Consider the following 51417-nt stretch of genomic DNA (forward strand, 5'->3'; position numbering starts at 1 on the left):
GTAAATCCTATTTTATTCTTCTTAATTGTAATTTCATTATTTCCGTTAGCAATAGGGCCTGAGCCCGGTCTACTTGCGAGAATGGCGCCAGGTATTATTTGGGTTGCCGCATTACTCTCTACCATGTTGGGTTTAGATAAGTTGTTTAGGGATGATTTTAACGATGGCTCGTTGGAGCAGTTAATTGCATCCTCTTATCCATTATCGCTAACCGTACTTGCTAAAGTGGCTGCTCATTGGGTGGTAACAGGTTTACCGCTTGTATTAATGACACCGTTGTTTGCGTTGTTGTTAAACCTAGAAAGTACGGCGTTAACAGCAACCGTTTTAACATTATTATTAGGCACACCATTATTGAGCTTTATTGGCGCAATAGGAGCTGGGCTTACTGTGGGGCTACAAAAAGGAGGTATTTTGATGAGTTTACTCGTACTGCCTTTGTATATTCCTGTTTTGATTTTTGCAACGTCGGCTATCGATACCAGTACAATGTCGCTGGATTATAGTGGGCAGCTTGCCATCCTTGGTGCAATGTTACTTATTGCTATTATTAGCGCACCAATTGCCATATCGTCAGCTTTAAAAGTGAGTGTAAGTTAATGTGGAAGTGGTTACATCCCTATGCTAAAGCAGAGCGTGCATACCAGTTATGCAATACGTTACTGCCTTATTTTGCCGTAGTTACCGTAGTTAGTATGATTGTTGGATGGGTATGGGGGCTTGGTTTTGCACCTGCCGATTACCAACAAAAAGACAGCTACCGTATCATCTTTATTCATGTGCCTTCTGCCATTTTATCTATGGGGGCTTACTCCTCAATGGCCATTGCCGCCATTGTTGCACTTGTATGGCAACTACGAAATGCCGAGCTTGCTGTTATTGCTATTGCGCCTGTTGGTGCATGTATTACTGCTATAGCGCTAATTACTGGCGCTGCATGGGGCAAACCTATGTGGGGTGCTTGGTGGGTATGGGATGCGCGTTTAACGTCTGAGCTTATTTTATTATTTTTATATCTTGGCGTGCTTTCGCTTTACCATGCATTTGAAGATAAGAAGTCAGCAGGGCGTGCGGCTTCTATTTTAGCAATTGTTGGCGTAATTAATTTACCTATTATTCATTACTCTGTTGAGTGGTGGAATACGTTACATCAAGGTGCAAGCATTACAAAGCTAGACACAAAAGCAATAGATCCAAGTATGTTTTGGCCTCTTATGGTTAATATTTTAGCCTTTGCTGCTTTTGTTGGAACAGTGACTTTAATTCGTCTTAAAAATGAAATTTTGCAACGTGAAAAGCATCGACCGTGGGTGCGCTCGTTGTTAAATAAGGGGTAATTATGCAGTTTGACTCTTTTTCTGATTTTATTGCAATGGGAGGTTATGGATTTTATGTCTGGCTTTCTTTTGGTACATGCGCACTTATTTTACTCGGTATTTTAGTGAACTCTTTGAGAGACACCAAACGTATTATGGCTTCAGTGGAGCAACAAATAATACGTGAAGCGCGAATTAAAAAAGCTAAGCAGGAACAAATCTCATGAATCCAAGACGTAAAAAGCGCCTATTGGTAATCATTGCCGTACTGTTTGGTATTGGTGGGTCAATTGGTTTAGTGCTTTATGCACTGCAAGAAAATATTAATCTTTTTTATACGCCAAGCGAATTAATTGATGGCAAAGGCCCTAACAAAGAAAAACCACATATAGGTCAAAAGTTACGTATTGGCGGTATGGTTGTGCCAGGCACGGTTGAGCGTAATGAACAAAGCTTACAAGTAAGCTTTAAGCTAATAGATACAGGTCCATTAGTGACTGTGCGTTATCAAGGCATATTGCCAGACTTGTTTCGTGAGGGGCAAGGCATTGTAGCGCAGGGCGTATTAGTCGAGCCTAATGTTATTGAAGCATTTGAAGTGCTAGCAAAGCATGACGAAGAATATATGCCAGCAGAAGTTGCAGAGGCAGTTAAAGGTATTAAGCACGAAAAACCAAAATACAACTTAGATAGTGGTAATTAGCTATGATCCCAGAAATTGGTTATTTTTCTTTAACGCTTGCCATGGTGCTAAGCGTTTTACTGTGTATTTTTCCTCTTTGGGGCGCGCATACTGGTAATCTTCGATTAATGCGTGCGGCTCCATCTTTAGCAATAGGCCAGTTTGCTTTTGTACTAATCTCTTTTGCTGCACTTATTTATGCAAGTTTAACAGACGACTTTACCGTATCTTACGTAGCGTATCATTCAAGTAGTACGCTGCCTTGGTACTATAAAATCACCTCTACGTGGGGCGGTCATGAAGGTGCTATTTTATTATGGTTAGTAATGCAAGCGGGTTGGACTGCTGCTGTAGCAGCGCGTTCTAAATCATTACCTTGGGTATTACGTGCTCGCGTACTGGGTGTACTTGGTTTTTTAGGTGTAGGTTTTATGATGTACACCTTACTGCTTTCAAGCCCGTTTGAGCGTCTGCTTCCTTATTTTCCGGTAGAAGGGCGTGATTTGAATCCGCTGCTTCAAGATCCAGGTATGATTATTCATCCACCATTACTGTACATGGGTTATGTGGGGCTGTCGGTTGCTTTCTCTTTTGCTATAGCTGCATTGTTAACAGGTAAACTTGATAACACATGGGCTAAGTGGTCACGCCCGTGGACGATGACAGCATGGGGGTTCTTAGGTTTAGGTCTTACTATTGGTAGCTGGTGGGCGTATTCAGAACTAGGCTGGGGCGGCTGGTGGTTTTGGGATCCAGTAGAAAACGCAGCGCTTATGCCTTGGCTTGTTGCAACCGCATTACTGCATTCATTAAGTGTGACAGAAAAGCGCGGTATATTTAAATCATGGACCGTATTACTCGCAATTGCAGCATTCTCTTTAAGTTTGCTAGGTACGTTTATTGTACGCTCGGGTATTATTGTATCGGTACATGCGTTTGCTACAGACCCCGATAGAGGCTTATTTATACTCGCCTTTTTAGGCATCGTTGTCGGTGGTGGCTTGGCGTTATATGCAATGCGTGTGTCACAAGTTCACAGTGAAGGACGATACAAGCTGGTATCGCGCGAAGTGGCCTTATGGCTCAATAATATATTTTTAGTTGTTGCTACATTAATTGTTATGTTAGGTACATTGTTGCCAATGGTTCATAAAGAAATGGGCTTAGGTAGCATTTCTATTGGCGAACCGTTTTTTAATAAGATGTTTGCAATAATTTTAGTACCGTTTGCTATTTTGATGGGGATCGGACCACTTTTACGTTGGAAGCAAAACAAGTGGGCTTTTTTGCAAAACAAAATATTAATGGGCGTATTAGCAAGTGTTGTGATTACCTGCGCTTGGTTATTCTCAAGTTACGATTTAGTAAAACCACTTACGTTATTAGCGACAACACTGGCGGTTTGGATTGCAATATCAACAGGGATTGATATTTACACCAAAGCAGCTGTGCACGGGAGCTTAAAAGAAGGCTTAAAACGCTTTACTGTAAGTTACTGGGCTATGGTACTTGGGCATATTGGTATTGCATTTATTATTGCGGGCGTAACACTTACCTCGGCTTATTCAGTAGAGCGTGATGTATCGATGAAACCGGGTGAAATAGCACAGCTTAATGAGTATGAATATCGCTTTGATGGTGTTAAAACTATTCGTGGGCCAAACTACAGCGGTCATGCGGGCGTTGTATCTGTGCTTAAAAATAATGAGCTAGTAACACGTTTACACGCCGAAAAACGTAAATATGACATTGGTATGCAGTTTATGACTGAGGCGGCAATAGATGCCGGTTTTAAACGTGATTTATACCTAGCATTAGGTGAGCAATTAAGTGGTGATGCATGGTCACTTCGCATTTATCATAAACCATTTGTACGCTGGATATGGATTGGTGGTGTGCTTATGTCATTAGCGGGTTTCATGATTTTGTTTGATAAACGTTACCGTACATCAGCTAAAACAGCCCGTAAAGATGTTCCGGAGAGTGTTTTATGAACCGTAAAATTTTAGCTATTGCTCCGCTTTTAGTGTTTGCTTTTGTGTGTGTATTTTTATACCAAGGTCTTTTTGCCAACCCTCGTGAAATTCAAACAGGGCGGTTAGGTCAAGAAATGCCAGCATTTAATTTACCTGATTTAATGCAAGACAATAAGCAGTGGACTAACGAGTCGTTAAAAGGTGAAGTTTACTTATTAAATGTATGGGGTACGTGGTGCCCAACATGTTTAGTCGAACTTGGTTATTTAACTAAGTTACGTGAGCAAGGCGTTAAAATTATTGGACTATATTACGTACAAGGTTACGACGCTGATTTTGATGGCCCGTTTGATATGCAATCACTTCGCAGCGAAGTCACTGATATGCTGCAACGTGCAGGTGACCCTTACCAATTTAATATTTTAGATTTACACCGTACTTTGTCGTTGGATTTAGGCGTGTCGGGTGCGCCAGAAACTTTTTTAGTCGATAAAAAAGGCACTATTTTGTTGCATCACACCGGTGATATAAATCCGCGAGTATGGCGAGCTAAATTTGCGCCAATTATGCAGGAGCTTAAATAATGAAGTGGTTACTACTTACGCTTAGCCTTTTTGTAAGCATGGGTGCGTTTGCACAGCAAGATCGCTATCAATTTGATAACAACAAACAAGCAATATTGTTTGAAGAGTTAACCAAAGAACTACGTTGCCCTAAGTGTCAAAATCAAAACATTGCGGACTCCGACGCTGTTGTTGCTAAAGACTTGCGCGATAAAGTGCTCGTATTGGTTAAAGAAGGTAAAAGCAAAGACGAAGTGATTGATTATATGATTGACCGCTTTGGCTATTTTGTTCATTACGACCCACCTGTTACACCAGCGACTTTAGTGCTGTGGGTACTACCTGTGTTAATTGTAATTGTTGGCTTTGGTTTTATTGTTATTCGCCAACGAAAAGCATCAGTAAAACAAACATGGAGCAGCGACGATGAAATGCTGCTAGCGAAGCTAATTGATGAAAATAAACGTCAGGAGCAAAGCTAAATGATTTTAATGTGGGCGTGTTTTGCCTTACTCACACTGGTTGCTCTTAGCTTTGTTATGATACCTTTTTTAAAAAAAGAGCGTGTTCAAACGATTACTCATAACGCCAATGCTGAATTAATTAGTATTTATGAGCAGCGTTTAGTCGATTTGCAAACTGATTTAGATAATCAACGCATTGATAGCGTAAATCACGCAGAATCAATTGTTGAATTAAAACGTCGCTTATTGAACGAGCTATCACCAGAGAAATCACTTAACAGCAAAGGTAATAACCGTATTTTTGCTTTAACAGGCGGTGCATTTGTTCTTGCGCTTACAGGGATTTTTTATAGTTTTACAGGCAGTCAGCAGCAAATTTCGGCTTGGCATGATGCAATGGATAATTTAGCTGATTATGGCGAGCGTGCTGTAATGCAAAAAGGTGAGCCGCTTAGTCAAAATGAGCTGCAGGCTTTTGCATTGGCGCTTCGTACTAAACTTAGCCGCTCTGGCGATGATGAAGTTGCTTGGATGCTACTTGGTCGAGTGGCTATGTCGCTTAATGAATTTGACATGGCGCAACAGTCATTTGATAAAGCACTACGTATGAACCCTGATAATATGCAGGTTCTTATTAGTTACAGTCAGGTTTTATTACTTGAAGGTAGCGAAGCTAATATGACTCGCGCGGCAGGTATGCTTTCAAAAGTGCTAAACGTTGAGCCTACTAATTTAGATGCTATTTCGTTACTAGCGCTGATAGCGTATGAGCGTAAAGATTGGCCGCAAGCTAAAACTGCATTTGAAGTTTTATTGGCGAGCATGGAAAAAAATGATTCACGTTATAACATGATCTCAGAACGTATTGCTGATATTGAGCAGCAAATGCAAAGTGAAGGCTCAGTTATGCCAGTTACTACTACAACGGGTGCTATTGCAGTTACAGTCGACATTGCAAAAGAGCTTATTGATAAACAGCCAAAAGACGGTATTTTGTTTATATTTGCAAAAGCTGCAACTGGCTCACCTATGCCATTGGCTGCTGTTAAGCTGACTAAATATTCATTTCCAATTACAGTTGAGTTGAGTGATAGTAGTGCAATGGTTGCAGGGCTTAACTTATCTAGTGCAGAAAATATTATTATTTCGGCACGTATTTCTATCGATGACTCTGTTATGCCAAGCTCTGGTGAGCTAGAAGGTCATTCACAGGCGTTAAAGCGTGAAAGTGTAAGTGACTACCAACTTCAAATTGATACATTAATACCTTAAGGACGTTAGATGTTAAAACACAGTTTTACTTTTTTATGTTTATTGATACTAGCCGGCTGTGCTCAAGTACCTCAAAGCAAAGTAGATGACAGAGATCCGCTGCAAAGTATTAATCGTCCATTATATGACTTTAATATGGATGTACTGGATGCTTATTTATTGCGCCCAGTTGCTGTAGGTTATGTTGAAGTAACGCCTGTACCGGTAAGAAACGGTATTGTTAATTTTACAGGTAATATCACCGCACCTGTAGATATGATCAATGCGGGTTTGCAAGGTAAACCGGGTAATGCAAGTGTGAGCTTAGCACGCTTTTTAGTTAATTCTACTGTCGGTCTGTTTGGTATCTTTGATGTTGCAAGCTCACTAGGTCTTGAAATAGTCGATGAAGACTTTGGACAAACGTTGGGTGTATGGGGCGTAGGTGATGGCGCCTATTTAATGCTACCAGGTATGGGGCCAACAACAGCACGTAACCTGACCGGTGATGTAGTCGACAACTTTGTATTACCTGAAGTTGCGCTAACGACTCCACAAACTATTTTAGTATTTGTTTTAAAAGCAGTTGAGGCGCGTGCATCATTAATCCCACAAGAAGGGCTATTAAATGATTCACTTGATCCGTACTTATTTGTAAAAGATATTTACTTTCAGCGTCAAATTTATGAGCTGTACGATGGCAATCCACCTATAAAAGAAGAGCCAGCTGATTTTGATGAAGACTTTTTAGAAAGTTTATAATTGAAGCCAATGATAAAAACGCCAGCTAAATGCTGGCGTTTTTATTGACTGTTTATATATAATCTGAACTTTGGCTAGAGAAAAATAAACTTAAGTATCATTATAATTCAATATATTAGTAAATACCTTAACCAGAGTTCGGGTTACTTATTTTTCGTTAACTACTAACTGCATTTGCTCATTAACCCAAGTGAGTGCTTCATGATAGGCATCAGGAACTTTTTCACCTAGGTTTAGCTCTTTCGTTAATTCGTTTGCGGCTGACCAGTTAGCTTGTTCATAATACTTAACTAAGTTTAAATATTTTGCCAGCAACCCTTCATCGTTTAATAACGCTGCTTTTATGTCATTCGAAAGTGGAAGCTTTTTCATAACGCTTTCCATACTCTCATCTAAAATAGCATCCATAAGAGACATCATACCGGTTAAAAATGCCATGCCGGTATCTTTAAATTGTCCATGGGATATAGCGAGTAACTCACCAAAACGAGCGCGCGTAAGCGATAGCCTAATTAGCTCTACTGGTTTATCTGCTGATACTTGTGCCGCAAATAATAATGATAATAGCTTTTTAATTTCGTTAGCACCAAGCACTATAAGGGCTTGCTTAATGGTACTTATTTCTGCACGCCTTGCAAAGGCAGCAGAATTTGAATACCTAAGTAATTTGTAAGATAGGTTTACATCACGCTCAAACACATCAGTGATTTTTTTAAGATCCATATCAACGCTTGATGTTTCGTAAAGTAATTCAGCTAATGCCATTTCTGAAGGCGGTAGAGCCTTACTTTGTACCATTTCCGGTTTGGAGAAGAAAAATCCTTGGAAATAATCAAAACCAAGCTCTAGAGCTTGTTGGTAAATTTCATAGGTTTCTACTTTTTCGGCAAGTAACTTAATATGCGAGTGCAGTTTTAAATCATTAAGAACCGTTTTTATTGTATCTATATCAGATGCTAAAAAGTCTATTTTAATAATATCAATAAATGGATAAAAGTGGCGCCAAACAGGCTGATGAATATAGTCATCAAGAGCAATAGTGTAACCTTTATCTTTTAGATCTTTCACTATGGCTAATAATCGCTTCCCAGGTTGCACAGTTTCAAGGATTTCTACAACTACAGTATCTTTGCCCAGTAGTGTTGGGTAGCCCTTTGATAGCGTTTCTAGGGTGAAATTTATATAGGCGGGTTTATTGTCGGTTAAATCTTCTAAGCCGAAATTAAACTGACTACCTTCAATTAGTCGTGTAGTTGCCTCGTCACCGTCTATATCGGGAAATACGTTATCAACGCCATCGCGAAATAAAAGTTCATATCCGATGAGCTTTTTATCTCTGTCTAAAATAGGTTGGCGTGCAGCGTAAAAATACATAAACAGTTCCGTAAGAGTAATCTAATTAGTTATTGTAATAATATATGGCAAAAGACTCAAAATAGCATTACGTATATTTGCTAGATTAATAAATTATCATTAAAAATTAAGGTGTTTCTTGTATTTAATTTATTATATTTCACCAATTCGCTTTAAAATTATTCAACATGAGTATTTTTGTATCAGGTGAGGGCAACAAGTTGGAGATTTTATTATTAAGCATGATATAGTCAGCGAGAATGGTTTTTACCCCAATAGTGTCTTAACTATAAAATTTTAAGAGTCATTATTTGGATTAAAGCCTATTATTAATAATTATGCGGAGGCTAATTTGGAAACAGGAATGATTATTTCACTAGCATTATATTTTATTGTAATGTTAGGTATCGGACTATATGCATATAAGCAATCTACTGACGATGTATCTGGTTACATGTTAGGTGGACGAAATCTATCTCCAAGTGTAGCTGCACTGTCTGCAGGTGCATCTGATATGAGTGGCTGGATTTTAATGGGCCTACCTGGTGCGATGTTTGTTACTGGTTTTAGTAGTACATGGATAGCAATTGGCTTGGTGATTGGTGCTTGGTTAAACTATCTGTTAGTTGCACCGAGATTACGTGTTTACACTGAAAAAGCAAACGACTCTATAACAATCCCAGATTACTTTTCAAATCGCTTCAATGATAAATCCAATTTATTACGTGTTGTATCAGCTGTGGTAATTATTGTTTTCTTTACTCTTTATACTTCATCAGGTGTTGTCGCTGGTGGTAAATTGTTTGAAAGCTCATTTGGTTTAACTTATGAAATGGGTTTATACATTACAACGGGCGTAGTTGTTTTATATACCTTGTTTGGTGGCTTTTTAGCTGTAAGCTTAACTGACTTTGTGCAAGGTTGTATTATGTTCATTGCACTTATTCTAGTCCCAACTGTTGCATACTCTTTGCTTGAACAACCTTTAGAATCAACTTTACATAGCGTAAATCCAGATATGCTTAATTGGATTGGTGCAGGTTCTGCATTAGGTATTATTTCTGCAATGGCCTGGGGTTTAGGTTATTTTGGCCAACCACATATCATTGTTCGTTTTATGTCGGTACGTAGTGTTAAAGATATGCCTAAAGCACGCCGTATTGGTATGACATGGATGATTGTTGCTGCCATTGGTGCTGTTGGTACTGGTATATTTGGTGCAGCTTATACTTATGAGAACAACATTGTAGTTGAAGACCCTGAAACAATTTTCTTAATTCTTTCTGAGTTGCTGTTCCACCCACTTATTGCTGGCTTTTTACTTGCTGCAATTTTGGCTGCGATTATGAGTACTATCTCATCTCAATTATTGGTTAGTTCAAGTTCATTAACAGAAGATTTCTATAAAACATTCTTACGTAAAGATGCCAGTGATAAAGAGCTAGTTGCTGTTGGCCGTATTAGTGTTGCCGTAGTTGCTATGTTCGCTATTTATTTAGCTTACGACAGAGATAGCTCTATTTTAGACCTAGTAAGTAATGCGTGGGCTGGCTTTGGTGCTGCGTTTGGACCTCTTGTATTGTTTAGCCTTTATTGGAAACGCATGAACTTTGCAGGTGCGTTAGCTGGTATGTTAGTAGGCGCACTTACTGTGCTAATTTGGATATATGGACCATTTACTATCAATGGTGAAAGCTTAAGTAGCTTTATGTACGAAATAGTACCGGGCTTTATTTTAGCGAGTATTGCAATTATTGTTGTTAGCTTAGTAACAAAAGAGCCAGAGCAAAACATCACTGCTTTATTTGATGAAGTAGAAAAAGAGCTTTAATTAGCAATTACTACTTATTTTAAAGTGAGTAGTAATTAATACCAATCCGCAATAATACTTAATCATTTTGCGGGGCTAAACGTGTTGCTACCGGCGTTAAAAAATTCTCATTTAGTACAACTAAATATCGAATTTTTGCCTAGCTATCAACACGTTTTTCCACCCTCAAAGAGATCACTTAATTAAGCGAATTGGTATAATAAAAAAGGGAGCAACTTAGTTGCTCCCTTTTTTATTTAGTTTGTCCCGTTCGAGGAGGGAACATTCTATGAATTAACTTACTTTTTTATCGTTGTTATCTTCAATTGATGCAACGTTATCTGACTTTTTACTTTTTGCTGGCGCTTTGGTAACAGCTGGATCTTTGCCACCTTTTAATATGGTCATAAAATCATCTTTGCTTTTCGCTATTTCTAAAGCAAGTGATTCAATTTGTTGCTCACTAAGCGGTACGTCTACCTTTTCTAGCATCAGCTCAAGTGATTCTGCTATATCGAGCATCTTGTCATAAGCATCAGCTTCTTTTTTGGTAGTAAACGTCATACGCTCGACTCCGTTTCGTTCTACAACATATTTAACAACAACAGCCATGATTTCTCCTGCAAAATTGCTTGGCACCGTGGTTTTTTAAAAAACCATTAGATTACTGTTTTTATGTACAGTAATGGTTTGTAAGTAAATTTGCAAGCGCGAAGTATTAATTTTTAGGTGTCTTAAATTTGACAAAAAACGGTAACTTTACTTTAGTTAAGCAATCACTTTGTTGTACCAGCTGCATTTTCAGGATTTCGGATCATAGTGATAATGCGTTTAGGTACACTTTAAGTGATGAACTTTACAGTTCCTTATTTATTGATTTCCTGAGCAATACTCAAAATTAAGAAAAGAAGAATAAGGGCAAGTTTAATGAAAACGTTAAAAAATTTACTCATCATAAGTTTATTATGTTTACTACCCGCGACTACCGCGTATGCACAATTATCAGAAGTAACTAAGCAAATGCCTCAAGCTGAGACAATTAGTATAAATAATGCTGATGCAGAGATGCTTGCTAAGTTACCTGGTATAGGTAAGAAAAAAGCGCAGGCAATTGTGGATTATCGTGAAGAAAATGGCGAATTTAAAAGCGTTAGTGATTTATCGCAAGTTAAAGGGATTGGCAAAAAACTTTTAGCTAAATTAGAGGGGAAACTTTCACTTTAATATTTCTAAAAAGTAATCAGGGTGCTAGGCGCCCTGATTAAATTGTTTTAGCGCATCGCTTAAGTGCTTTTTAGCAAAGTTAATTTCAATAGGTGTAGTTAATAGTGGATAGCACAATCCGCCAAGTATCAAAAATGGTATTAATATCCAACCTTTAAATACAGTGAATATTAAAAATAGTGGGCTAAGTAATAGCAACTTTATAATACGCAATAGAACTTTATCAGTTGGCGATAGCTTACTTAATGCAAGCGCAATTACGTCTTGACGCTGGCGTACTTTTAAATGCTTAAGCTGGTCTAATTGGCTTGAAAAGAATGTAAACATATCAAATCGACTTTTTAATTAATAAACGGGCAATAATTATAATAAATAGCGTTAGTGAGAAAATCCCAAATATCACTTCCATCCAAGCAGGCATGCTCATGCCAACAAACTGCCAATCTATATTTCCACAATCTCCGGTAGCTTGAAAAAAGCTAGGTATCCATTCATGTAGTGGCATAAATGATGGGAAATTTGGTTCAAACTCGCAGCTAAATGCAAAAGGGTCTGTGGTGGTTTGCATATCAATATGTTCGCGAGCAATTAAGTATCCCCAAACACTCGATATCCCCCAAATAGCATACGCTATCATACGCACAGTTTTATTTTGTGGTTTACTCGAGCCTACAATCCCTGCGCCTAATAACCCCAATACTGCAGTGCGTTGATATATACACATTATGCAAGGCGCTAACCCCATTTTGTATTGAAAGAAAAGAGCGGTAACTTCAAGTAAAAAAACGATAGCTGTAAATAAAAGCCACGGGGTTCGTTGGGTAGGTAATTGTGCAAGCCAGTTCATAAAAATTCCGCGTTTTAATAGGACGTTAGATTATGACGTAGGATAAAGTATGCAGCAACAAAAAGGAAAAAAAAGCTACCGAAGTCACTTTTTATAAGATGAAATTAGTGACAAATCAATACAGCCTTAGCAAAGGTTAAATGACGCTCCATTATTTCCCCATCGATACATAAGCTCAGCTATATTGCTTACTTATACTAAGGTGATGCATCATCTAAAGAATTTTTTATGGTTGTACTTTTTTGTACTTTTTCTTATGGCAAGTGCGGGATAAGTTAATTAAGCTCAGGCGCTGCGTAAATAAAAATATCTCCATAATAACAATGTACCTACAATGAATATTACTCTAGATATTCATGCATTGTAGCTAAATTAGAGAAACCCAAATTTAATTATTTATTAATTTTAAATTTCTACCCATTTGCTTTATTAATATATATTACTTTACTTGTTAGTTGTGCTTCGTCTGGTACAATCAGTCAGTTATTCGTGTAAAACGATGAGTGTTGATTAATTCGAGTGGGAACTGGATGAGAATTTTTAAAGCGAAAAGCCCAGCAGGATTTGCTGAAGAATATATAGTTGAGTCCATTTGGAACGGCGATTTCCCTCCAGGTTCAATTTTACCTGCCGAGCGAGAACTTTCAGAGTTAATTGGTGTTACAAGAACAACCTTGAGAGAAGTATTACAGCGTTTAGCACGTGATGGTTGGCTAACAATTCAGCATGGTAAACCTACAAAAGTAAATAACTTTTGGGAAACGTCTGGCTTAAACATTCTTGAAACATTAGCGCGCTTAGATGAAGACAAGATGCCAGAGCTGACAGATCAGCTTTTATCTGCACGTACTAATATTAGTGCTATTTATACACGTGCTGCAATTAAGTTAAATCCTGAACGCGTGATTGAAATTTTATCACAAAGCAATGAGCTAGAAGACACCGCTCAAGCATTTGCTGACTATGATTATAAAGTGCATCACGAATTAGCCGTTGCGGGTAATAACCGTATTTATGTATTAATACTTAACGGCTTTAGAGGTTTTTATTCAAAGATTGGTTGTCATTACTTCTCTGATGCCGGAACTCGTGAACTTGCTCGTCAGTTTTATAAAGATTTAACCATTTTGGCAGAAAAGAAAGAGCATGATGGTGCTATTTCTATGATGCGTAAATATGGTCATCAAACGGGTGAGATTTGGCAAAAAATCCGTGGTGATATGCCCTCAGATATAATGGACTAAGTCTAAGCGAGAAACCTGCATTTGCAGGTTTTTTTATATCTGTAAAATTTAGCGCCACCGTATATGAAATTCTAAAAAGTTTAATGTATAAACCACTTCGATATTTTTAAAATTTCTACTTAGTTACAACGCAACTTACACTTTAAATTAGACCTATTATTTAAGCATATTAGCGCAAGTTGCAAGTGTTCGTTATTTTCGATTGCTCACATCGTTAAATGCGATTGTTCTTTTGCAGTGAATAACTTTAGAATTCCAATTAATTATATGTATGCGCTATTGGTTTTTAATTTTTAGCGCCCATATAAGTACCAGCATTGCGAAAGCAATTGAAAACAAACTCAAAATATTTGGAGAATAAAATGGGTGTATTAGTAGGCCGCCAGGCACCAGACTTTACCGCTGCAGCTGTTCTTGGTAACGGTGAAATTGTAGATAGCTATAACCTTCATGAAACAATTAAAGGTAAAAAAGCAGTTATCTTCTTTTACCCACTAGATTTCACGTTTGTATGTCCTTCTGAACTTATTGCATTTGATAAGCGTTTTGAAGAGTTTCAAAAGCGTGGCGTAGAAGTAATTGGTGTTTCTATCGATTCACAATTCTCACATAACGCATGGCGTAACACTGCTGTAGCAGACGGCGGTATTGGTAAAGTTCAATACGCACTAGTTGCAGACGTTAAACACGAAATTTGTAAAGCATACGACGTTGAGCATCCAGAAGCGGGTGTTGCGTTCCGTGGTTCTTTCTTAATTGATGAAGAAGGTAACGTACGTCACCAAGTAGTGAACGATTTACCACTAGGTCGTAACATCGACGAAATGCTTCGCATGGTTGACGCGCTAGCGTTCCACACTGAGCACGGTGAAGTATGTCCTGCTGGTTGGACTGAAGGTAAAAAAGGTATGGACGCAAGCCCTGAAGGCGTTGCTAAGTTCTTATCTGAAAACGAAGGCGAGCTATAATTTAGCCCTTAGTTTTAAATAAAAAAACCGCCAATTGGCGGTTTTTTATTTGTAGCGTTAGCTCACTTTAAAATAAGCTCGCAAAGTTAAAACGAGAAACTAACTTTAGTATAAAAGTATCGGCCTCTAGGGTTGTGTACACCTGAAGCATAACCGTATAGATCAGCGTCGCCATCACCAATTGCAAATGGTGGCTCTTCATCAAATAAGTTATTTACACCTAGCGATACTTTAGTTGAGTCAGTAACACGATAAGATGTTTGTAAATCTACCAGTGTTTGCGAATCAACCATACGTGATGTATTGCTATCAAAGTCTAAATTACCGTCAAAATCAATATCCGGGGTATCTTCAAACTCACCTACATAACTGATGTTTACGTTTGTATTAAACTCGCCAATTTCCCAGTTTGTAGAGAAAATCCAGCGGTGCTCTGGATAGCCATACTCACCGGTGTAATCGCGGCCATCTTTTTCAAATTTATCTTGGTATGCCCATTCTAAATTAAATTTCAATAAACCTAAGTCATCAAGTGAGTGATTGTAGTTAGCTGAAACATCAACCCCAGATACTTCTTGCGAAGAAACGTTTTCAAATGTGCTGTAAATTTTTTGAATTGTTCCTAAGCTATCGCCACCTGTAGGTGTTAAGCGTACACATACAGTACTATCTTGGTTATTACACTCAGAGTTATAAATTGGACCAAACTCTTGCTCATCAATTTTGTTATCTTGAGTGATGCTCCACACATCGACACTTAAACCAAACTCAGCAGAAGGCGCCCAAATAAAGCCGACATTCCATGATTCTGATTCTTCAGCTTCAAGGTCAGGGTTACCAGCAAATTCAATGTTGTAATCAAGTGCATCACAATCAAGGCCCGTTGCTTCACATCGGTATGTATCTACAAAGAATTGGCTTTCTTGAGATGGACCCAAACCAACTTGTGCCAAAGAAGGCGCTCTAAAGCCTTGTGCCCAAGAGCCACGCACTGTGATTTCATCAGTAGGCGCCCAGCGAAGAGCTACTTTAGGGTTTGTTGTTGTACCGAAGTCACTGTAGTCATCGTAACGGCCAGCAAGTTGTAGCTCTAAATTATCAGCAAGAGGGATAGAAAACTCGACATAGGCAGCGTATTGTTCACGATCTGCAGATGCAGATACAGACTCTGTGCCAAATATTAAACCACGTTGAAATTGATCATCAGGAATGTCATTAACGTCTTCTTCACGGTACTCAATACCTGCAGCCATCATTACTACATCATCGCCAAAACTAAATGCTTCGCCTGTAATGTTTGCATCAAAGGAAGTCATGTGAGACTCACCACGACGCACTAAGCTTGTTGTAATACGATTAATTACAGCAGGGTCGTTGTATGTGCCACCAAATGGATTGTAGTTTCCTGCATCAATTTCTTGTTGTAAGAAATCAGTACGCACCCAACCTTGTGTTCTATCACCTGTTTGCAGAGATTTACTTCGGCCTTTTTGTACAGCGGTTTCCCAACTCCAATCATTAAACTCACCTCTAAGCCCTGCAACAAAGCGAAGAGTATCTGATTCAATATCCCATTGGCGTGCGCCAGCATCAACTGTACGGTAACGACCAATTTGGATGTCTTCACCAAATGGATTGTTAGGGTGGCTAGCTGGGACAGTTAAGCCTGCATCTTCATCAAGTGGGGTAGGGGCTCCGGCCGCAACAGACGTATTGTGCTGTACTGCCATTTCTAAAAAGCCCGTAATGCCATTATCAAAGTTATATTCAAATTGAGAAATAGCACCCACGCGTTCAGACGCTGGTGCGATATAACCGTAAGGGCCGTAATCAAATAAACAACTGCCACTTGAAGTTGCATTTTCAGCAGGACAAGCCGGATCAATTGTTTTAACACCGTCTACATAAAAATATCCAGGGAAGCCACGAGATGAGCGAAAATCTTCACCACCATAAGGTGATTGATTTGCTGTACCTAAGCTGCCCATTTCATCAGAAGAAAGAGATGTATTTTTAAAGTAATCGATAATAACTGACGCGCTACTTTTCTCGCTAGTAGTACCCCATACTAAACTTGCTGTTGTTTCTTCATAATTGGGACCATCAGTACCACCGTAGCCCAAATTAACTTCAACACCGTCAATGTCTTTTTTCAAGATTACGTTTACCACACCCGCCACTGCGTCTGAGCCGTAGATAGCTGAAGCACCATCTTTTAGTATATCGATTCGCTCAATGGCAGAAACTGGGATACTGTTAATATCTACAAATGAGTTTGTGATACCTTCGGCAAATGCACTAATAGATACACGACGGCCATTGATTAGTACGAGCGTAGCATCAGCACCTAAGCCACGTAAACTAACAGCAGCAGACCCATTTGCAGTTGAATCTTGGTTGTTACCACGTGTTGAGAAAGTACCGCTACCCGCGACAGGCATTCTTTCGAGGAGTTGTTGTAGGTTGTCATAACCCATGTTCTCAATATCAGCTCTTGCGATTGATTGAACCGGAGAAGGTCCTTCGATATCTGAACGTTTGATTCGTGAGCCAGTTACTTCAATGCGCTCTACTTTTTTAGCTTCTTCAGCAGCGTAAGTTGTTGTTGTAAAACCTGCTGAAAGTGCGATTGTAGCACCTGCAATTAAGCTAGGTGTAAATGCAGTTGATTGCTTCATCCTTAAGTCCTTGTTGATATGTTATAAATTTAGTTGCTCTATACCAATCCTTTTTAAATTGTTAAATAAATCCCATATTTAAGCGGATTGATATAACAAGCGACGACATTAATACCATGTAACTTAAGTGTTAGCAATTAGACTGAAATGTGATTTTAGTATGGTTTTTTGTATGTTTTTGGATGATTTTAAAACAGATGTTATGCGCTGAAGGAGGTTGAAATAGGCGCATATGTTTTATTTTGGAAATAACAAATACAGCCTAAATGCGAGTAATAATTAAATTAATTAATTCACAATAAAATTGTAATAAATTATTTACATGTATATTCTGAATGAATAGTAATCTTGTTGTATATTAATAAAACAAATAATAGTTGGTTTTTTAATAAAAAAAACGCCTAACTTGTTAGTTAGGCGCTGTGCTTATACTTTGTGTTTCATTAAACGTTCTTTTTCGCGAGACCAATCTTTATTTTTCCCGTCGTCACGTTTATCGTGCAACTTTTTACCTTTTGCTAGATGAAATTCAAGTTTCACCCAACATTTTTTCCAGTACATAGCTGTAGCTATTAATGAATAGCCATCTCGCTCTGTTGCGCCGAGTAGACGGTCAAGTTCGCGTCTGCTTAATAGTAACTTACGATAACGCAACGGATCGCAAATTACATGGGTTGATGCACTATTAAGTGGCTGGATTTGCGCGCCAAGCAAAAATGCTTCGCCATTTTTAAGATGAATATAAGTTTCGGTGATGTTTACCTTACCTGCTCGGATACTTTTTACTTCCCAGCCTTGTAGTTCAACACCTGCTTCAAACTTATCGTGTAAAAAATACTCATGTCGCGCTTTTTTGTTTAGCGCGATGGTATTACTTGTCGATTTTGATGAATTTTTCTTAGCCATAGTGCCCTATAATATACGTAATGTGAGATGTTTTACATCGATTTTTTAATAATGCTTTTAAAAATTAAGCTTTAATTTAAGCAGCATGAAAATTTGGGGAAACGCGCAAAGCTTGCTAAAATTCGCCCACACAGTTGGGAGTGAGTATGCCACAAATAGAAAAAAGTGCGCTGGTTATGTACAGCACTAAAGAGATGTTTGATCTAGTTAATGATGTAGAAGCTTATTCGCAGTTTTTACCAAATTGCTCAGACTCAAAAATTGTTTCACAGCATGATAATAACATGACCGCGAGTTTAGAAATATCTAAGGCGGGTATAAAAAAGTGGTTTACCACCGAAAACACCTTTGTTGATGAGCAAACAGTGTTGCTAAGCCTTGTTGATGGACCATTTAAGATGTTAAAAGGACGTTGGCACTTTCAAGAGCTTGACGCCAAAGCATGTAAAGTTCACTTGCAACTAGAATTTGAATTTTCAAATAAGTTAATAGAGCTTGCCTTTGGTAAGATTTTTAACGATGTTGCAAAAAATATGGTGAGTGCATTTACTCAACGTGCAAAACAGGTGTATGGAGCGCGAGTATGATTAATGTTGAGGTGGTATTTGCGTTACCAACCACGGCAACGTGTTTATCAATTGAAGTGCCACAAGGGACTACAGTCGAGCAAGCTGTTATTCAGTCAGGTATTATACAAAAGTGCCCTGAGATAGATGCTACATCGCTAACGTTAGGTGTGTGGAATCGAACTGTAAAAGCTAACTATGAGTTAAAAGACGGTGACCGTATAGAGATATATCGTCCATTAATTGCAGATCCTAAAGATGCGCGCAGAAAGCGTGCAGAAAAAGCTAAAGAAGAGGGGCGTGCAAATAAAATAACGGGTGGCCGCCCACTCGAAAAGTAACGCAAATCGGTATAAACGTGGAAAAATTTAACGGATTAAATCACACGCTAACGTTGTTTATAATGGTAAAAGCTTTTAAATAAACCAATAAAAAAGGTGAGCCATGCTCACCTTTTTTTACCACTTGAGAAATTTATTGCTCGAGCGGTGTAGTAAAGTTTTCAGGTTGGTCATAATCACCTGAGATTGAAACTAACTTTTCATTTTCAAAGTTAATTACTAACTCTTTATTTTGCTCGTTTTTACGGCCCTTATTAAAGCTGTAAATATAACGCCAAGTATTGTTATCAAAGGCGTCTTCGGCAATAGGTCTGCCTAATACGTAAACAACTTGCTCTCGAGTCATATTTACACGAAGTTTTTCAACATCCGATTGCTCTAAAAAGTTGCCTTGGGGGATGTTAATTCGGTATACCCAGCTAGAGCAACCTGCTGCTGAGCTAAGTGTTAAAGCAACGATAAGCCAAAGAGAAAAAGTTTTTAAAGACTGCATTGTTAGTTGTGATCCTTATTTTTTATAATCTGCATGATACCGATTAGTCACTGAAGGTAAAACCCTTTTAAGCAATTGTTTTGTGTTAAGGGCGTTAAGGTAATGTTTTGACCATTAATAATGAAAAAAGTTTACAGCACATCGAAACGAATATTTTAAAAACGGAGTCTACTTGGTTTTTATATATAGTTGAGACACGATTTGGTCATTGGTACACAGGGATCACGACTAATGTTGAAAAACGCTTTGCAACTCATCAAGCCGGCAAAGGGGCCAAAAACCTTAGAGGGAAAGGGCCGCTTTTACTTATTCATCAACAACAAGTTGGTAATAAAAGTGAAGCAAGTAAACTTGAGTATCAATTAAAAAAGCTTTCTAGAGCCAAAAAAGAAGCATACGTTTTAGCATTTAATACCGGCGACACTAAAATCATTTAGTTAATTTACTTAGATTAAACCGTATTCGCTGTGGGCAAAAGCTAGCTTTTAATATAGCTTTTGCTCACAAAGGAAATATAGCAGTTATAGCTGCTTAGTGATGTTTTTCAAAAGTAGCGACAAGTGCGTCGAGTGTTTGAGCACTGTTTGCCAAGTCACGAATAGCTTGCTCTGTATTGATTTGCTCGCTCATTGCTTTATCGCTAATTTCACTTATTTGCTCTATGTTACGACCTACATCAGCAACCACATTACTTTGCTGTTCAGTTGCAGTTGCAATAAGCGTAGCCATATCGTTTATTTGATTAGCTGTTTCGGCTATCGCATCGAGTAATTCTACTGAGCTTTGCATGGCTCCAACGCTTTGCTGCGCTTTATCTTTTGATTGGCTAATATCGTTAACTACATCATCAGATATTCTTGTAAGCTCTTCAATCATAGATTGAATTTCGGTGGTTGATTGCGATGTACGGTTTGCCAGAGCGCGTACTTCATCAGCAACAACAGCAAAGCCTCGGCCGTGCTCACCTGCGCGAGCAGATTCAATTGCCGCGTTTAAAGCAAGTAGATTAGTCTGATCCGATATCCCTCTAATTGAATCCACAATACTTGCTATATCAACCGTTTTTTTAGAAAGCAAAGTAACTTGCTCTGTTATGCCATCAATATCGCTAGCTAGGGCTGAGATAGTTGCCTGGCTTTGTAATACTTGTTTGTGGCTTTGAATGGTGTTCTCACGGCTGTTATCGGTTAACTTAGCTGTATTCGCTGCGCTTTGTGCTATTTCTTGCACTGTAGCGCCCATTTCGTTGATAGCTGCTGCGACAGATATTGTTTGCTCTTTTTGATTATCAATTGCTTGCGAGTTTCGTTTTGCCTGTTCAAATACATGATCAGAACTTTGGCGAATATCGTGGCTTTCACTGGCAACTTGAGTAATCGCTGTTTCTATTTTATTTATAAACTGGTTAAAGCCATTACTTAAATTGTTGAGCTCTGGTTGGCTTGATTCTGGTAAGCGGTACGCTAAGTTTGCATCGCCAGAGCCTAAGCGTGAAAATAACTCAGCCATTTTAGAAAGTGGAGATGAAAGAGAGCGAGCAAGTAAGTAACTAATCAAGCTAGCAACTAACGCGGTGATTACTGTAAAAGTAAATATTTGCCATTGTAGGGTGTTTACACTTGCGAATACTTCACTTTTTGGTACTTGAGCTACAACATATAAGTCAGTGTTTTTAATTGGGGTTGCAGCTATAAGAGTTGGTTCGCCATTTAAGTTAATTTCTTCTAGTGCAAAGCCATTACTATTAAATAGTTGGCTGTGAATATTTGCAGTATATAAATCGTCAATATTTGCTTTTGCTACTTTATTGGCATCTTTATGAAGTTGAATTAATCCATTTTTATCTGCAATAAATACAAAACCTGTTTGCTCAATTTTAAATTGCTGTAATAGCTTTTGCATATCAGTGATGCTTTTTGCAAGACCTGCTAAACCAGTACCATTAGCTTGCTGATGATTTACAAACATTTTCACATCATTGGCTGACTCTTGATAAATACTGATAGAATAAGGTTGTTTTGATTGTTTGAACGCAAAAAACCAGCCATCAGCTGCATCGTTTTTTAACACACGCAAAAAACCATTCTGGTTCCAGTACTGTGCAGTGTCCCTATTTGCCCAAGATGCTGTTGCTAAATCGTATTGCTGGGCAACACGATTTAATTCTTTTAATAATAAAGTGTCGTCTTGATTACTAGACTGAGCCCACTGTAAAACAAATTCGTTTGATGATAGTTGCTGAGCAGCACCAAGTAACTCATTAATTTCACCGCCTATATGATTACTGATTGTTTGCAGTTTACTAGGTAGCTCTGACTCGATCATACGTTGCTCAATTATGTCTTTAGAGCTGTATAAAGAGGTCAAGCCAATCAGTGCCGCTACGCATATAGCAATAACACTGCCTAAAGCTGTGATTTTTTGAGTAATAGAAAGGTTTTGTATCGTCATGATATTAATTAATTTTACAACTGATTAGAGGACTATACTAGCACATTATTTATTTAGAGCTAGATATTGCCTACTGTGAAATGAATAGAAGGTAGCGTGTTATGGTTAAAGTTTTATGAATATGCATAAAAAAGCCCATAAGCAAAGCATATGGGCTTGGTTTCTAACAAGCGAAACATTTATCGTTTAGGGTTAAACAATCTTTTTCATTGCTGACATGTAGCCACGTAATTTAGCACCTACTTTTTCAACTGGGTGTTCACGAAGGGCGGCGTTAATTTGAATTAATGTTTGGTTATCAACTTGGTTACTGTGCTCGCCAAGGCCTTTACCAATAACATCTGTATCAATTTTTTTCATAAAATCTGCAAGTAATGGCAAACATGCATGGTTATATAGGTAACATCCATACTCTGCAGTGTCAGAAATTGTACGGTTCATTTCAAAAAGCTTTTTGCGTGCAATAGTATTAGCAATTAATGGCGTTTCATGTAAAGACTCGTAGTAAGCTGACTCTTCAATAATACCGGCTGCTGTCATGGTTTCAAAAGCAAGTTCAACACCTGCTTTTACCATTGCTACCATTAAAATACCGTTATCAAAAAATTCCTGTTCTGAGATTTCTACATCGCCAGCAGGGGTCTTTTCAAAGTTAGTCTCTGCTGTTTCAGCGCGCCATTTAAGTAAGTTTACGTCATCGTTATTCCAGTCTTCCATCATAGTGCGTGAGAAAGTGCCGTCGATGATGTCATCTTGATGCTTATTATAAAGCGGGCGCATAATTAGTTTTAGCTCTTCGCTTAGTTCGAACGCTTTTACTTTTGCAGGGTTTGAAAGGCGGTCAAGCATGTTTGTAACGCCGCCGTACTTAAGTGCTTCGGTGATTACTTCCCAGCCGTATTGAATTAGCTTTGATGCATAACCCGCATCAACGCCTTTTTCTATCATTTTATCAAAACATAAAATAGAGCCAGTTTGTAACATGCCACATAAAATGGTTTGCTCGCCCATTAGGTCTGACTTAACTTCAGCAATAAATGATGATTTAAGTACACCTGCACGGTGTCCGCCAGTCCCTGCTGCATACGCTTTAGCTTGTGCTAAACCATGACCTTGAGGGTCATTTTCTGGGTGAACAGCAATTAGAGTTGGTACACCAAAACCGCGTTTGTATTCTTCACGTACTTCAGAACCAGGACACTTAGGCGCAACCATGATTACAGTAATGTCTTCACGTACTTGCATGCCTTCTTCAACAATATTAAAGCCATGAGAGTAGGCAAGTGTAGAGCCTTTTTTCATAAGCGGCATAATTGCACTTACTACAGCGGTATGTTGCTTATCTGGTGTTAAATTAAGTACTACATCAGCTGTTGGGATTAGTTCTTCGTAAGTGCCAACAGTAAAGCCGTTTTCAGATGCGTTCAAAAATGATTGGCGACGCTCAGAAATAGCTGATGCGCGTAATGTGTAAGAAACATCTAAACCAGAGTCACGTAAGTTTAAGCCTTGGTTTAAACCTTGTGCGCCACAGCCTACAATAACTAGTTTTTTACCTTTAAGTGCATCAACGCCATCGGCAAATTCGCCTGCGTCCATAAATTCACATTGCGCTAATTGCGCTAATTGCTCGCGTAAAGGTAAGGTATTGAAATAATTCGCCATTGTTAGTGTCCTATAAAGTCATGTTTGTTAGATGCGCAATGTTTACTGCGCTTACAAACACCATATGTAAAATCGTTGCTTGCGTAAAATGATATATTTGAATTAAAGTGTTTCATAATATGAAATGCAGGGGGGTTGGATGGAACATAAGCACTTAAACTACTTTTTAGCGTTGGCTAAAACACTTCACTTTGGGCGCGCAAGTGAGCTTTGCCACATAAGCGCACCCACTTTGAGCCGAAATATAAAACATTTGGAAGAAGAAGTTGGAGTAGCATTGTTTATCCGCGATAACCGAAGCGTTAAATTAACGCGTGAGGGGGAGTCCTTTATTGATTACGCAACGGCAACGCTTGCTAATTGGCAACGTTTTAAAACGAATGTAAAAGACCCACAACAGCATATTTACGGCAAAGTAAGTATTTATTGTTCTGTAACTGCATCTTATAGTTTTTTACATCAAATATTAGAACAACTTCGTGCGCAGCATCAGTACATAGAGATAACATTAAATACAGGCGACCCAGCACTTGCTATAAATCGTGTACTTGATGGCCACGAATTAATGGCAATTGCAGCTAAGCCTAATAAATTACCGTCGCAAATTGCCTTTGTTGATATTGGGCACTCACCACTTTTATTAATTGGCCCAAAAATTCAATGTCCGATCACACAAAAGCTTACACAAAATAGTGATGACATTAATTGGTCTGATTTAGAGTTTATTGTCCCAGAACAAGGTTTTTCTCGCCAAAGGTTAGAGCACTGGTGGCGCAAAAATAATATTCACGGAAAAATCTACGCCCAAGTTGCAGGACATGAAGCAATGGTATCTATGGTGAGCTTAGGGCTAGGCGTCGCAATGGTCCCTAAAATAGTGCTAGATAATAGCCCGCTGCAGGATAAGGTACAAATACTAACACCAAAAATGCAAGCACCTGAAGGGTTTGATATCGGTTTGGCGGTATTAAGAAAAGAGTTAAATGACCCTGCAATCAGTGCGTTGTGGAATATTGCGCAAACTTTAGAAGCAAAAGCAATTTAATATGCACACAGAGCAAGCAAATTAGTTAAATAGTATGAATATAGGTTGCGTATAAGTTTACTATTACTTAACATTGAGTGCTAATAATAAAAACAATGACGCTTGAGAGTTTATTTATGAACCACGCCGTATCACTTGCTCATTCTGCTCAATGCCTTAAAAAGGCGATTCCTTTGATGGTAAAATACCGCATGCCGGTAACGCCTATCAACTATGCAATTTGGTACTGTTACATTCAAGGGAGTAACCCTTCATTAAATGCTGAATTAGACCATGTTATTGCTGAGCAACAAACATGCTCACAAGACAAAGCAAAAGAAATTTTTGATAAGCATTTAACGCAAGACGACCTGGCTTTCTTTCAAGAAATGACTGAAAAGTTCCATACAACTATGGAGCAAGTCCAGCAAGATATAAGCACCACGCTTGAGCATTCCAAAAGCTTTACAACAAGTTTAGTTGATTCACAAAATGAATTAAATATGCTTGCTGATGTAAATTCTTATAATGAAATATTAGGTTGTGTAGAGCGCTTAACTGACGATTCTATTGCTATGCAGGATTATGCTAGAGAATTTCAAACTAAGTTAGCTGTTGCTTACAACGAAATAAAAGATTTAAAAGAAGCACTTAATATTTCAAAAGAAGCAGCTGATACCGACACGCTTACGGGGTTTTATAACCGAGGTAAGTTTGATTCAGATATCGTAAAATTTTGTTTTGAATACTCAGAGAAAGCACAGGAAGATTCTCTTGCCGTACTAATTATGTTTGATATTGATCACTTTAAACGTTTTAACGATGACTTTGGTCATCAAAAGGGTGACGAAGTGTTGAGGTTAGTTGCCAAAAAAGTGAGAGAAAATACAACTGAAACAGCAAATATATATAGATACGGTGGCGAAGAGTTTTGTATAACAGCTTATTTTGACACTATTAACGATATAATAGCGTTTGCCGATTGTATACGTTTAGCTATTGCGAAATTAGCGATTCGTAAAAAGCATGATATAACAGCTAAACGTGCTATTTCTGCAAGTTTTGGTTTAGCTATTTTACGTCCATTTACTAATAGCTCAGTTTTAGTTGAGCGTGCAGATAGAGCCTTATATATCGCAAAAACACATGGCCGAAACCGAATAGAAATAGCCCCTGATATTTAATAAGCATCAGAAGCTTGATTTATTACGGCTAAAGCCGCTATTAACTTTGGTAACCTAGTAGCTTGTAAGGTTAATAAAAAAAAGTTGTTAGAGTTGGCTTCCTGCAGATTTTATTTGAATTAAAGCATTTGCGAGGTTATCCCTCATTTCCAAAGTTTCTCAAAGCAGTGCCAGCTTAGCCAACGCACATAACTAATTTGAAGGGTTTGTCACTTCAAAAACACAAAAGTTAACATTTGTGTATACAAATTGTGAATAATTGTAACCAGCTAGAGCTAGTTTAAAAAGACCTTGCTAGTATGGGGAACTTACTTAATTTAATACTTTGATGTACGCTGATGCGGTATTCCTTCTCCTTATTAACTGCTCTATGTTTTAGCACTTTGTTTGCTTGCCTTTCGGTGCAAGCAACACAGGCAAGCAAGCATGCTGACGATTATACAGAGCAAGATATAACAACTGATCGTCTGCATTTGAGTTTAAGCGTTGGGGCTGGAGTTATAACCAACCCTTTGCATGGTGGAGATCATATTCCGCTTGTGCTTATTCCACAAATTGCGTTTTATGCAGAGCAATGGTTTTTTGATAATGGCCGCCTTGGCTATTCATTTTCACAATCCCCAAAGCATCACTTTAATCTAGTTAGTGAACTCAACTCTGAATCTCGCTTTTTTATAGACTGGCACCCTAAAAATGTATTTGCATTGCAAAGTAGTGTACTTAACAATCAGTTTGCAATGCAAGATGAAGCCTCGTCCTCTCGCTACGCTGATATTGATAATTTGCATAAACGGCAAATTGCCTTGGATGCGGGTATTGCATATCACTATGTAAATGATGACCATGTTTTTTCAGTTCAGGCTCTGCATGATATAACCGATGTTTATCGAGGTGTACGCGGTGCATTGCAGTGGCGATATCATACTGTGCTAGGAAAGCTTAAAATAAAGCCAACACTTGGAATAAACTATAAATCTGCGGAACTAAATAGCTATTTTTATGGACTTAATGAGGGTGAAACTCAATTTGGCAAAATAGACGTTGGTAGTAGTTGGCAACCTTATGCTAAAATCGACGCCCGTTGGCCACTGAGTAAGGCTGACTCTCTTCGTTTTCATGTAGCATATTACGACTATTCGGCTATGGATGGCAGTCCGCTCTTTGAACGTACTTATTCAATGACTGCATTTATAGGATTCGATCGTACTTTTTAATATGAAGTATTCAATATTAGTTGTGTTTATTACCACTTTTTTTAGTGGTTTTAGTGTGGCACAAACCCCTGTTTTTAGTGTTTCTCCAAAAGTCTGCGTGGTTTCCGAACAGCAGGATTTTTGCGATCTTGATTTACAGTTTAAATGGCTATTAAACACCTATAGTGATGTCTGTTTGTATCAACAAGAACAACTACTTCAATGCTGGCAGCAGCAGCGTTCTGGGCAATTTAATTATAAAGCGCGTGTTCAGGTGGAGACCATATACTCCTTAATCAATCCTCATACGGGTGTGTTAATAGCAAAAACACAGGTTGAAGTACAAAGCGCCCATGCTAAAAAAAATAGGCGTAGGCTTCGCTCTCCGTGGAGCTTTTTTTAATTTAGGAGCAACTAATGCCAAAAATTTTACTTGTTGAAGATGATCTCGGTTTACAACAGCTAACAAAAGATTACCTTGAACATAATGGCCTTGAAGTCGAAGTGTTAGAGCGTGGTGACGAAGTGTTTAATTACCTAGAAAACAATACACCCGATTTAATGATTCTAGACGTTATGCTGCCAGGTAAAGATGGCTTTAGCGTTTGCCGCCAAGTAAGAGATAAATCTACTCTACCAATTTTAATGTTGACTGCTAAAGGTGAAGACTTCGACCAAGTACTTGGTTTAGAACTTGGTGCTGATGATTATGTAATAAAACCAGCAGAGCCACGTGTATTACTAGCGCGGATTAATGCATTACTACGACGTGGGCAACCAATAGTAAAATCTAGTGAAGAACTGCAGTTTGGTGATTTAGTTATCGATAAAACAAGCCGTATTGTAAAACTAAGTGATTCAGAGATTGTATTAACTTCGCACGAGTTTGAACTACTATGGCTATTAGCATCAAATGCGGGTGAAGTACTAAGCAGAGAACATGTGCACCAGCATATGATTGGCCGCCAATACGATGGACTTGATAGAACTGTGGATGTACGCGTATCACGAATTCGTAAAAAATTAGGCGATAATAGTGATAAGCCGTATCGTATAAAAACCGTATGGGGACAAGGCTATTTATTTGTTTCTGATGCATGGGATCTTTAGAACTATTTAAGGTTAATCGGCTGTAATGGGAAAACTGTTTACCAGCTTATACTTATATATCATTGTTTCATTATTTGTTGTAAGTGGTGTTATTGAGCAGCTGTGGCCCTATGAAGAGTCGCAGCAGCAGGTCTTCTTAGACGATGAGTTTGGGCAATCACTGTGGTTGCTTTCACAAACCCCAAATGGTCTTAAAAAACTAAAGCATAACTTTGAAAGTAAAGTGATTGAACGACGTGATTTAATACTTCCTCAAAAACAACAATCGCAGCTAAATCAAAACCACTACTTATATTTGTATGATAAGCAACAACGCATTGTTTGGTATGTAGATCTCGGTAATGATTCATTACTTCAAGTAGGACCGGTAGGCGTATTAACGCAGCAATCATCTTCTGTTTGGCCGTATTTATTACTACTTATTATTGTAGGTATACCAGTTGGGCTATGGAGCTTTTTACTCTGGCGTGACTTTGCAAAGCTACGTAAAGCGTGTGAAGCGGTAGAGGGTTTGCAAGACTTTCAACTAAATGACTCTTCTAAGTCTTTCTTTTTACCTATAACTGATACATTAAAGGTAATGCAGCAACGTATTGAGTTTTTACTTAGTGCGCAGCAAGAACTTACCTCATCGGTGTCGCATGAGTTTAGAACGCCACTAGCACGTTTAAAGTTTGCAATAGTCATGCTACAAGAACAAATGCTTGACGAAAAAGGCGAAAAATACCTAACAAACATGCAAACAGATATTAGTGAGCTTGAGTCACTAGTTTCTGAAATGCTTGAATACGCGCGATTAGACTCTCAACAACCAAGTTTACAGCCAATAAACTGCGATTTAGCTGGGCTGGTAAAAACCACTATTGAAAAGCTAAATTTTGAAGCTAGAACAACGCTCTCTATAAACCTCCCTGAGCATTTAAATTACTACTGTGATAGCCACTTTATGGCGCGAGTATTTCAAAATTTAATTGGCAATGCGCTCAAATACACTCATCAACAAGTCAAAATTTCATTGCTACAAGAGGCAACTCACATCGTATTGATTGTTGAAGATGATGGTGAAGGGATTGACCCCGTTGAGCGAGAAAACGTATTTAAGCCTTTTACTCGATTAGATAAAAGTAGAGGCAAGGACACTGGTGGCTTTGGTTTAGGGCTTGCTATAGTTGCTAAAATTGTGTCGTGGCACCAAGGGGAGTGTAAAGCAGAAAGCTCAAGCTTAGGTGGTGCTAAATTTATTGTATATTTACCTCTTAAATTTAAGACATAAAAAAAGCGCCTAAGGCGCTTTTTTTGCGGTTAAAAACCAAAATCAACAAGTAGCAATATAATAGACCGCAAGTATTTAAAAAAGTTCTCAATTATTTTTTATTTTTTTCAAGTAATGGCATTAACATTTGCTCAAGGCCATTTAGTTTAACCTCATACATCATCGCTAGTTGGCTACCAAGTTTCGAGTTAGGAAATCCCTGCTGTTTGAACCACACCAAATAAGGTTCTGGTAGTAGTAATAAAGGGCGCCCAGCATATTTCCCAAAAGGCATCGTTGTATTTACAGCTATTTTTAATTGTTTTGGATCCATAAGAGTTACTTAGGTTTTAAAGTCTGCGTAAGTGTAAGGGATTTTAGAAATATAAAATAGGCTGTGACGGGCAAGAAACAGCCTATTTTGCGAGGGAGTAGGCCCTCTGATTTAATAATTTTTTGTTGATTAATATAAACCTAGTTGAACTTTAATTAGCTGGGATCTAATTAAGTTATTATTAGAACATGGGGTTTTATTTAACCAACATGGATAGTCTACCTGTTTTTTATGGTCGTGGTGAAATGGCTTGTAAAGGAATGTAAATAGAATTGCTTTTCATTTAAAAACTAATAACAAAGCCTTAATGATTTTAAGGCTTTGTTATTTATAGACGTTATAAAAAGTGATTATTCGTTAAATAGCTCTTGTTTAACGTGCTCTGCAAAACCACTACCTGCTTCTAAGTAAAAGTTATAAGTAGAATGAACACCCATTTCTTCTAGCTCTTTTTGTTGATCAGGGTAGTTTGCAATAGCTGTTACTTGGCCTTTATAACCTGAGGCTTGTAGTTGCTCTAGCGCAAAAATATTTTGCATATGCTTTGGCATTGCAAGCATGACCATTTCTACTTGCGAATGATTTACTCGTTGCCAAAAGTCAGGATCTGTTGCATCAGCAATTAATACGTTGCGGCCTCTGTTAACGTGCTTATCTACCACTTCAGGTTTTATATCTATGCCTGCAACAACATTTGGGTGAGTCGCGTTGATTGTTTCATAAGCACCAGTACCAATACGTCCCATACCAAAAATGACTATTTTAGTATCGTTTAGGTTAACAGGTAGCTCTTCAGCTAAACGAGTTTTGCTTTCAAACTTTAATAGCCAGTGCTCTATTTTTACGTATAGCTCGTTTGAGCGCTTATTTAACGGCGAGGCAATTACAAAGGTAATAGAAACAGCAATTGCCATTACGGCCAGCCACTCAGAAGTGATCATGCCTGTGCTAGCTGCTACTGCACATACAATTAACCCAAACTCACTGTAGTTAGATAAACTAAAGGCGGTAAGTAATGATGTACGTGCGCGTAGTTTGAATATATTTGTGAACACGTAATAAAGCGCTATTTTAATAGGTAAAACTAAAACAAGTATAATAGCAACGATTAATGAGCTAGTGGTTAGCTCTGCGCTCAAGCCAATACTTAAGAAAAAACCGACTAATAATATGTCTTTTAAATTAAGCAGAGATTTTGATAGTTCTCCTGCTTTTTTATGTGGTGCAAACATCATCCCAATTATGAGTGCGCCTAGGTCGCCTTTTAATCCTGCAAATTCAAATGCATGATAACCAGCAACTAAAGCAAAGAAAAAACCAAATAATGGTAATAGTTCACCATGTTTAGAGCGATTTAATACGCCATACATGACAGGTCGTAATAAAGGCAGAGCAATTATTAATGCAATTGCCCATACATTTGGAATTTTACCTGTACTAATCGCTAAAAAGATAACAGCAAAGATATCTTGCATGACTAGTATACCAATGGCTATTTTACCGTGAAGGCTTGCCATTTCTCCGCGTTCTTCAAGCACTTTTACTGCAAATACAGTACTTGAAAAACTAAGCGCAAACCCAACTAATAAAGCACTTTGCCAACTTAAATCAATAAACAGTGGAATAGCGAAAACACCAAGCAATAACATAAAGCCACTAAAAAGCGCGCTGCTAAAAATAATATGCAATGTTGCAGGCGCCCACACTTGGGGTTTAATTAAACTGTTTACCTTTAGCTTTAAACCAATACTAAAAAGAAGAAGGGTTACGCCAAGTGCTGCTATTGTATCGAGCAACTCTGTACTTTTATAACCCGATAAATTTAAAGCAAAACCTGCTAATAAAAATCCAATAAGAGGAGGCAGCTTTAACTGATAAACAGCAAAGCCACACACAAACGCGGCGGCAAAATAGATTAGTTCCATAATTCTTAATATCACTTCATTTGGGGTTGCAGTGTAACGAAAAATTTATACCATTGAAAATAAAAATAGACCTAAAAATGAACGCGTCTAATCAAATACTTGCCTAGCTGTGTATAAAAAATGCGCATCAAACATATATTTAATCGTAAATAGCATGTAAATAACATTTTTTCACTGACATTGGCTTTTAAATATGGTTAAGATGCGCTAACGAAGAAGTTTAAGCAAGAGCAAATAATAGAACCGCTCAGCTTAAGGAGAAATATATGTTTAAAAAGATTTTAGCGTCGGTAGGTATTGGTGCTGCAAAAGTAGATACTGTTTTAGAGACTGAACACCTACAACCTGGTCAGCTTTTTAATGCACAAATAGTCATTACCGCAGGTGATGTTAGCCAAGATATTGCAGGCTTAGATTTATTACTTATGACCCGTGTTAAAGTGGCAGGTGATGATGGCGATTATTTTACAAATCATGTGATTGACCAATGGCGAATTACAGATATAGGTACAATTGAGCCTGGCGAAGTTAAAAGTATCCCTTTTGAAGCACGTCTTCATTCTGAAACACCTATTACAGAAATTAATGCAGGTTACAATCAATCTCATGTGTGGCTTGAAACAGGTTTAGATATTGATTTAGCACTTGATCCGAGCGATAAAGACCATTTACATATTTACCCTAATGAAGCTGTTAAAACGTGCATGCAGGCGATGGAAAAGCTAGGTTTTAGCTTAATGAAAGCTGATGTAGAAAAAGGCCATTTGCGCGCTTCAACATTTCAATCGTTATCGGGCTGTTATCAGGAACTTGAATATAAGCCAAATAGCCGTAGTTTATTTGGCATTCAAGAGATCGAGTTGTCATTTGTACCAGAGGCACATAAAACACACGTGCTTATAGAGCTAGACAGGGCCTTTAGAGGCGATGGTTATGTAGATTTAACGATAGAGCATGACCACGTAAATTTATCGCAGTTGTGCGACCAACTAGAGCGCTTATTTGCTTAATATAAACTAACAAGTGAATAATTTTATTAAATCCGGCCTAGGCTGGGTTTATTGTTTATAGGATTTAAAATGCAATTTAAATGTGAGCAGTTTAATGCTTTAGATGCGCATACTCTTTTTACTATTATGCGAGGACGTGTAGACGTATTTGTTGTAGAGCAGGCGTGCCCTTACCCTGAACTTGATGATGTAGATATTGATTTAAATACACAGCATTTATATACACTAGACAATGGTCGGCTACACACTTATGCCCGATGCTATGAAAAAAATGAGCAATACAGCGCAATAGGGCGCGTGCTGGTAAGTAAAAGTGCGCGTGGCAAAGGCGACGCCACTGTACTTGTAAGTAAAGCTATAGAATGCTGTAAAGAGCGGTGGCCTGAACGAGATATTTATATTGGCGCACAAACCTACTTACTTGATTTTTACCGCTCCTTTGGCTTTGAAGATTACAAAAGTGAATATCTAGAAGACGGTATACCTCATCAAGATATGATTTTAAAACTCACTCAATAAATCCAATTTAAGCAGCTATAAAAAAGCCCACTAATGTGGGCTATTTTATTTAAAACTATTTTAAGGCTAAGGTATCATTTAGCTCAATAGTGAATGTAAAAACACCATGCCAATAGCAAGTGGACATACAAACTTAGTATACCAAGGCCATATTTTCCAAAACAATGTATTGTGAACTTCAGGGTTACCCTCCTGAATTGCTTTTAGTAATGAGCCTCTATACCAAATCCAGCCTACAAATATACAACACATAAGACCAAGTAAAGGCTGAGCTACTTTTGTAGTGAGAGTGATTACTAAGCCAAATAAGCTGCTAAGGTTACACACAATTGTAATACTGACGATAGCGATTAGCGCCCCAATCAACCACGTTGCTTGAACGCGTTTCATCCCAAAGCGCTCTACGGTGTATGATACTGGCGCCTCTAACATTGAAATAGATGATGTTAAAGCGGCAATACTCATTAACGCAAAAAATGAAAAACCCACAAATAAGCCAACTTCGCCCATTCCATCAAATAAAGCGGGGAGTACCTGAAACACTAATGTATCTTCAGAGAGTAGCTTACCCGTTGTGGCCGAGAATATTTCAACGCCTTGAGCTTGTGCTACGTACATAGCCGGAATAATCAGTAAACCTGCAACAAAGGCTATAAATACATCAATAAGGGTCACATAGGCACCTAAAGAAACGAGATTTTCTTTTTTACTAATGTACGAGCCGTAAATAATCATTACGCTAGTGCCAAGCGATAAAGAGAAGAAAGCTTGCCCTAGTGCACTTACTAATAGTTTTGCGTCAAAAATAGATGAAAAGTCAGGAACTAAGTAGGCTTTTAAGCCTTCCATAGCACCATCTTGCGTCATCACATAAGCAATAAGTGCAAATAAAATGCCTAAAAGTGCAGGCATTAAACGCTTAGACCACTTTTCAATACCGTTTTCAACGCCTCTACTTATAATAGCGACAGTTAGTACGATAAAGATCATAGTGAATATAATATTTCGAGTAAGTGATTGCTCGCTTAACCATGTAGATGCTGTGTTGGCACCAACTAAAGTGGCTATGGGTTCAGCTGTGGCGCTGAGCATCCAACCGGCAACAATGGCGTAAAAGCTTAGTATAAAGCCAGCACATAAAATACCGCCAAAACCAACAGCAAAAGCAAAGTGTTTTTGCCATGACTTATTAGATATTTTTTGAAGTGATGACACTGCGTTTGCTTGGCCATGACGTCCAATCATAAGTTCAGCCATTAAAGCGGGGTAGGCTAAAAAGAACGCAAGCACTAAATATGCGACTAAAAATGCAGCACCGCCATTACTTGCTGTTTGTGTAGGGAATCCCCAAATATTGCCCAAACCAACGGCAGAACCCGCGGCGGCCATAATAAAACCAAAGCGAGAGCTAAACTCGCCTCTAACTGCGCTCATATTATTGTACTTCTCTATTGTGTGACGGCGGTGACAATCTACTGGAAATGTAAAAAAATAAAAAGTGCTTATTTGCTGATCTAGCACAAATTAATAAGTAAAGTGTATGTTATAACCATCGATTTTAATTGTTGTTATTAAGTCGTTTAAAATAACGAGTTGATTTTGTTTAATAATTGTTAATTACAGTCTGTAACTATTGCTTTACGGATTATGGTGCTGTGCAATAGTGAGAGTAAAGCACGCCCCCCCTAACTGGGTGCTTTTACTTACTTTAACGCTGCCATGATGCCAATCAGCTACCTTGGTAACAATGGCTAGGCCAAGGCCATAACTCTTATCGGCTCTGTTACGGTGATCTTCCTCTCTAAAAAATGGGCTAAATACATTACTAAAGTTCTCTTGTGCAATACCAGGGCCGTCATCTTCTACCGTTATTATAAGCTGTTGCTCGTGTAACTTTGCACTGAGGTAAATATATTGGTTTGCAAAATCACATGCGTTAGTTAATAAGTTAGTAATTGCACGAGCCAGCCAGTGAAGATCTGCATTTATTATTTTATCTGTACTATTGAGCTGTACGTTGAGCATTTGCATTTCAAGTTTTGGTGCAAGTTGAACTAAAATATCTTCAAGGTAGGATTTAATATTGGTTGATGAATAGGTTAGTTTATTCGCGTTTTGCTCTAAAGTAGCAAATGCTAAATAGCTACTAAGCATCGATTCCATATGATCTAAATCGTTTTCCATACGGGTTAAATACTGTTTTACTTTTTGCTCATCATGGCTATCTAATGCCGCATCTAAACCAAATCGCAGGCACGCGATAGGGGTGCGGATGTCGTGAGACAAGCTCGAGGCCATTAGTTTGTTTTCGGCGACAAGTTTCTCTATTTGTCTAGCCATGCGGTTAAAAGTAAGTTCCACATCTTTTATATAGGTAAAGTGCGATACCTTTATTCGGACTTGAACATTACCAGAGGCAAACTTTTTAGCGGCTTCATTTAAGACAGTTAGCCGTTTAGCTAAGGGCGCGATAATAAACCCCATAAATACACATAGGCCTGCGTAAAATAGTAGAGTTAATATAATGTCGTTATGCTGCTCGCTATCAAAAATTTTATCTAAGCGCATTGATAAGTGAAAAGGATTTAAAACGTCGCTACTATAAAGCATATAAAAGCCTTGCTGATCCTCTAAAATCAGCCCACCTGGCGTGTGCATTTGTAATAATAAAGAAGGTGGTAAGGCGAGTGACTCATTTGGCTTGTAGTCAATTAAAACATCAAACTCTCGGGCTAGTTGTTTTACATAATCGCTGCGCTCAGATGTAGGTATGTTAGCTAACTGCTTATTAAAACCCATGATCATTTTACTTTGCTGACTAAATTCATCTTGTGGGGTATGCGCTTGTTGACTAAAAGCATCAATAAGCCAGCCCAATACCACAATAGATAAAAGTGCACTGCCTAGAAGCGATATATAAAACTTTTTCATTTATTTATTCATCGCTCTATTACCACGCGGTAGAAACAAGTAAATATCCACGGCCCCAAATAGTTTTAATTTTTTCGGGGTTTTGTGGATCATCATTAAATTTTTTACGAAGTGCAGAAATAAGTACATCAACACTTCTATCAAGCCCGTCGTACTCTCTACCTTTCGTCGCTTTAAATACGGCATCGCGTGAGACAACTTGACCTGCATTGCTTGCAAGGTAGTGTAATAATAGATATTCGGCGCTTGATATGTTTATATCTTGCTCGTTAAGGGTCACATTTCTAGATTCGGTATTAATACTAAGTGCACCAACTTGAATAATGCCTTGGCTAACCTGTGGCTTATTTGGCTCATTGTTTTGACGCAGTGCTGCTTTTATTCGCGCTAGTAATGCACGCGGACGCACCGGTTTCATTATGTAGTCGCTTGCGCCAACTTCTAAACCAATAACTTCATCCATCTCTTCATCGCGTGCGGTGAGCATTATAATAGGCGAATTATAAAAGCTACGAAGCTCTCTACATACGCTGATACCATCTTGCCCCGGGAGCATAATATCAAGGAGCACAATATTTGGGTTTAACGTTTTGACCTTGCTAACAACTTCGTCACCACGATGACAAACATGCGTTGTATAGCCTTGCTCTGTTAAATATTCAGCAACCCATTGCGCTAGTGATGCATCGTCTTCAACAAGTAAAATAGTGCCGTAGTTATCCATAAAATATCCCTAATGCGATTGGTATTAAAATAGTCGCCAGCGGCGTTTTTTTTGTCTGTTTTGATAAACCCACTGTAGTTTTACTTCTGCTGTACTGATGACTTTGGATGTATTGCTATCAAATAGTTCAAATGAAATGCTTTGCTGTGAGTCAAAAGCATAATTAAAAGTACCACTTTGTTGCTTTAGCCAACATTGCATAATGTACTTTGAAGTTGCATCGCGTAGGCAGTAATTACCAATGATAGGTTGCTCCCACGTAAGTGTAACATCGGCATAGCAATTACGCCCTTCGCGCAGTGCAACGCAAGTGTCGGGTAGTGCTATGAGTGCTTCAGGGGGGTCCTGCGCTTTAACAGTAAAGGTACTGGGAAAGATCAGTAATACCCAGATCCATCTAAAATACATAACGTAGGCCTACCTTGGCTTTATGTTGATATCCTTGGGAAATAATTGGACTGTCGTCAATTTCTTTTGAAAACCATGTAGTAAGCCAACCGGATAAAAACACCCAATCTTGGCTTATTGGATATTCAGCATGGAACTCAAAGATAATACTAGTACTGGCATTGCTGGTATAAATCGGGCGAAGGCTGGTGGCTTCATCGCTATCAATGCCAAAGTAATAATTGGTAAAGTGAGCAGAGTAGGCGCTTAAACCAACACCAGACCTAAACTCCCAGTTTCGCCATGGCAAAATGTGGCTAAAAAAGCTATTTATAACCCAGCCATTATGGGCACCAGATATGTCATGAAGGTATTCAAAGGAGAATTGTGAGTTTTCAAATCGACGCGAGAGCCTAAGACCAACATCAAAATCGTAATTACGTTTTTTAATACCTTGGAGTTCTTTTATAACACCATGGTTATAAAACCCGAGGCCTTTTTCGTCAAACCCGGCTTGAGTATTTGTGCCAAGTATATCTAAGCCCCAATCAAATTTATCTATAAGGCTGTAACCAATTACAAGACCACCGCTGAGTTGATTGTGATCAAAATCAAGATAAAATTTATCGTAAGAAACAGCAAGGCTTAAATCAAGCTCAACGCCCTTATCGTAAGATTCGATACCGATTAGGTAAGAATCTTCAATATAAAAGCCCGCACCTGCACTCCAATCCCAGGCAAAGCCTTGGGTTGGCTCTAACGTATTGTCTGCATAATAGCGATTACTTGCCATACTTGTGGTGCTAAAAATAAAGCAAAAAAGCAATGTTATGCTAACTAAAGTATGGTTAAGCAAAGTGTTTCTCATCCCTATGGGGCCTAATTATTATTTGTTATTAAGCGTAGTATATTGTTAATTCGTTCCTTTAATCTGTAAAAAAATGTAGTAAGTGTTAGGTCTGTTGAACTTTCAAGGTTAAATTTTCAGCAGTCTGTTTGGTATATAGGCAAGGCAGAGCCTATGCAGTGTGGCTATTCCCCATAAATGGGCGATAACGTAGCATTAATGCCAAACAGGCGCTGCCCAATGGGTTCTTCCTAAGGGCTATTTACGCTTTGTTGCTCGGTTTTTACTTATTCTTACATGGATGTAAGCCATTAGAATAACGCAGGAGCAGTTATCGAGCCCACTAGGTTACAAACCGAGCGCCGCGATTAAATAGCCCCTAGTTTAAACAAATTTTAATCTGTAAAGATCAACAGACCCTAATTTACTGAACTTTAATTTTATCGATTAATATACTGCTTAAGTAAAACTGCATCATAGGCGTTAATGCGCTTACTTCTGTTCTGTTACATGGACCACTAAGCTTGGCAAGGCTAGATAACTTTGACAACGTTTTGTACTGAGGGATTTGAATGTCTTTTCCAAGTCTTTCCATGCGGGCTTCATCAGTGTTTTGTTGATGGACAAAAGCGACAACCTCAAGCTCATTAGTTATTTTTTGCTCTTCGGTGAAACTATAAACTAGTGGCTCACGATGAAAACTTGCACTATCAATAGAAGATTTAGCAAACCAAACAACATCACCCGATGCTTTGTGTGTGAGGCGCATACTTACTTGTGCGAATATTGCAGCGCATTCCTGAGTTGGGTATTGCTGAGCAATATCTGAATATAATGTAAAAGGGTTCTCAGGTTGCTTTATTGCGTACTTAATATCGTCAGTGAAAGTTAAATCAAGTTGCTGAATAGTTAGTGTGTAGTCGCTGTTATTTTTAGTGGTTACTTTTAGCTGTTTATCGTTAAGTGCTTGGCTAATTTGCGATAAAAGTTTATCGGTTACACTTGCCTTATCGGTAATAATTTTTACTGTTTGGTTTCTAACTACCTTATGTGCAGGAAGTTGAACGGATTTAACTTTTGGGGATGAGTGTTCTGTGGTGTACTCAAGCTGGTAGGTCTGACTTTTTAATGTTGGCTTTAATGGCATAGCCAGTGGCTCGGCCGGCTGCTTTGTAAGAGTACAACCAGTTGATAATATAACAAAAAGTGACACAACTAAAAAACGCATAAGTACTAAACACTCACTAAAAACCAAATAATCGTCGTATTGTACGTTAGTCCAAACAAAACTTCATGATATTATCTACATAGATGTAGTTAAAAAGATAAAATTTATAAAAATGAAGTATCTCAAATCTTTATTGTATAGCCTACCTGCTTTGTGTTTGTTGTTTAGCTCTGTGAGTTTTGCAGCAAAAGCAGATCCTGATTGGGATGCATTTGTAAAAAAGTACGGCCGTTATGCGCAAAAAAAACTGAAAAATAAAGGTATACCAGGCGCTGCACTTTCGATTGTAAGTACAAACAACTCAGACTACATCCACACCATGGGTGTAACTAAAACCCGAAATGGACAAAAAGTAAATAAGCATACCCGGTTTCGGCTCGCGTCTGTTTCTAAAACATTTGCAGGCTCGTTATCAGCTAAATTAGCCAATGAGGGTTTACTTAAATTAGATAAAGCTGTTAGCGATTACATAATTGAGTTCAAAGGGACTGTTTATCAAGATGATTTAAAGGTATTTCACCTTCTAAGTCATGCAAGTGGGTTAGTGCCTAATGCGTACGATAATTTGATAGAGTCTCGTATGGATTACCCCAGTATTGTTGAAAAATTACTTAGTGTTAAACCTATTTGCAAACCAGGCGAATGTTATGGTTATCAAAATGTTATGTTTAGCCTTATAGGTAATGTAATATTGCAAAGCAGCGGTAAAAGTTACGCGCAGTGGTTACGAGAAACTATTTTTGCGCCTTTAAAAATGAGTGATGCCAGCTTAGGTTTTGAATCTATGGTTCAGGATGAAAATTACGCATTACCACACGTGCGCGGTACAAAACGTTGGTATAGCGCTAAGCTTAAAAAAAATTATTATAAAGTGGGACCTGCAGCGGGTGTAAACGCAAGTGCAAGTGACATGGCCATTTGGTTAAAAGCCCAGCTAGGGCAATACCCTGATGTTTTGTCATTGGATACTCTAGCAAAGCAAACGCGTCCTTATACACATACAAAAAAAGAAATGCATCGCAGGGTGTGGAAAAAACACCTTAATGAGGCTTATTACGGACTAGGTTGGCGGGTTTATAATTACGCTGATGAGACGCTTTACTATCATAGTGGCTGGGTGCAAGGATATAGAAGCGATGTGGTTGTGTTTCCCCACTTAAATGTTGGTTTTAGTTTAATCGTTAATGCTGAAACCGGCGTAATAAATGAATTAACAACTGAATTTATCGACAGGCTATTAGAATACAAACGAGGTAAAAAATATGAATAAAATAATATTAGCAATCACTTTTTTAGCCTTATCGTTTAATTGTAGTTTGGCATTTGCCGCACCTGACGAGGTATATTTGTTTCGTCATAGCGAAAAGTTAACGGGGAAAAACCCAGCGCTCTCAGAAGAGGGGAAGGCACGTGCAAATAATTTAGTTACGTTGTTTAAAGAACATCAAAATATACATCTTTTTAGCAGCAACTATAAACGCACGTTGCAAACAGCCGCACCTTTGCAGGCACATTTTAATACCAAATTAAATGTGTATAACGCAGGTGAGCTAGGTGATTTAAAAAATGAGTTACTCAAACTAAAGGGTGTAGTTGTTGTTATTGGGCACAGTAATACGACGCCACAACTGGCTGAACTACTCTCCAATGAAAAAGTGCCAGCTATGAGTGAGACACAATTTACTCAGTATTTTATATTGCATAATAAGCCCAGAAGTAATGGCACTGATTATGATGTAACGCACCATACAATGAGCTTTTAAATTAAAAAGTGTTAGGTAACAAAAAACCAGCATTAAGCTGGTTTTTTAATTTAAACGTGCTAAATCCTTTAAATAGGATTAATTAATTACGTGGTAAATGTATTTTTTTCTCAACACTTTGACGATAAAGCACAATAGTGTGACCTATCGTTTGTAGCTTAGTCGCACCAGTTTCACGTACGATTGCTTCAAAAATAAGTGCTTTTGTTTCACGATCATCAGTTGGAACTTTAACTTTGATTAATTCGTGAATTTCTAATGCACTTTGAATTTCGACTACTACGCCTTCGGTTAAACCGTTAGAACCTAGTAAAACTACAGGCTTGAGGCTATGTGCCTGACCTTTTAAAAACTGCTTTTGTTTGTTTGATAATGTCATGTTTATACAAATTTTGCTGAATATGGCTTGAATTAAGGGTATTCTAACGCCATCTAGAGAATATTACTAATTAGTTGCGTGTTAATTTATGACAAATAAAAAACAGTCAGCCAGTTCACAGCGATGGCTGAAAGAACATTTTGATGATAAATATGTTCAAGAAGCGCAAAAAAAAGGCTGGCGTTCACGAGCGGTTTTTAAATTAGATGAAGTACAAAATAGAGATAAGTTACTTCGCCCTGGTATGACCGTTGTTGATTTAGGAGCAGCTCCAGGAAGCTGGTCACAGTATTTGGCAGAAAAAGTAGGTGACAAAGGTCAAGTAATTGCCTGTGACATATTACCTATGGACTCACTTGCGGGTGTTGACTTTTTACAAGGTGACTTTCGTGAAGAAGCTGTGTTAAATGCGTTGCTAAAACGTATTGATGGTAAAAATGTTGATGTGGTACTCTCTGACATGGCACCAAATATGAGTGGTAATAACTCAGTAGATCAAGCGGGTAGTATGTATTTGGTAGAACTTGCGCTGGATATGTGTAGTCAAGTACTAAAGAAAAATGGCGCATTTATTGTTAAGGTTTTCCAAGGTGAAGGCTTTGATCAATACTTGCAAGATGTACGTAATAGTTTTAAAGCAGTGAAAATACGCAAACCTGATGCCTCACGTGCCCGTTCTCGGGAAGTATATATAGTAGCGACTGGATACAAACTGTAGTACAGTTGCTTGGCGTTTAGTTGAATTTAAATTAATTGGATACAAGAGGTTAACCCCTTGAGCGATATGGCGAAAAATTTAATACTATGGCTGGTGATTGCAGTTGTGCTGATGTCAGTCTTTCAGAGCTTTAATGGTGGCGAGCAAGTTGATCGTCAAACAAGTTACACTCAATTTGTTAAAGATGTCCGCAGTGGCTCTTTACAAGAAGTTATTATCGACCGCGGTACGGGAAATATTACTGGTACTAAGAGCAGTGGTGAGCGTTTTCAAACAACGATGCCAATGTACGATGAAGACTTAATAAATGATTTACTTAAAAATGATGTAAATGTGAAGGGTGTACAACCTGAAGAACAATCATTCTTAGCAAGTATATTTATTTCTTGGTTCCCAATGATACTGCTTATTGGTGTATGGATATTCTTCATGCGTCAGATGCAAGGCGGCGGCGGTAAAGGCGCTATGTCATTTGGTAAAAGTAAAGCGCGTTTAATGAGCGAAGATCAAATTAAAACAACGTTTGCAGACGTTGCTGGTTGTGATGAAGCGAAAGAAGACGTTACCGAATTGGTAGACTTTTTACGTGACCCTTCTAAGTTTCAAAAGCTTGGCGGTAGTATTCCTAAAGGCGTACTAATGGTTGGTCCTCCTGGCACTGGTAAAACGTTACTTGCAAAGGCTGTTGCGGGTGAAGCGAAAGTACCGTTTTTTACAATTTCTGGTTCAGATTTTGTTGAAATGTTTGTCGGTGTTGGTGCGTCACGTGTACGTGATATGTTTGAACAAGCTAAAAAAGCGGCACCTTGTATTATCTTTATAGATGAGATTGATGCGGTTGGTCGTAAACGTGGCGCAGGTATGGGTGGCGGTAACGATGAACGTGAGCAAACACTCAACCAAATGCTAGTAGAAATGGATGGTTTTGGTGGTAACGAAGGTATTATCGTTATTGCGGCAACTAACCGACCAGATGTTCTCGACCCTGCATTACTTCGTCCAGGTCGTTTTGACCGCCAAGTAGAAGTTGGTTTACCTGATATCCGTGGTCGTGAGCAAATACTTAAAGTACACATGCGTAAAGTGCCATTAGGCGATAACGTAGAGGCGGCTCTTATAGCGCGTGGAACACCAGGTTTTTCTGGCGCTGATTTAGCGAACTTAGTAAATGAAGCTGCACTTTATGCTGCACGTGGTAATAAACGTGTTGTAAGTATGGCTGAATTTGATGCTGCTAAAGATAAAATCATGATGGGCGCAGAGCGCAAAACCATGGTAATGAGCGAGCAAGAAAAAGAAATGACAGCATATCACGAAGCAGGCCACGCAATTGTGGGCCGTATGGTTCCTGAACATGATCCAGTTTACAAAGTATCTATTATTCCACGTGGCCGTGCGCTAGGTGTAACAATGTACTTGCCTGAACAAGACCGTGTTAGTCATTCAAAAGAGCTTTTAGAATCAATGATTTCAAGCCTTTATGGTGGCCGTATTGCTGAAGCGCTTATTTATGGTGCTGACAAAGTAACAACGGGTGCAAGTAACGATATTGAGCGCGCAACTGATATTGCACGTAAAATGGTTACACATTGGGGTTTAAGTGAAAAGCTAGGTCCATTGCTTTACGCTGAAGATCAAAACGAGATGTATATGGGTGGTGGCGGAAGCCGTGCATCTAGTATGTCGGATGATACAGCTAAAGTAATTGATGCTGAAGTACGCTTGTTTTCAGATCGTAACTACCAAAGAGCAGAAGAAATATTAAAAGAAAATATTGATATTCTTCACTCAATGAAAGACGCGTTAATGAAATACGAAACAATAGACGCTAAGCAAATTGATGATTTAATGGCGCGCCAACCAGTGCGTGAGCCGCGCGATGCTCATGACCGCCATGAAGCTAAGCCGGTAAAAGAGCAAGAACCTCAAGAGCCAGTGCTTGATGAAAGTCAAAAAGCGGATGATTCATCGAAAAAAGATGAAACAAACCTTGATGACAAAGCTGAATAATCGTTAAAATAGTAATGAAAGCCCCGAACTTCGGGGCTTTTTTGTATCAGCTATTTAGAAAAAGAATAAAGGTTGGCAATGACTAACATATTAAAGCTTCCGAGAGGGCGTACGCTTAATCTTGAAAAGCCCGTTATTATGGGAATATTAAATGTAACGCCGGATTCATTTTCTGATGGTGGGCAGTTTTTAGATCCCAAAATAGCGCTAAAACGCGCAATGCAATTGTTAGAGGATGGCGCGCAAATAATTGATATTGGGGGGGAGTCTACCCGCCCCGGCGCGCCAGATGTGAGTTTAAAAGATGAACTAGCCCGAGTAATTCCTGCTATTAAAGCGATACGTGAGTACAGTGATTGCGTTATTTCAATTGATACTAGTAAAGCGCAAGTTATGGAGCAAGCAATACTCGCTGGGGCAGATATAGTCAATGATGTAAGAGCTCTACAAGAAATAAACGCTTTAGAAACGGTTGCGCAGTATGAAGATGTAGCAATTTGTTTAATGCATATGCAGGGGCAACCCCGCAGCATGCAGTGCGCACCTCATTACGACAATCTGTTTGCAGATATAAATATGTTTTTTAGTGAACGTATTAAAGCATGTGAAACAGCAGGGATTAAGTTTGAGCGACTTATTCTAGACCCTGGTTTTGGATTTGGAAAAACACTTAGCCATAACTATCAAATATTGGCTAAGTTTGATGATTTTAATAAATTAGGATTGCCGTTATTGGCTGGGTTATCTCGTAAGTCGATGATAGGTAATCTATTAAATAGAGAAACAAATGAGCGATTAGCGGGCAGCTTAGCGGGTGCGTTAATCGCGGCGCAAAATGGCGCAAAAATTATTCGTGTACATGACGTTAAAGAAACCGCAGACGTACTTGGTGTATATCAAGCCTGCGAGAAAGGAATTGCATAATGAAAGAAAGAAAATATTTTGGTACTGATGGCGTACGTGGTCTAGTAGGAACGCCACCTATTAACCCTGAGTTTGCAATGAAGTTGGGTTGGGCTGCAGGGCGCGTATTATCTCAAAGTGGTACTAAAAAAGTCATTATAGGTAAAGATACGCGTATTTCTGGCTACATGCTTGAAACTGCACTTGAGGCTGGTTTAATTGCCGCTGGTATTGATGTTGTATTACTGGGTCCAATGCCGACACCTGCAGTTGCGTATTTAGCGCAAACATTTCGTGCAGAGGCAGGTATAGTAATTAGTGCCTCACATAACCCTTATTACGATAACGGTATTAAGTTTTTCAATGGGCAGGGTCTAAAGCTTGACGATGAAGTAGAGCTTCAAATTGAAGCGATGCTTGATGAGCAAATGACATGTGTTGCTTCAGACAAACTAGGTAAAGCTTCGCGTTTAGTTAGTGCAGACGGCCGTTATATAGAGTTTTGTAAGAGCCAGTTCCCCCAAGGGTTATCTTTAGAAGGGCTTAAAATTGTTGTCGATTGCGCAAATGGCGCTACATACCATATAGCTCCTTCTGTCATGCGCGAACTTGGCGCTGAAGTTATAACACATGCATGCGAGCCTAATGGCGTTAATATAAATCATGAATGTGGCGCTACTCATGTAGATACCCTTAAACGCAAAGTGCTTGAATTTAAAGCTGACGTAGGTATTGCATACGATGGGGATGGCGATCGTGTAATGATGGTTGATCATAATGGTCGTGTATTTGATGGTGACGATTTAGTTTATATTATTGCTTGCCAAGCTGCCGAAGATGATATGTTGGGTGGAGGTGTAGTTGGCACTGTAATGTCTAACATGGGTCTTGAGAATGCTTTAAAAGCAAAAGGTATCGAGTTTGCTCGCAGTAAAGTGGGTGACCGCTATGTAATGGAATTACTACAGCAAAAAGGCTGGAAAATTGGCGGTGAAAGCTCAGGCCATGTATTAAATTTAGATTTAATTAGCACGGGTGATGGCATTATATCAAGTTTGCAAGTACTTGCAGCTATGGTTGCACAAAACCGTACACTACAAGATTTGGGTGCTGGTTTTACTAAATATCCAATGAAAATGATTAACGTGCGCTATACCGCTGGAACAGATCCGACAAAAGCGCCAGAGGTACTTTCAGCTGTAGCAGAAGTTGAGCTTGCTTTAGGCGACAAAGGCCGAGTTTTACTGCGCAAATCAGGCACAGAACCTGTTGTTCGTGTTATGGTTGAAGCCGAGCAAGAAAAAATTGTAATAGACAGCGCTCAAAAAATTGCAGCTGTTGTAGAATCTATGAGCAAACAGACTGATTAATAACAATAACCTCTTGTAACTTTGGGCGAGAAAAGTTAATATCTCGCCCGCTTTCTAATGTGGAGTGGAAAATGGCAATACGCAAGGCGATGGTCGCAGGCAACTGGAAAATGAATGGTTCGTTAGAGCTAGTTAAACAAATGTCTGATGCTATTAACGATGTAAAATCACAAGAGATGGACATTGTTTTATTTCCTCCATTCCCACTTGTACCAGCGATGATAGCTAGTGGTGTTTCTACAGGCGCTCAAACTGTTTCTGAAAATACACCTGGTGCGTTTACTGGTGAAGTAGACGGACAGCTTCTAAAAGATTTAGGTGCAACTTACGTACTCGTTGGTCACTCTGAACGCCGCAGTATTTATAACGAAAGTAATGAAACTGTCGCTGAAAAGTTTGCTAGAGCACAAGAAGTTGGGTTAACACCAATTTTATGTGTTGGCGAAAGTGAAAGTGAGCAAGAAAACGGTCAAACCGAACAAGTAGTTGCTGCACAAATTGATGCAGTAATTGAAAAATTAGGTGTAGCAGCACTGAAAGATTCTGTGATAGCATACGAGCCCGTTTGGGCCATAGGCACAGGTAAGACTGCATCGCCAGAGCAGGCACAAACTGTTCATAAATTTATCCGTGATAAAATTGCTGCACTTGATAGCACTTTAGCACAAGGGCTTACCATCTTATATGGTGGTAGCGTTAATGAAAAAAATAGCGAATTATTATTTGCACAAACAGATATAGATGGCGGCTTAATTGGCGGCGCAAGTCTAAAAGCAGAATCTTTTTCTGCAATCTGTAACAGTGCAAAAGGGACTGTATAAGATGTACGAAATTTTATTAGTAGTTTATTTAGTTGTGGCTTTAGCTCTAGTTGGAATGGTTTTAATTCAACAAGGTAAAGGCGCAGATATGGGTTCTTCATTTGGTGCTGGTGCTTCAGGCACGGTTTTTGGTTCGTCTGGTGCTGGTAACTTTATGACAAAAACAACCACAAGCTTAGCAACAGTATTTTTTGTTTTAAGCATTGTGCTAGGTAACCTAACTGCAGGTCAAATTAAAAAGACTGACGAGTGGGAAAACCTAGAAGCAGCTCCTGCAGTAGAAACTGTAGTTCCTGTTGAAGAAGATGTTCCGGTAACATCTACGAAAGAGCAAAGCTCTGACGTACCGAACTAATTTAGCGTAATGCTATCGTTAAACGATTTATACTCCTCAAATAAATCATATGTTTAACAAATAAGCGAAAGCTTAAAAATGCGGATGTGGTGGAATTGGTAGACACGCCACCTTGAGGGGGTGGTGCTTTCGGGCGTGGGGGTTCAAGTCCCCCCATCCGCACCAAATTTAGAAACCAGTAACAGAAATGTTACTGGTTTTTTTGTGCCTGCGATTTAAATTGAATGTTATTTGTACTTTCTTTTTTTAAAGGGCAATTAGTTATGTAGAATTTTGAATTGTTTGTAAAAAAAACTAGAAATTTTACAAATTTAGTTAACACTTATGAGTAATAAGCCGATAATAGATTTAGACAATAAAATAAGGTATTCACAATGGCTTCAGGCTTCACTTTTCAAAATCTCAGCATAAGTAAAAAAATACATGCGATTACGAGTATTGCTGTCGTTGCATTTTTAGTGATTGTTCTGATCAACTATTTTGCTATGAATGATAATAGAATTGCACTTGATGAAATGGAAAAATCATCCTACAAAGTTGTTAAGTTAACATCTGCTAATGTTGGCATTTTAGAGAAGCTGGACGAACTTTACACCCAAGCCGTAACATTTGGTGAGCAAGATTTAGTCGAGAAAGCATCTGACACATACAAGCAACTTGAGTTGAATATTATTGCGATAGAAAAAATAAATGCCTCTTACATTCACAGTGACACTAAAGAGCAGCTCGCAAATTACGAAAAAATATCAGCGACTATCGCAAATGGCATGGTAAATGGAACAGCAGATTTTAGTAAAATTCAACAACAAGCACAGAGGAAAACAGCGCTTTATACCGATGTCCTAGAAAAGTTTAAGGCAGCACAAGTCAAAGCTGACGATCGCTTTTTTGAACTTGTTGCAAGCACAAAGGACCGTTCTGATTACGCCCTTACGTTAATGTTAGCTGTTTCTATTGTATCGCTTATTTTATTACTCTTTATGGCTATTTGGATAGCTAAGCGAATTGCTTCTTCGGCAAGTGATGCGGCAAATAATTTAAGCTTATTAGCAAGCGGTAAAGGCTCGCTAAGCACTAAATTAACAGTTAACTCTGAAGATGAAATAGGCCAAGTATCTATAAACTTCAACTCTTTTATTGGCATATTGAAAAAAACGGTGTTAGAAATTATCGCGGTTTGCGAACCGTTAATGGAAAACTCTACTCGTTTAGTGCAGGGGATGGAACAAGCGGAGCGTGCAACGACTAAACAAACCACTGATGCTGAGATTGTAAAGCAATCAATGGAAGAGATGAAACAGAGTGTAGGAGATATCTCTCAATCAGCTGCAAGTGCTTCTCATGCAGCGCAAACGGCAGAGAAAGAAGTTGAGCAAAGTAGAACTCAAGTACAAACATCAGTAACCGCTTCTCGTACGTTAAGTGATGAGATTAATCACGCTGCTACAACTATCAATAAATTAGCAGACGATACAAAAAATGTGTCGCAAATATTAAATGTTATTACATCAATAGCGGAGCAAACAAATTTACTTGCACTTAATGCTGCCATTGAGGCTGCCCGTGCTGGTGAGCATGGCCGAGGCTTTGCTGTTGTCGCTGATGAAGTTAGAGAGCTTGCATCGCGAACTGCTCATTCTACAAATGAGATTCGAGAGCTGTTGACTACTTTAACTGAAGCGGCTAACGAATCAGTTACTGCAATGACGACTGCAAGAGATATGGCTACAGATAATGCAACTGCAGCAGAAAAAACGGGTATTTCTATAGAGAAAATTGCAGAGCAAATGTTAGAAATAAATGGAATGAACTCACAAATTGCTGCTGCCACAGAAGAGCAAACATCAGTTGCTGCTATGGTTGTAGAAAACGTGACAAATATGCACGTATCATTTGAAGATACAATGGACTCGCTAACGGCTGTGAGGGATGTAGCTAAAAACCTTCATTACCTTTCAGATAACCTATTAGATGCCACGGCTAAATTTAAAATTGAGTAACGTAGCTAAATCAATTCGAAGTAATGCTTATTCAATTTGAGAGGGCAGATCAGACGCTAGCTGTGTTAAAATTTCTTATTTAGAATACTAAATAAGAAATTTTTGCCTTGCTATTGAACAGTTTTTCTCCCTCAAAATATCTTACTTAATTGAGCGAATTGTTATTAAAGTTTAGTTATAAAAAAACCACCGATTAGGTGGTTTTTTTAATTTAATAATAGCAATTAAAAGGTAGCAATCACTTTAACTTTGTCAGTTGCTTTACTGCTATCTATATAGCCGATTGAATCACCATTAGCGGCAACAAAGTCAATGACAGCTTGATCTGAATCAAACTTTTCAGGCGGTGTTCCTTTACCTGTAAAAACAAGTTTTGACCAATAGGCATTTAATTGGCTGCTCGATTTACCTACCACTTTAGAATTGAATTCATCAGCAATAGCGGTACCGTTTTGAGTTGCTGGGTTGACCTTATTGCCGTTATCAAACGACTTGGCCTTTCCTAAGTAAATTTTCTTAATAGTCTCTGCATCAAGTGCATTTGCATTACCAGGATTTACAATTACTGCAACTTCAGCCAAAGCACCGAAAGAACATAATGAAAGCGCACTAGCTAGGATTAATTTTTTCATATTCCGCTCCAATTAAAATACTAAATCAACACCAACGGCGACTATATCCGTTTCAGTGTCAGTGATGTCATCATCAAATCGACTGAAGTCAATTTTAAATGCAGCTGACGGGTGGAAGTCATAACGGGCGCCGATGGTGTAAACATTACTTTTTGCTTTAGAGCCTTCTAATGCTGAATTTATACCTGCATTTAATTGCGGCACAGCTGTAAGTGAATCATAACGGTTGTTATCGTGTTTATCGTCGTTGTTTTCATAGGTAACGTGAACAAGCCACTCATCCATACGATAGCCTAGAGAGGTATAGTATTGAGTTTGCTCAGCTAAAGCGCTGTTATCGACTTCAAACTGAGTATACTCTGCATCAAATAAAATATTGTTGTAGTCAATTGAAAAGCCAAGTGCGAAAAATGCCCCATCGTCTTCATTTACAGCAATGCTATCAGCTTGATCTGTGAAACCCGAGCTGCGAAGAGTTGCCTCTAGGCCATTAAGGGCGATACCTGCATCAGTATCATTTTCAATGTCAATGGTGGTCTCTGCTACAAAATAGGCAACACGTGCGCTAAACCAATCGTAACTAAGTGACCAGTTAAGACCAGCGATATCATTAAGCTCAGTTTCGCCATTGACCGACACTACTGCGATATTATCTTCAAAGCTACCATATATGACTTGAAGACTTGAGTCCCAATCACCTATTTGTGAGGTATATAGTAAGCTCAACCCTTCGTAAGTAGAAAATGGTAAATTATAAACCGATTGAGGAGGGCGAACCCAGCGATAAGTGTAACCTACATCTAGAAAGTCAGAGTATTTGTAAAATGGCGCACGCATTTTACCAGCGCTGAGTTGTAATTCATCACTAAACTCATAAGTTAAATACGCCCACTCAAAATCGGCATCAAAATCATTCTCGCCGCGAGCCACAATTTGCGCTGTTGCGCTGAGCTTTTCCTGAAGATCGGCAGATAATTGTAATGCAAATACACTCTCATTTTTAAATGAGATATCATCGTCATATCCGTATAAGGTTTGATCACTGTCTAGGCTTTTACCACCCACTATAGATGCAAAACCATTAATACGTACTTCAGCGCTTGCATAGCTAGATGCAAGTACAGCACATACAGCTACTGCTACAGATAGCTTTTTCATATGTATTTCCTATTTGTTATTTAGATGTTGATTTCTTTATTATTATAGGTCCATAACTTCTATTTATCTAATAATTAGAA

The 51417-nt window shown here is 38.6% G+C and carries 53 protein-coding genes and 1 tRNA gene (1 of these 54 cut by a window edge); 34 read left to right on the top strand and 20 right to left on the bottom strand.

Translation table 11 applies throughout. The annotated features are described in order from the left end of the window. The 9 genes in view from ccmB to H5087_RS13165 are tightly spaced (at most 9 nt apart) and all read left to right on the top strand, a layout consistent with a single transcriptional unit that may run on beyond the window. On the top strand, positions 1–600 hold the 3' portion of the coding sequence (gene ccmB, locus H5087_RS13125) for a heme exporter protein CcmB (RefSeq protein WP_002959286.1). 87 nt of this gene lie to the left of the window's left edge; 600 of the gene's 687 nt are visible here — the last part of the coding sequence; the start codon falls outside the window, past its left edge; it ends in the stop codon at positions 598–600. Further along, positions 600–1337: a heme ABC transporter permease gene (locus H5087_RS13130; RefSeq protein WP_002959285.1), complete on the top strand. Its 738-nt coding sequence runs from the start codon at positions 600–602 to the stop codon at positions 1335–1337. Before ccmB ends, H5087_RS13130 begins: the two co-directional genes overlap by 1 nt. Before the next feature lie 2 nt (positions 1338–1339). Next, positions 1340–1543, top strand: a complete 204-nt coding sequence (gene ccmD, locus H5087_RS13135) for a heme exporter protein CcmD (RefSeq protein WP_002959284.1) — start codon at positions 1340–1342, stop codon at positions 1541–1543. Then, positions 1540–2019, top strand: a complete 480-nt coding sequence (gene ccmE / locus H5087_RS13140) for a cytochrome c maturation protein CcmE (protein WP_002959283.1) — start codon at positions 1540–1542, stop codon at positions 2017–2019. Before ccmD ends, ccmE begins: the two co-directional genes overlap by 4 nt. Before the next feature lie 2 nt (positions 2020–2021). After that, a complete protein-coding gene (locus H5087_RS13145; protein WP_182672316.1) occupies positions 2022–3992 on the top strand; it encodes a heme lyase CcmF/NrfE family subunit in 1971 nt (656 codons plus the stop codon). Next, positions 3989–4558, top strand: coding sequence for a redoxin family protein (locus H5087_RS13150; RefSeq protein ID WP_138488719.1), 570 nt, complete (start codon positions 3989–3991; stop codon positions 4556–4558). Before H5087_RS13145 ends, H5087_RS13150 begins: the two co-directional genes overlap by 4 nt. After that, complete coding sequence (locus H5087_RS13155) at positions 4558–5019, top strand: cytochrome c-type biogenesis protein (protein ID WP_182672317.1); 462 nt, start codon at positions 4558–4560, stop codon at positions 5017–5019. Before H5087_RS13150 ends, H5087_RS13155 begins: the two co-directional genes overlap by 1 nt. After that, a complete protein-coding gene (gene ccmI / locus H5087_RS13160) occupies positions 5020–6273 on the top strand; it encodes a c-type cytochrome biogenesis protein CcmI (protein ID WP_024595353.1) in 1254 nt (417 codons plus the stop codon). A 9-nt stretch (positions 6274–6282) separates the two neighbouring features. Then, complete coding sequence (locus tag H5087_RS13165; protein WP_002959276.1) at positions 6283–7014, top strand: VacJ family lipoprotein; 732 nt, start codon at positions 6283–6285, stop codon at positions 7012–7014. A gap of 147 nt (positions 7015–7161) precedes the next feature. On the opposite strand, the gene H5087_RS13170 is transcribed toward H5087_RS13165, so the two are convergent. Beyond that, positions 7162–8388, bottom strand: a complete 1227-nt coding sequence (locus H5087_RS13170; RefSeq protein WP_182672318.1) for an EAL and HDOD domain-containing protein — start codon at positions 8386–8388, stop codon at positions 7162–7164. 331 nt (positions 8389–8719) lie between these two features. On the opposite strand from H5087_RS13170, the gene putP reads away from it, so the two are divergent. After that, positions 8720–10198, top strand: coding sequence for a sodium/proline symporter PutP (gene putP, locus H5087_RS13175; protein WP_182672319.1), 1479 nt, complete (start codon positions 8720–8722; stop codon positions 10196–10198). A gap of 273 nt (positions 10199–10471) precedes the next feature. Here putP and H5087_RS13180 read toward each other — a convergent pair whose 3' ends face one another. Next, positions 10472–10789, bottom strand: coding sequence for a YebG family protein (locus tag H5087_RS13180; protein WP_004335683.1), 318 nt, complete (start codon positions 10787–10789; stop codon positions 10472–10474). A gap of 315 nt (positions 10790–11104) precedes the next feature. Here H5087_RS13180 and H5087_RS13185 point away from each other — a divergent pair, with 315 nt between their 5' ends. Further along, on the top strand, positions 11105–11401 hold the full coding sequence (locus tag H5087_RS13185) for a helix-hairpin-helix domain-containing protein (protein WP_165723515.1): 297 nt from the start codon (positions 11105–11107) through the stop codon (positions 11399–11401). Positions 11402–11425: 24 nt separating this feature from the next. Here the strand turns inward: H5087_RS13185 and H5087_RS13190 are convergent, their stop codons facing one another. Next, positions 11426–11728 (bottom strand): DUF6170 family protein, encoded by a 303-nt coding sequence (locus H5087_RS13190; protein WP_039484549.1) that lies wholly within the window; start codon positions 11726–11728, stop codon positions 11426–11428. Between the two features lies 1 nt (position 11729). Beyond that, positions 11730–12248, bottom strand: a complete 519-nt coding sequence (gene dsbB, locus H5087_RS13195) for a disulfide bond formation protein DsbB (protein WP_182672320.1) — start codon at positions 12246–12248, stop codon at positions 11730–11732. A gap of 530 nt (positions 12249–12778) precedes the next feature. Between dsbB and fadR the strand changes: the two genes are divergently transcribed. Together fadR and H5087_RS13205 are read left to right on the top strand one after the other, a co-directional pair. After that, the gene (gene fadR, locus H5087_RS13200) at positions 12779–13492 is read left to right on the top strand and encodes a fatty acid metabolism transcriptional regulator FadR (RefSeq protein WP_182672321.1); all 714 of its coding nucleotides are present in this window, start codon (positions 12779–12781) and stop codon (positions 13490–13492) included. Between the two features lie 362 nt (positions 13493–13854). Next, a complete protein-coding gene (locus H5087_RS13205; protein ID WP_007378637.1) occupies positions 13855–14460 on the top strand; it encodes a peroxiredoxin in 606 nt (201 codons plus the stop codon). 86 nt (positions 14461–14546) lie between these two features. On the opposite strand, the gene H5087_RS13210 is transcribed toward H5087_RS13205, so the two are convergent. Together H5087_RS13210 and smpB are read right to left on the bottom strand one after the other, a co-directional pair. Next, entirely contained in the window at positions 14547–17138 is a 2592-nt protein-coding gene (locus tag H5087_RS13210; RefSeq protein ID WP_182672322.1) for a TonB-dependent receptor, read from the bottom strand. A gap of 426 nt (positions 17139–17564) precedes the next feature. Beyond that, the gene (smpB, locus tag H5087_RS13215) at positions 17565–18044 is read right to left on the bottom strand and encodes an SsrA-binding protein SmpB (protein WP_004335699.1); all 480 of its coding nucleotides are present in this window, start codon (positions 18042–18044) and stop codon (positions 17565–17567) included. A 146-nt stretch (positions 18045–18190) separates the two neighbouring features. Between smpB and H5087_RS13220 the strand changes: the two genes are divergently transcribed. Then, positions 18191–18631: a type II toxin-antitoxin system RatA family toxin gene (locus tag H5087_RS13220; protein WP_182672323.1), complete on the top strand. Its 441-nt coding sequence runs from the start codon at positions 18191–18193 to the stop codon at positions 18629–18631. Next, a complete protein-coding gene (locus H5087_RS13225; RefSeq protein ID WP_004335703.1) occupies positions 18628–18951 on the top strand; it encodes an RnfH family protein in 324 nt (107 codons plus the stop codon). The genes H5087_RS13220 and H5087_RS13225 overlap by 4 nt, the downstream gene beginning before the upstream one ends. A gap of 133 nt (positions 18952–19084) precedes the next feature. Here the strand turns inward: H5087_RS13225 and H5087_RS13230 are convergent, their stop codons facing one another. Then, positions 19085–19444: an outer membrane protein assembly factor BamE gene (locus H5087_RS13230; RefSeq protein WP_004335706.1), complete on the bottom strand. Its 360-nt coding sequence runs from the start codon at positions 19442–19444 to the stop codon at positions 19085–19087. 107 nt (positions 19445–19551) lie between these two features. On the opposite strand from H5087_RS13230, the gene H5087_RS13235 reads away from it, so the two are divergent. Then, a complete protein-coding gene (locus H5087_RS13235; protein ID WP_004335709.1) occupies positions 19552–19881 on the top strand; it encodes a GIY-YIG nuclease family protein in 330 nt (109 codons plus the stop codon). 94 nt (positions 19882–19975) lie between these two features. On the opposite strand, the gene H5087_RS13240 is transcribed toward H5087_RS13235, so the two are convergent. Together H5087_RS13240 and ilvC are read right to left on the bottom strand one after the other, a co-directional pair. Further along, positions 19976–21895, bottom strand: a complete 1920-nt coding sequence (locus H5087_RS13240; RefSeq protein WP_182672324.1) for a methyl-accepting chemotaxis protein — start codon at positions 21893–21895, stop codon at positions 19976–19978. A 192-nt stretch (positions 21896–22087) separates the two neighbouring features. Continuing rightward, positions 22088–23560, bottom strand: a complete 1473-nt coding sequence (gene ilvC / locus H5087_RS13245; protein ID WP_004335714.1) for a ketol-acid reductoisomerase — start codon at positions 23558–23560, stop codon at positions 22088–22090. Positions 23561–23699: 139 nt separating this feature from the next. Between ilvC and ilvY the strand changes: the two genes are divergently transcribed. The 6 genes from ilvY (at position 23700) to H5087_RS13275 (ending at position 29344) form a co-directional block, all read left to right on the top strand. Next, positions 23700–24605 (top strand): HTH-type transcriptional activator IlvY, encoded by a 906-nt coding sequence (gene ilvY / locus H5087_RS13250; RefSeq protein WP_024594947.1) that lies wholly within the window; start codon positions 23700–23702, stop codon positions 24603–24605. Between the two features lie 116 nt (positions 24606–24721). Next, on the top strand, positions 24722–25768 hold the full coding sequence (locus H5087_RS13255; protein ID WP_024594946.1) for a GGDEF domain-containing protein: 1047 nt from the start codon (positions 24722–24724) through the stop codon (positions 25766–25768). A 401-nt stretch (positions 25769–26169) separates the two neighbouring features. After that, positions 26170–26982, top strand: coding sequence for a MipA/OmpV family protein (locus tag H5087_RS13260; protein WP_182672325.1), 813 nt, complete (start codon positions 26170–26172; stop codon positions 26980–26982). Position 26983: 1 nt separating this feature from the next. Next, positions 26984–27364 carry a DUF3019 domain-containing protein gene (locus tag H5087_RS13265; RefSeq protein ID WP_024594944.1) on the top strand — a complete coding sequence of 127 codons (381 nt, stop codon included), beginning with the start codon at positions 26984–26986 and terminating at the stop codon, positions 27362–27364. A gap of 14 nt (positions 27365–27378) precedes the next feature. Then, on the top strand, positions 27379–28071 hold the full coding sequence (locus H5087_RS13270; protein ID WP_182672326.1) for a response regulator: 693 nt from the start codon (positions 27379–27381) through the stop codon (positions 28069–28071). 25 nt (positions 28072–28096) lie between these two features. Next, a complete protein-coding gene (locus H5087_RS13275; protein WP_182672327.1) occupies positions 28097–29344 on the top strand; it encodes an ATP-binding protein in 1248 nt (415 codons plus the stop codon). Positions 29345–29435: 91 nt separating this feature from the next. Here the strand turns inward: H5087_RS13275 and H5087_RS13280 are convergent, their stop codons facing one another. Both H5087_RS13280 and H5087_RS13285 read right to left on the bottom strand, forming a co-directional pair. Further along, a complete protein-coding gene (locus H5087_RS13280) occupies positions 29436–29657 on the bottom strand; it encodes a DUF3820 family protein (protein WP_024594942.1) in 222 nt (73 codons plus the stop codon). A gap of 350 nt (positions 29658–30007) precedes the next feature. Beyond that, positions 30008–31582, bottom strand: coding sequence for a cation:proton antiporter family protein (locus H5087_RS13285; protein WP_004335737.1), 1575 nt, complete (start codon positions 31580–31582; stop codon positions 30008–30010). A gap of 266 nt (positions 31583–31848) precedes the next feature. Here H5087_RS13285 and H5087_RS13290 point away from each other — a divergent pair, with 266 nt between their 5' ends. Together H5087_RS13290 and H5087_RS13295 are read left to right on the top strand one after the other, a co-directional pair. Next, the gene (locus H5087_RS13290; protein ID WP_004335740.1) at positions 31849–32592 is read left to right on the top strand and encodes a sporulation protein; all 744 of its coding nucleotides are present in this window, start codon (positions 31849–31851) and stop codon (positions 32590–32592) included. 69 nt (positions 32593–32661) lie between these two features. Next, positions 32662–33111: a GNAT family N-acetyltransferase gene (locus H5087_RS13295; RefSeq protein ID WP_004335742.1), complete on the top strand. Its 450-nt coding sequence runs from the start codon at positions 32662–32664 to the stop codon at positions 33109–33111. A 78-nt stretch (positions 33112–33189) separates the two neighbouring features. Here the strand turns inward: H5087_RS13295 and H5087_RS13300 are convergent, their stop codons facing one another. From H5087_RS13300 to H5087_RS13325, 6 genes are all read right to left on the bottom strand, one after another. Continuing rightward, positions 33190–34545, bottom strand: a complete 1356-nt coding sequence (locus tag H5087_RS13300; RefSeq protein ID WP_182672328.1) for a sodium-dependent transporter — start codon at positions 34543–34545, stop codon at positions 33190–33192. A 204-nt stretch (positions 34546–34749) separates the two neighbouring features. After that, on the bottom strand, positions 34750–36042 hold the full coding sequence (locus tag H5087_RS13305) for a HAMP domain-containing sensor histidine kinase (RefSeq protein ID WP_182672329.1): 1293 nt from the start codon (positions 36040–36042) through the stop codon (positions 34750–34752). Positions 36043–36061: 19 nt separating this feature from the next. After that, a complete protein-coding gene (locus tag H5087_RS13310) occupies positions 36062–36766 on the bottom strand; it encodes a response regulator transcription factor (RefSeq protein ID WP_182672330.1) in 705 nt (234 codons plus the stop codon). Between the two features lie 24 nt (positions 36767–36790). Then, positions 36791–37174: a DUF3019 domain-containing protein gene (locus tag H5087_RS13315; protein ID WP_024597091.1), complete on the bottom strand. Its 384-nt coding sequence runs from the start codon at positions 37172–37174 to the stop codon at positions 36791–36793. Then, a complete protein-coding gene (locus H5087_RS13320) occupies positions 37164–37946 on the bottom strand; it encodes a MipA/OmpV family protein (RefSeq protein ID WP_223231666.1) in 783 nt (260 codons plus the stop codon). Before H5087_RS13320 ends, H5087_RS13315 begins: the two co-directional genes overlap by 11 nt. A gap of 478 nt (positions 37947–38424) precedes the next feature. Further along, complete coding sequence (locus tag H5087_RS13325) at positions 38425–39228, bottom strand: hypothetical protein (protein WP_182672332.1); 804 nt, start codon at positions 39226–39228, stop codon at positions 38425–38427. A 112-nt stretch (positions 39229–39340) separates the two neighbouring features. Between H5087_RS13325 and H5087_RS13330 the strand changes: the two genes are divergently transcribed. Both H5087_RS13330 and H5087_RS13335 read left to right on the top strand, forming a co-directional pair. Next, positions 39341–40498, top strand: a complete 1158-nt coding sequence (locus H5087_RS13330; protein WP_182672333.1) for a serine hydrolase — start codon at positions 39341–39343, stop codon at positions 40496–40498. Beyond that, positions 40491–40991, top strand: a complete 501-nt coding sequence (locus tag H5087_RS13335; protein WP_002963152.1) for a histidine phosphatase family protein — start codon at positions 40491–40493, stop codon at positions 40989–40991. Before H5087_RS13330 ends, H5087_RS13335 begins: the two co-directional genes overlap by 8 nt. Positions 40992–41073: 82 nt before the next feature. Here the strand turns inward: H5087_RS13335 and yhbY are convergent, their stop codons facing one another. Beyond that, positions 41074–41370: a ribosome assembly RNA-binding protein YhbY gene (gene yhbY, locus H5087_RS13340; RefSeq protein WP_002963153.1), complete on the bottom strand. Its 297-nt coding sequence runs from the start codon at positions 41368–41370 to the stop codon at positions 41074–41076. A gap of 88 nt (positions 41371–41458) precedes the next feature. On the opposite strand from yhbY, the gene rlmE reads away from it, so the two are divergent. The 8 genes from rlmE to H5087_RS13380 all read left to right on the top strand — a co-directional run bounded on the left by rlmE (position 41459) and on the right by H5087_RS13380 (position 49547). Then, complete coding sequence (gene rlmE, locus H5087_RS13345; protein ID WP_002963155.1) at positions 41459–42088, top strand: 23S rRNA (uridine(2552)-2'-O)-methyltransferase RlmE; 630 nt, start codon at positions 41459–41461, stop codon at positions 42086–42088. 66 nt (positions 42089–42154) lie between these two features. Then, positions 42155–44098 carry an ATP-dependent zinc metalloprotease FtsH gene (gene ftsH / locus H5087_RS13350; protein ID WP_039485975.1) on the top strand — a complete coding sequence of 648 codons (1944 nt, stop codon included), beginning with the start codon at positions 42155–42157 and terminating at the stop codon, positions 44096–44098. Positions 44099–44176: 78 nt separating this feature from the next. Beyond that, positions 44177–45022, top strand: coding sequence for a dihydropteroate synthase (gene folP, locus H5087_RS13355; RefSeq protein WP_182672335.1), 846 nt, complete (start codon positions 44177–44179; stop codon positions 45020–45022). Continuing rightward, positions 45022–46371: a phosphoglucosamine mutase gene (gene glmM / locus H5087_RS13360; protein WP_002962765.1), complete on the top strand. Its 1350-nt coding sequence runs from the start codon at positions 45022–45024 to the stop codon at positions 46369–46371. The genes folP and glmM overlap by 1 nt, the downstream gene beginning before the upstream one ends. Before the next feature lie 71 nt (positions 46372–46442). After that, positions 46443–47192: a triose-phosphate isomerase gene (gene tpiA / locus H5087_RS13365; RefSeq protein WP_182672336.1), complete on the top strand. Its 750-nt coding sequence runs from the start codon at positions 46443–46445 to the stop codon at positions 47190–47192. A gap of 1 nt (position 47193) precedes the next feature. Further along, entirely contained in the window at positions 47194–47547 is a 354-nt protein-coding gene (gene secG, locus H5087_RS13370) for a preprotein translocase subunit SecG (protein ID WP_002962769.1), read from the top strand. An 80-nt stretch (positions 47548–47627) separates the two neighbouring features. Next, positions 47628–47712, top strand: a tRNA-Leu gene (locus H5087_RS13375). Between the two features lie 209 nt (positions 47713–47921). Beyond that, positions 47922–49547, top strand: coding sequence for a methyl-accepting chemotaxis protein (locus H5087_RS13380; RefSeq protein WP_002962771.1), 1626 nt, complete (start codon positions 47922–47924; stop codon positions 49545–49547). A 224-nt stretch (positions 49548–49771) separates the two neighbouring features. On the opposite strand, the gene H5087_RS13385 is transcribed toward H5087_RS13380, so the two are convergent. Together H5087_RS13385 and H5087_RS13390 are read right to left on the bottom strand one after the other, a co-directional pair. Next, complete coding sequence (locus tag H5087_RS13385; protein ID WP_002962772.1) at positions 49772–50179, bottom strand: hypothetical protein; 408 nt, start codon at positions 50177–50179, stop codon at positions 49772–49774. Between the two features lie 12 nt (positions 50180–50191). Next, entirely contained in the window at positions 50192–51337 is a 1146-nt protein-coding gene (locus tag H5087_RS13390; RefSeq protein WP_182672337.1) for a porin, read from the bottom strand. Positions 51338–51417 lie beyond the last annotated feature (80 nt).

The organism is Pseudoalteromonas sp. SR43-7, from assembly GCF_014163785.1.
Taxonomy (GTDB): domain Bacteria; phylum Pseudomonadota; class Gammaproteobacteria; order Enterobacterales; family Alteromonadaceae; genus Pseudoalteromonas; species Pseudoalteromonas distincta.

Coding starts and splice junctions, on each gene's coding strand:
- H5087_RS13270 (WP_182672326.1), top strand. CDS start 27,379: ATGCCAAAAATTTTACTTGTTGAAGATGATCTCGGTTTACAACAGCTA.
- H5087_RS13290 (WP_004335740.1), top strand. CDS start 31,849: ATGTTTAAAAAGATTTTAGCGTCGGTAGGTATTGGTGCTGCAAAAGTA.
- H5087_RS13190 (WP_039484549.1), bottom strand. CDS start 11,728: ATGTTTACATTCTTTTCAAGCCAATTAGACCAGCTTAAGCATTTAAAA.
- ccmI (WP_024595353.1), top strand. CDS start 5,020: ATGATTTTAATGTGGGCGTGTTTTGCCTTACTCACACTGGTTGCTCTT.
- H5087_RS13320 (WP_223231666.1), bottom strand. CDS start 37,946: ATGGCAAGTAATCGCTATTATGCAGACAATACGTTAGAGCCAACCCAA.
- H5087_RS13225 (WP_004335703.1), top strand. CDS start 18,628: ATGATTAATGTTGAGGTGGTATTTGCGTTACCAACCACGGCAACGTGT.
- H5087_RS13275 (WP_182672327.1), top strand. CDS start 28,097: ATGGGAAAACTGTTTACCAGCTTATACTTATATATCATTGTTTCATTA.
- H5087_RS13255 (WP_024594946.1), top strand. CDS start 24,722: ATGAACCACGCCGTATCACTTGCTCATTCTGCTCAATGCCTTAAAAAG.
- secG (WP_002962769.1), top strand. CDS start 47,194: ATGTACGAAATTTTATTAGTAGTTTATTTAGTTGTGGCTTTAGCTCTA.
- H5087_RS13130 (WP_002959285.1), top strand. CDS start 600: ATGTGGAAGTGGTTACATCCCTATGCTAAAGCAGAGCGTGCATACCAG.
- H5087_RS13180 (WP_004335683.1), bottom strand. CDS start 10,789: ATGGCTGTTGTTGTTAAATATGTTGTAGAACGAAACGGAGTCGAGCGT.
- H5087_RS13380 (WP_002962771.1), top strand. CDS start 47,922: ATGGCTTCAGGCTTCACTTTTCAAAATCTCAGCATAAGTAAAAAAATA.
- H5087_RS13150 (WP_138488719.1), top strand. CDS start 3,989: ATGAACCGTAAAATTTTAGCTATTGCTCCGCTTTTAGTGTTTGCTTTT.
- fadR (WP_182672321.1), top strand. CDS start 12,779: ATGAGAATTTTTAAAGCGAAAAGCCCAGCAGGATTTGCTGAAGAATAT.
- H5087_RS13230 (WP_004335706.1), bottom strand. CDS start 19,444: ATGCAGTCTTTAAAAACTTTTTCTCTTTGGCTTATCGTTGCTTTAACA.
- ccmE (WP_002959283.1), top strand. CDS start 1,540: ATGAATCCAAGACGTAAAAAGCGCCTATTGGTAATCATTGCCGTACTG.
- H5087_RS13295 (WP_004335742.1), top strand. CDS start 32,662: ATGCAATTTAAATGTGAGCAGTTTAATGCTTTAGATGCGCATACTCTT.
- ilvC (WP_004335714.1), bottom strand. CDS start 23,560: ATGGCGAATTATTTCAATACCTTACCTTTACGCGAGCAATTAGCGCAA.
- yhbY (WP_002963153.1), bottom strand. CDS start 41,370: ATGACATTATCAAACAAACAAAAGCAGTTTTTAAAAGGTCAGGCACAT.
- H5087_RS13305 (WP_182672329.1), bottom strand. CDS start 36,042: ATGAAAAAGTTTTATATATCGCTTCTAGGCAGTGCACTTTTATCTATT.
- H5087_RS13145 (WP_182672316.1), top strand. CDS start 2,022: ATGATCCCAGAAATTGGTTATTTTTCTTTAACGCTTGCCATGGTGCTA.
- H5087_RS13220 (WP_182672323.1), top strand. CDS start 18,191: ATGCCACAAATAGAAAAAAGTGCGCTGGTTATGTACAGCACTAAAGAG.
- H5087_RS13335 (WP_002963152.1), top strand. CDS start 40,491: ATGAATAAAATAATATTAGCAATCACTTTTTTAGCCTTATCGTTTAAT.
- dsbB (WP_182672320.1), bottom strand. CDS start 12,248: ATGAACTGGCTTGCACAATTACCTACCCAACGAACCCCGTGGCTTTTA.
- H5087_RS13300 (WP_182672328.1), bottom strand. CDS start 34,545: ATGAGCGCAGTTAGAGGCGAGTTTAGCTCTCGCTTTGGTTTTATTATG.
- tpiA (WP_182672336.1), top strand. CDS start 46,443: ATGGCAATACGCAAGGCGATGGTCGCAGGCAACTGGAAAATGAATGGT.
- H5087_RS13390 (WP_182672337.1), bottom strand. CDS start 51,337: ATGAAAAAGCTATCTGTAGCAGTAGCTGTATGTGCTGTACTTGCATCT.
- ftsH (WP_039485975.1), top strand. CDS start 42,155: ATGGCGAAAAATTTAATACTATGGCTGGTGATTGCAGTTGTGCTGATG.
- H5087_RS13265 (WP_024594944.1), top strand. CDS start 26,984: ATGAAGTATTCAATATTAGTTGTGTTTATTACCACTTTTTTTAGTGGT.
- H5087_RS13205 (WP_007378637.1), top strand. CDS start 13,855: ATGGGTGTATTAGTAGGCCGCCAGGCACCAGACTTTACCGCTGCAGCT.
- smpB (WP_004335699.1), bottom strand. CDS start 18,044: ATGGCTAAGAAAAATTCATCAAAATCGACAAGTAATACCATCGCGCTA.
- H5087_RS13240 (WP_182672324.1), bottom strand. CDS start 21,895: ATGACGATACAAAACCTTTCTATTACTCAAAAAATCACAGCTTTAGGC.
- H5087_RS13165 (WP_002959276.1), top strand. CDS start 6,283: ATGTTAAAACACAGTTTTACTTTTTTATGTTTATTGATACTAGCCGGC.
- H5087_RS13325 (WP_182672332.1), bottom strand. CDS start 39,228: ATGCGTTTTTTAGTTGTGTCACTTTTTGTTATATTATCAACTGGTTGT.
- H5087_RS13185 (WP_165723515.1), top strand. CDS start 11,105: ATGAAAACGTTAAAAAATTTACTCATCATAAGTTTATTATGTTTACTA.
- ilvY (WP_024594947.1), top strand. CDS start 23,700: ATGGAACATAAGCACTTAAACTACTTTTTAGCGTTGGCTAAAACACTT.
- glmM (WP_002962765.1), top strand. CDS start 45,022: ATGAAAGAAAGAAAATATTTTGGTACTGATGGCGTACGTGGTCTAGTA.
- rlmE (WP_002963155.1), top strand. CDS start 41,459: ATGACAAATAAAAAACAGTCAGCCAGTTCACAGCGATGGCTGAAAGAA.
- H5087_RS13385 (WP_002962772.1), bottom strand. CDS start 50,179: ATGAAAAAATTAATCCTAGCTAGTGCGCTTTCATTATGTTCTTTCGGT.
- H5087_RS13315 (WP_024597091.1), bottom strand. CDS start 37,174: ATGTATTTTAGATGGATCTGGGTATTACTGATCTTTCCCAGTACCTTT.
- H5087_RS13210 (WP_182672322.1), bottom strand. CDS start 17,138: ATGAAGCAATCAACTGCATTTACACCTAGCTTAATTGCAGGTGCTACA.
- ccmD (WP_002959284.1), top strand. CDS start 1,340: ATGCAGTTTGACTCTTTTTCTGATTTTATTGCAATGGGAGGTTATGGA.
- H5087_RS13280 (WP_024594942.1), bottom strand. CDS start 29,657: ATGGATCCAAAACAATTAAAAATAGCTGTAAATACAACGATGCCTTTT.
- folP (WP_182672335.1), top strand. CDS start 44,177: ATGACTAACATATTAAAGCTTCCGAGAGGGCGTACGCTTAATCTTGAA.
- H5087_RS13330 (WP_182672333.1), top strand. CDS start 39,341: ATGAAGTATCTCAAATCTTTATTGTATAGCCTACCTGCTTTGTGTTTG.
- H5087_RS13170 (WP_182672318.1), bottom strand. CDS start 8,388: ATGTATTTTTACGCTGCACGCCAACCTATTTTAGACAGAGATAAAAAG.
- H5087_RS13310 (WP_182672330.1), bottom strand. CDS start 36,766: ATGGATAACTACGGCACTATTTTACTTGTTGAAGACGATGCATCACTA.
- H5087_RS13285 (WP_004335737.1), bottom strand. CDS start 31,582: ATGGAACTAATCTATTTTGCCGCCGCGTTTGTGTGTGGCTTTGCTGTT.
- H5087_RS13155 (WP_182672317.1), top strand. CDS start 4,558: ATGAAGTGGTTACTACTTACGCTTAGCCTTTTTGTAAGCATGGGTGCG.